This window comes from Pseudoalteromonas sp. SS15 (assembly GCF_049257195.1).
Lineage (GTDB): Bacteria > Pseudomonadota > Gammaproteobacteria > Enterobacterales > Alteromonadaceae > Pseudoalteromonas.
On record NZ_JBMMUD010000015.1, the window covers coordinates 1 to 53060 of the forward strand.

Here is a 53060-nt window from a genome sequence, read left to right on the forward strand (position 1 = left end):
TCTGTTCATTTTGAAACTCTTTTCACACGCGTAAATAACTAAACCCTCAACTTCAGTTAAACTAATTCAGTTCACCTTGCGCGAAAAGAATGTAAGCGCTGCGCGCTTGTCATAAACCTTTCGTACTATACTTGCGCAAAAGAAGCGCACTCACTGCGTTCGCTGTCGCTAATTTTGCACCATATTTGAACTTTTATTGAATAATAAAATTAAATAACTCGGTCATCTGTGTGTATGCTTAACTTATATATCTAGAGGTTGCTATACACTAAGGGTATACGCACTCAAAAATATGGAACATTTAGATGAAATACAGCAAACTGAAGTTTCTCTTTAGCTTAGCTTTATGCTTTGTAACACACTCTCAGGCATTTGAAGTTATAGTCAAAGACAAAGCAGGCAACCCTTTGACTAATGCTGTGGTGTGGCTTGAGGGCGACTTATATAAGCCTAAAGCAGAACAAGCTGCTGATATGTTTAGTATGGGGCAAAAAAATAGAGCTTTTACGCCACATATCTTGGTTGTACCAACTGGCGCTAAAATAGAATTTCCTAACTTCGACTCTATCTTGCATCATGTTTACTCCTTTTCGAAGCCAAATCCATTTGAATTAAAATTATATAAAGAAACGCCTAAATCAGAGATTGTCTTCGAAAATAATGGTGTTGTTGAGTTAGGGTGTAACATTCATGACTGGATGTTAGGCTATATATTGGTTATCGATTCTGGCTACTACGCACTGACGGACAAGCAAGGTCGAGCAAATATTGCATTATCTCCCTCTCAAATTGGTAAAGCACAATTACATGTTTGGCATGAACGTTTTGAGAAGCTAGAGGCAAGTGAGCAAGTAGAAGTACAGCTGAGTTCTCATTCTCAAAAAGAAACCTATAAAGTAAAGCAATCTCTTATGGAAGCTTTCGACTTTGCAGTGGATGAAAGTGATGGTTATGAATAAAGTTATTTCTGGACTGCTAGGTTTAAGTTTTTCTTCGGTTACTGTTGCAAGCAGTATTCAAACAAAGTTTGAGGGGAAGATCGACGCAAGTTATGACTCGGGCTCCGACTCCGTGAGCTGGTTAGATAAGGGCTGGGGTACAACTCGATTTGGTAAACACGATGATAAACTCTCAATATCTCGTGCAGTTTTAACAGGTCGAATAGATTTTGCAAATAGTTGGTCCCTCTTTGGTGTGGCACAATATGTTCCAAGTCCAAAAGCCGCTTTAGGCTTTACCGAAGCCTATCTTCAGTATCAACCGATTGCTAAGCGGTATCAAGTATCAGTTAAAACTGGTGCTTTTTATCCAAAAATGTCTCTTGAAAACACGGGGTTTGCATGGTCATCACCTTATACATATAACTATTCGGCTTTGAATGCTTGGTTAGGTGAAGAAGTTAGAGCCATTGGCTCTGAATTAACAATAAAGCGCCCAGCTAGAAGGTTTAGAAGCAAGTACGATGTAAGTTTTCATACAGCTATTTTCAAAGGAAATGATCCTGCAGGAACCTTGATTGCTTGGCGAGGTTTACTTCCTCATGACAGACAAACACATTTAAATGAACGAATAGGTTTTGCATCTCTGTATTCATTGCAGAAGCCACAGCTTGCAAAACAATGGCAGTACTCAGATCCGTTTCATGAAATAGATGGTCGCTTTGGTTTTTATGCAGGTGTTCATTTAGACTATTTGAGAAAGCATAGCCTTAGAGTTTACTGGTATGACAATAATGGTGACCCTGCAGCGATAAATGAAGGAATTGGTCAATATGCTTGGGATACCAGCTTCTTATCAGTAGCTTGGAAAAGTAAGCTTTCCAGTCAAACACATCTTTTGATGCAAGCAATGTCAGGCTCAACGACAATGGGCCCAGGTAGAGGTGTTGATAATGATTTTCGTAGCTGGTTCGTTTTATTTAGCCATAAATGGACAACATATCGATTCTCGGCTCGCTTTGAAAAGTCTGAGGTTGCTGATAAGGATCATTGGGTATTTGATCCGAATGCCAGTGACAACCAAGCGCTCACGTTACATATCAATCGTTCTATAAATGATAATTTGAAGCTTGGTATAGAGTGGTTATATTCAGATAGTTGGTTGAGTTATCGATATAAAAGTGGATTACCACTAAATGTAACTGATAAAGTTTGGCGCGTTGCGCTAAGTTATAAGTTTTAATTTTAAAGGAAGCACGGAATACTTATCTAATTAAGTATTCCGTGCTTTTTATTAGTCTTTAAATGACTTGTGGCAATCCTTACAGCCTTTAGCCCAATTTCTAAATGCAGGGCCGATTTCTTTTTTATCCCCTGATTGAGCTGCTACAGCAAGTGCCTTAGCATACTTTGCAAATTGTTCCGCTTTTTTGTCAAACGTTGCGCGGTCAGACCAAGTAGCAGGTAAAGCGCCGGTATCGCCTTTTTGTGAATCTGCAGTAAATGCTTCCCATGGCATACTTGAAAGAGCTGCTGCACTATCAGCTCTCTGCTGAAAGCGTTTTGCATCAAAAGGTACTTTACCTTTTAACATGTCACCCATATCGCCAATTTGATAACGAATAAGCTGAAAGGTTGCTTTGCGATATTCAATCGCGTCTTCTGGTTTTTCAAACATAGATTGTGCATTTGCTTGTAAAGAAAATGCACCAACTAAAGCTGCTGCTAAAAGAAGAGTTTTTTTCATGATTTGCCCCAAAAAATTAGAATCCATTCTTTTTACGTAAAACAACTTAAAAACGCAAGTCGAACATGGTGAGTGGTTAAAGATGTTCAAAAATGCTGAAAAGTGCAACCATATTAACTTTATGAACGTTTTGTTTACGTTTATTTACCATTTTATGTCGTTATTTAAGTTTATGAAATATTGAGTTTTTTTGCCCAGCGTTAGTCTCTTTGCTCTACTTGTTACCAGTGTACCTATAAATGTTTTGCTTGGATTAATGTATTGTTGTCACAATGGAAACATTTAAGAAATTGTGTCCACTTACAAAATAAGAATGAAGGGTAGTTATGTCTAATCAATTTATCAAAGCCACAGCTGTTGCATCGGCTGTATCAGGCGTTTTGTTTGCAGCAAATGCATCAGCAATTGATACAAAAGCATTATTGGAGCATCGTCAAAGTTTGCTTCAAAACGAACAAGAATTTAAAGCTGAGCAACTGCATGAAGTAAATGCTTACATGGTTGTTTTGAAAGCAGAAAGTGCGTCTGATTTATTAGATCAAGGTCGATACTCAGTAGCTGCAGCGCAGCAGGCTGCAATTTCGATTGAAGAAGTGCAAGCACAGGTTTTATCAACGCTTTCAAGCTTCGACCCTGGTGCAAAAGTGATCGCCAAGACAAAGATCTTAGCAGCGACTTTGATTGTTGATGCGGATGAGGTTGCACTAGAGTCTCTTAAGAATCACCCATTAGTTGAGAAAATCTTACCTGTACTTGATAACGAAATTCAGGTTGCAGATGTTAACAAATATATTTCAGCTGATATTGTTAATACAGAAAAAGGCTTTACAGGTAGTTCACAATCAGTGGCTGTACTAGATACAGGTATTGATTACACGCACAAAATTTTAGGTGGTGAAGGTACACTTGAAGCTTATAGTGCTGCTGCGGCTGACCAAACTTCAGTAACATGGCCACAGGGCCAAGTTGTTGGCGGTTATGATGCATTTCGAGGTGATGCGGATCCGATTGAAAATGACCCTCGTTTTGATGCAACAACTGGCACACCAAATGCGACTAACCATGGTACTAACGTGGCGCACTCGGTAACGGGTATTGCACCAGGTGTTGAACTATACGCTTACACTGTGTGTGGTGATAGAACGCAAAACTGTTCAGGTGCAGCACAAATCTTAGCACTTGAAAAAGCAATGGATCCAAATGGTGATGGCAACATCAGTGACCGCGTTGACGTTATTAACATGTCACTAGGTGGTGATTATGGTTCAACGCATACGCAAAGTGGCACGCAATACCTAATTCACAAAGCGGTTAAACTAGGTACTAACTTGGTTATTTCTGCAGGTAACGATGCTGATCACCCATTCATCGTTGGTGGTCCAAGTACAACACCAAATGCCCTTTCAGTTGGTGCAATGACTCACCCTGTTGAGCAGATTGTGACTTCAAAAAGGGAAGCGTCGTTAAACGGTAGTGCTGTGGCATTTGGAACAGCATCATTTGGTGAGCAAGGACCGCTAAGCTTCACAAGTGAAGGTAAAGAATTTATCTACCCTGACGCAAACCAAGAAGCATGTGTTGAATTTGCTGAAGGTACAGATTTTACTGGTAAAGTTGTACTGGTAGATCGTGGTGGTTGTGGTTTCTCTGACAAAGTACTTAACGCTCAAAAAGCGGGTGCAAGTTTTGTTATTGTTGTAAATAACAAGGCAAATGACGGTGCATTCGGTATGGCTGCATCACCAGGTGCGGAAGCAGTTACTATCCGTTCGTTCATGCTATCACTTGAAGATGGTCAAGTCGTTAAAGATGCGATTGCAAATGGTCGAGCTTTTGACCTGACTGTTGATATTGAAGAAACAAATATTGCAGGTAATGCAGTAGCTGGTTTCTCATCTCGTGGTCCTTCAATGGATGGCTTATTAAAGCCAGAAATTACAGCTCCAGGCTCTGAAATTGTACTTGCAAAACCAGGTTCAGTTGAAAGTGATCCAGCTGCGATTGGCACATCAACAATGAAAAACTCAGGTACTTCATTCTCTGGCCCTATCGTTGCAGGTGCAGTAGCGCTGGTACGTGATGCACGTCCATACATGAATGCTGAAGAAGTAAAAGCAGTACTAATGAATACCGCCGACCTAAACGTTTACGAAGAAGCGTTAGCGCTAAATGAAGACGCTAAGTTAGCGCCAATCAGCCGAATTGGTGCGGGTCTAGTAGATGTAAATAAAGCAATTGAATCTCCTGTTGCTGCGTGGGTACATCATGCAGACTTTGATACCAACCAAGCTGCACTTTCATTTGGTTTACTATCAGTATCTGAATCATCATCTTACACAAAGACAGTACAAGTGAAGAACTTCTCTTCAGAAGCGAAAACTTACAGCCTTCGCGCTGAAGCTCGTTATGCAGATGATAGTGAAACAGGCGCATTCTCTTGGGACCTTCCTGAAGAAATTACTGTGCCAGCTGGTCAAACAATTTCTTTTGATGCAACTTTGAATATCGACCCTATGAAGTTAAAAGAGTGGGCATTCGACAGTACAACAATGAGAAGATTATCGTCTGAGACAGATGCTGAGTTTGCAACTCGCCGTGATGCTGAATATCAACAACGACGTGATGCTTTAACAGCAATTGAGTATGATGGTGCAATTGTATTTAATGACATCTCATCTAGCGAAGATCATGATCTACATTTAGTATTCCATGCGATGCCTAAAGCATTAGAAACGCTTGAAATGAAGTATGAATTCGTTGAAGGTGAAAAGCAGTTAGTTGTATATAATACGAGCGCACATGATATCGAACTAAATGCTGATAATTTAATTGCATCAGAAGACCCTGAGCATTCGTTGGCGATGGATATTATCTCTACATCGATGAACGTTTACGGTGGCATTGCGAGCTGTCCTGACGGTGGCCGTGCAATTACAGCAACAATGCAGCTACGTGATCCAGTGCAGCATCTAAGAAAAGGTGACTATGGTATCCACTTTGATATCAATAACGATGGTATGGATGACTGGGTATTCTATAACTTCACTGACTTTAACAGCAGAGGCACTGGTGTAACTGGTAGTATGAGAGGTGTTTCAGGAGCGGTGAACCCTGATGGCTCAATCAGCTGGCGTTATTATGTTGATATCCACCATGAAGTGGGTTCAGACACCATCACTTACTCATCATGTGACTTCTTTGTTGGGTTTGGTGACCAAACTGTTGATGTTAATGGTACGCCAACAGTTGTAAGCCCTGTAGGTCAAAATATTCGCGTAACCGCAACGGTTGGTCCTGACAACGGTTATTCTTTAGGCGGCCCACTATTAACAACTGATACTTTGGAAGGTACTGTTACTTATCAATCTTCACGTGTTTCAATGGAAGATATGGAAGGTGAAGACGTTAATAAAATTGTTGCCGGTGGTAAAGTAACTATTCAAAGTGATAGTCCATTTGTATTAAGTCGAACAGATTTACAAAAAGCAGTTGTTGTTGTTGAGCAAGCTGTGCTTGATGAGCAAAGCAGAGTTACACCTCTTGTAATCGATGCGATGTCTTTTGATGTCAGTGAAGATGCTGAAAATGGTACTGTGATTGGTCAGCTTTCATTGGTTGAGCAAGAAGATGCATTAGAGCTGTCAGAGTACTTTGTTCGCAGTCAGTCTAACGAAGGTATTAATATCACTAAAGATGGTGAAATTGTTGTAGCAAATAGCGCATTCTTAGATTATGACCAAGGCGTTACTGAGGTTGAGTTGAAAGTAGTTGCCATTGATGTTGCAGGTAACGTTTCAGAAGAAACTTCAATTTATATTAACGTTCAGAATGTTGCCGATACAGTTGCTGAGCAAACGCCTATGATTGCAGCTGAACAAATTTTTGAAGTAAATGAAAATGCAGCTATGGATACTGTTGTTGGTCAACTTGTTGTAATGGACCAAGACGATAACATTGAAAGCTTTGAAGTATCAGGCTCAGACGTTTTTGCTATCGAAGCTGATGGCTCTATCGTTGTGAAAGGCGAAGTTGATTTTGACCAAGCCGCTGAAGTGATGCTTGAAGTAGTTGCAGTTGATGCCGATGGTAACAAGTCTGAAAGCGTAAGTGTTAAGATTGTTATCAATGAAGATATGTCCGAGAATGTGCCAGTTATTGCTCCAAATCAAGTTTTCACTGCTTTTGAAAGTGCAGAAGTAGGCAGCACTATTGGGGTGTTAAGTTTTGCTGATAGTGATAACGACATTGTTGAGTTTAAAGTCTCTGGTACAGCTATGGTAAATGTCGATGTAGAAGGTAACATTGTTGTTGCAGCTGAATTTGATTATGAGTTTGATAAAAAAATTACGTTCACTGTAATAGCTATTGATGCTAGAGGTAACGAGTCAGTAGCAGTACCTGTTGATATTCGTGTAATGCAAGAACATGTTCCAAACATTGAACCTAATCAGGTGTTTACTGTTTTTGAGAGCGCAGAAGTTGGTAGTTCTGTAGGTCAGTTAAGCTTTGTTGATAGCGATAATGATATCGTTGAGTTCGAAGTTACTGATACAGCATTAGTTAATGTTGACTCTGAGGGGCGTATAATAGTAGCAGAGTCGTTTGACTATGAATTTAATAAAACGATTACATTCTCAGTCATTGCAATCGATGCAAGAGGAAACAAGTCTGCTGCAGTACCTGTTGATATTCGCGTAATGCAAGAACATGTTCCAAACATTGAACCTAATCAGGTGTTTACTGTTTTTGAGAGCGCAGAAGTTGGTAGTTCTGTAGGTCAGTTAAGCTTTGTTGATAGCGATAATGATATCGTTGAGTTCGAAGTTACTGATACAGCATTAGTTAATGTTGACTCTGAGGGGCGTATAATAGTAGCAGAGTCGTTTGACTATGAATTTAATAAAACGATTACATTCTCAGTCATTGCAATCGATGCAAGAGGAAACAAGTCTGCTGCAGTACCTGTTGATATTCGCGTAATGCAAGAGCATGTTCCAAGCATTGAGCCAAATCAGGTTTTTACAATACTTGAAAATGTAAGAGTAGGTTATCAAGTCGGTCAATTACAGTTCTTAGACAGTGATAATGATGTGGTTAGCTTTGAAGTCTCTGGTACAGCTTTGCTAGAGGTTGATGAGCAAGGTAATATCTTAACTACGTCAGCTCTAGACTATGAATATGATCGTAAGATTACTTTCACAGTAACCGCGGTTGATGCGCACGGTAACCGTTCTGATGCTGAAACAGTTGAAGTTAGAGTAAACAAAGTTGAGCCTGTAGATGTCTCTAGTGGCTCAAGTGGTTCACTAGCTTGGTTAGCACTACTAGCAGCACCATTTGCAGCACTTCGTCGCCGTAAGCAGAAGTAATGTGAATAGATTAGCTGCTTGAATCTCAGCTAATTACTAAAAAACCCAGTCTTTAATTTGACTGGGTTTTTTTATTGTATTTTTAAACTCGCAAACTCGCAAACTCGCAAACTCGCAAACTCACAAACTCACAAACTCACAAACTCACAAACTCACAAACTCACAAACTCACAAACTCACAAACTCACAAACTCGCAAACTCGCAAACTCACAAACTCACAAACTCGTTATTGAATATCTTTAAAAATCATGCCTCTGCGCATACTGCGTGTTGCTAAAAATACTTCTGCAAGCAGCGCTAAAAATGCGCCAATCAATAAAATCATCGCACCGATAAAACAACTCGAAATAGTGACACTTAACGGCATAGTGTATAGGTGCGAGATAAACATCATCATAACTACGGCGCAGACGAGTAGGGCGCTGAGTACACTCATACTAAAAGCGATGTGAATGCAGCGGGAGCGTTTTAATAACGCGCGCATTTCTTGCGTTAGAGAAGATGCTAGGGAGTCGTCTTGGTTGTTATTAAGTTTTCTATCTAACAGTCTTGCTCTGTCGGTAATACGCGCTAAACGGTTAGATAAAACCCCAAGCGTTGCGGCAATACCTGTAATTAAGAAAACCGGCGCAACCGCAGTTTGAATAACTTTAGCAATTGTTAGAATGTGAACTGGATCTTGTGACATATAACCTCTTTATTGAGAGCGTTTAGTGTAAATCAGCTATTGGCTATTTGACGCTTTTAACTCATTACCAAATGACTTTCTCAATAACATTGGCTTGTTCGCCAATCAGTGTTTTCACTACTTTATTCTGTTCGTCTAATAAGATTAGGCGTGGAATGCCTTTATTTGCGTAGTGCTGATAAATGGCGCGTTCTGGGTCGGCAATTAGGGCAAAAGGTAACTCAAATTCTTGATTGAACTTAGCCATTGATTCAGGGCTTTCTTCGCGACCAATACCGATAATTTGTATATCCTGATTGGTAATAAGCGGTGATGCTTTTAGCTCACGCAGCGTGCGTTTTGAGTCAGAGCACCAAGTTGCAAATAAGATAACCAATTTCTTTTTATCATTTAAGGTGACTGGTTTACCGTTAATATCGCTAAAACTAGTGTGTTTAAAATCATCACCTTGTACCACGTAGGTTTCATAACCCTTAGGGTGAGGCTCAATGCTTTGTGTTGCGGCGCAGCCGTTTAAGGTCAGCGCAATAGATGCAATGAGTACGCTCTTTTTAAAGTATTTGAACATCAGGTTTAAATCCTTGTTGTTATTTTATTCTCAGCATAGTTACTCGGTTTTCACGCTTACATTAACCGCTATTTGATAGGATAATGCAACGCTATATGTGATGACATGAACGCTTTATTGAATGTGGATTTATCTTAGTCTGTTTGCCTCGGCATTTTTATCAGCCACGCTGTTGCCCGGTTCGTCTGAAGTGGTGCTTTCTGGGCTGGTGGTCAAACAGCAAGGCTTGCTTTGGTTGCTTTGGTTATCAGCGACCGTGGGTAATGTATTGGGCAGTTGTGTCAATTATTGGCTGGGCTTAAAAATGATGGCGTTTCAAGACAGGCGCTGGTTCCCGATTAATGCAGAGCAAATAGCGAAAGGCCAACGGGTGTTTGATAAATATGGCGTGTATAGCTTGCTGTTTGCTTGGCTGCCAGTAGTCGGCGATCCACTAACATTATTGGGTGGGGTTTTTAAAGTTAGGCCTTCATTATTTGTGTTACTGGTGAGTATCGGTAAAGCGTTGCGTTATGGCTTTATTATTGCGGTCGCATTGGGAATAGAGCGGCTGATATAGCCGCACTTAAATTGAATAACTGTTAGCTTTTACGCCAATCTAATGTCAAAGAGACCGAATCTGCAAAGCGCAAAGCATGGGGTTTATCGACACGCACTTTTGCATAAGTGACTGATTCATGTTCGTGACAGATCTCTAAAATGTCAGCAACCAGTTTTTCAAGTAGTAAAAAGTGGCCAGTTTCGACTTGGCTTATTACCGCTTTGGTGATGGTTTTATAGTTCAGCGCATGCTCAACAATATCACCGTTGATACAGGCGCTATCAGCGGGGTAATGAATTTCTATATTCAGTACCACATCTTGTTTTTTCTCACGCTCTTCTTGGTTAAAACCAATATAAGTGCGCAGCCTTAAATTGGTGATATTAATAATCGCGTTTTGCATTCACTGCTCCTTAGTTTTTTACTAGCTGTAAAAACTCATTGCGGGTTTTAGGGTCGTGTCTAAAGTTACCCAGCATCACTGAAGTACGCATTTTTGAGTTTTGTTTTTCAACGCCGCGCATCATCATGCACATGTGTTTTGCTTCAACAATGACACCGACGCCTTTTGCGCCCGTTACTTCTTCAACTGCTTTGGCGATTTGATGAGTAAGCTGCTCTTGAATTTGAAAGCGACGCGCGAACATATCAACAATGCGTGCAAACTTAGATAGGCCGAGCACTTTGCCATCAGGAATATAAGCAATATGGCACTTACCTACAAAGGGTAGTAAGTGGTGCTCACACATAGAATAAAGCTCGATATCTTGAATCAGCACCATGTCATCGGCATCTGAGCTAAACACGGCATTATTGGTTATCTCATCTAAAGTCTCACGATAGCCTTTGGTTAGAAACTCCATTGCTTTGGCGGCGCGTTTTGGGGTGTCTAACAAACCTTCACGCTCTGGGTTTTCACCTACCGCAGTTAAGATTTCGTGATAACTTTTCTTTAAATCGTCATGCATACTCTGTCTCTTTATTTTAAGTGGCGTCCGCCATCAACTGCTAGGGTGCGGCCTGTGATGTAGTTACTGCTTAATAATAGCTCAACGCTATTGATGATCTCACGGCAGCCAGGCTCGATGCCCATCAAGGATTTTTTCAATGTTTTTGCTTTATACGCGTCGTCATCGTGTTCATTAAAAATGATCAAACTCGGCGCGATTGAGTTTACTTTAACACGCGGTGCAAACTTCGCAGAGAAAGACTTAGTTAAGTTGTCTAAAGCTGCTTTGCTTGCAGCATAAGCAATATGTTTCGGGCTGCCTGTCTCAACAACGTAATCGGTTAGGTGAATAATATCGGTAATGTCGTCAGAGTTTTGTAACAGCGTGCCCAGTGCCATGTTCAATAAGTAAGGCACTTTGGCATGAATGTGCATCATGCGGTCAAATAAGTTGGCATAGTCGTCACAACTGGCTTCACAATCCCAGCTTGATGCGTTGTGGATCACAGCGCGAAGGCTGGGAGCGATCGAAGTTACTTGATTGACCAACTCGGTAACGGCATCGGGCTTATCGAAATCGCATTGAATACAAGTAACGCCTTGTGCTTCGAGTTTATCAATACATGCGTGACGGGTGCGATAAGTCATTATTACGGGTTGGGCTTGAGCAACAAAGTGTTCTGTGAGTGCTAAGCCAATGCGCTGGGCGCCACCGGTAATAAGTATGGGTGCTGTCATATAAGCCCTATCTTGATTGTTAAAGTTTTTCTATTTAACCAGTGTATACGCTTTTTTTATTTTGATCGATCAAGCGCTTGCGTCAACTTAGATTAACGCTCCTAAAAATGTGAACTTAAAGTATACAACTTGGGTATAATTGACAGCGTTGTCTACGGAGGTCGGATGTTAGCAAGAGTTACGCAAAAGTCAGTTTGGCCGTTTTGGTTTACTGCCGGAGTTTATGCCACCTTGTTATTGTTACAAGGCGCAAAGCCTGCGTTGATGCAGGTTTATCAAGAATTTGAGATTGCTTTAACTATGGCGTTAGGGTCTTTTGTAGCAGGTGGCACAGCCTTGGGAGGTGGTGCGGTAGCATTTCCGATCATGACCAAGGTACTTGATATTGAACCGGCCACAGCTAAAGTGTTTTCTTTGGCGATACAAAGCTTTGGCATGACCGCGGCGAGCTTAACCATTATCTGTCGAGGCATTCCTTATTATCGCAATGTGGTGCTGCTTGCCCTGCCAATGGCATCACTGGGTGTGATTTTAAGTTTACTGTATGTTGCCCAGGTTGTGCCTAGGTTGTGGGTTAAGTCGGTATTTAGTGTGTTGTTGCTGTGCTTTGCCGTGACCATGCTGGTTAGATGGTGGCGTAAGGCTCACCATGAGCAAAGTATTGATGACATTCACCCTCATCCACAGCGCTTAATGCTGGTGGCCTTTATTGGCGGACTTGCCAGTGGCTTGGTGGGCTCAGGGGCTGATATCGCCTTATTTGCGCTGTTATTGCTTTGCTATAAAGCCGATGTGAAAAAAGCGACGGCGACATCGGTTTTAGTGATGGCATTTACCTCAGTGATCGGCAGTCTTATTAATGTGGTTTATTTACAGCAGATCACGCCAGAAATTCATAGCTACTTACTTGCTGCTATTCCTGTGGTGGTAATAGGTGCACCACTTGGGGCATATGTATGTGCAAAAGTAAAAGTGGGTTATGTGGTAATGTTTTTGCTGAGTTTAATCGTGCTCGAGGCGGGTATGACAGGTTATGAGCTAGTTAGCTCATAACCTAATTTTCTTTATTGCCTAAAAAAACGAACTTACCTGAGCTCAGGTTACTTATACTGCGTCGTAAACGGTAGGAATAGGCTGGCGCTTATGCTGCGTGCGTAGGTAAATCGCAATCAGCTTGTCAGCCACTTCAGCGTCTACGTCTTTACCTTCCAAGAAGTCATCAATTTGCTCGTAGCTCAAACCTAACGCGTCTTCGTCTTTTAGACCTGGCTTATCACATTCAAGATCGGCTGTCGGTGCTTTTTCTACTAAAGCAGCTGGTGCGCCAAGCTTGCTGGCTAATGCGCGAACTTGGCGCTTAGATAGACCAAATAAAGGCGCAAGGTCACAGGCACCGTCACCAAATTTAGTATAAAAACCAGTGATGTTTTCAGCGCTGTGATCAGTACCAACCACTAAACCTTGCGTAAGACCGGCAATCTCATATTGCGCAACCATACGCTGACGTGCTTTCACATTCCCTTTTACAAAGTCCACATGGCTGTCACTAGGTAAAGCGGTATCGCTATCAGACATGGCTAGTAGAGCTTGAGCATGCAGTGCATCTGCTGCATCTTTAATATTCACAGTTAGACGTTTGCTTGGCTTGATAAACTCAAGAGCTAATTGCGCTTCGTCTTCATCCGCTTGCACACCATAAGGTAAGCGCATCGCAATAAACTGATACTCAGTGGTGTTTAACTCGTTATTAAGCTCGTCAACGGCAAGCTGACATAAGCGACCACAAGTTGAAGAATCTACGCCACCACTAATACCCAATACCAGCGACTTACAATGTGCACTGACAAGACGTTGTTTGATGAAGTTAATGCGACGGGTGATTTCAAAGTCGACGTCGATGTTAGGCTGAACGCGCATTTCGGCTAAAATGGCTTGGCGCATGATGATTCCTCTGTGAGTTCTGGTTTATTGAGTGCAAGCTCTATTATGTTGTGATATTTGCTGAATTTAAAGGGCTATTTCTTACATTTAAAGTCCTAAATGCTGTTTTATCTTGGCTAATTCTTGCTTAAGTTGCTGCACTTCTTCTAATAAGCTATTTAGGTCTGACTCAGCCAATGGCTCAGCCCCTGCACTGGCCAGCTCAGCTTCTGTGCTCGATATAAACAGGTGTTGATAACGACTTTCGCGTTTACCCGGCTGTCTTGGTAGTTGCTGAACAAGACTTTGCTGTTGGAGATCTTGTAATACTTGTTCAACCTCACTGACCTGAGCAAAGTTCGCTAGGCGATTGGTACGACTGCGAAGTTCACCGGGAGTTTGTGGGCCACGTAAGAGTAAGACACACACAACCGCGAGTTGTTGTTCACTAAACTGTAAATCACCGAACTCGGTATTGCAGAAACGATGGCGGTATTTGTCGACTCGACCCGAAACAGCTTCATCTCGAACCACTATTCTTTTAGCAATTAAACCATCAACGGTATCTAAGACTTCAGCTTCGCTTAACTCTAAAACCGGCTCACGATTCGATTTTTGATTGCAACCCGTCGTCAGAGAATTTAAAGATAGAGGATATTGGTCTGGGGTAGTGATTTCTTTTTCTAGCAACACACCAATAATACGTTGTTCAATTTGATTCAATTCCATCGCCAAGCTCCTTAATTAGGCTATTTCTCAAATGTACGTTAAGGCGAATTAATATACCAGTAATACCTTGCCACAAAATAGATCACTTAATTAAGAGGATTGGTATAAGAATAGATAAAGAATTGATTTAGTTGGTTATCAGAGAGGAACAAGATTGAAAAGCTGGGTGTAACATGAACATAATGCAGTTTCGCTGACACAATAGCGTCACTTATTTATGGCTAGTATAAAAATAATAAAGCACAAGGAGACACCGCAATGTTAAGTTGGCTCAAGCGTGGATTATCTGGGTTGTTGATCCTCATTTTAATTCTTACCGCAGGCTTATATGGCTTGCTATCGCTCAGCCTACCGGCATTAGACGGTAAAGGCACTTCTGATGCCATTTCAAAGCCCGTTACACTGGCAAGAGACACATTAGGGCAAGCGGTGATCACTGCGAAAACCCGCCAAGATGCCGCCTATGCATTGGGGTTTGCTCATGGTCAAGACCGCTTCTTCCAAATGGATTTATTACGGCGTAACGCTGCGGGAGAGTTAAGTGAGTTATTTGGTAAAGGCGCGCTCGAGCTTGATAAGAAAATGCGCTTTCATCAGTTACGTGCTCGCAGCCAAGAAATTCTTAAGTTATTACCCGAAACCGATCAGCAACTACTGGCAACTTACACGCAAGGGGTTAACGAAGGTAGAACTCAGGCAGGCATCGCAAGCTTTGAATATCTATTAAGTGGTGCGGAGGCAAAGCCTTGGTTAAGCGAAGATAGCTTACTGGTGATTTTTAGCATGTATCTCGACTTACAAGCTGGCACCTATTTTAGAGATGAAGCATTAATTCATTTAGATAAGCTGTACGGTGAGCAAATGCGCGAGTTCATCTTGCAGCCGAGCCAGTATCAGGCGGCACTCGATGGCTCAAAGCTGCCACAAGGGCGAGTTGCCATTCCAGAGCCAATCAGTCGTGAAGCAATATCACAAGTAACCCATATCAAAGAGCAAGACCATTACGGCAGTAACAACTGGGCGGTAACTGGCGCGTTAACCAAAACCGGAAAAGCCATGCTGTCAGATGACATGCATTTGGGTTTGAATGTGCCGTCAATTTGGTATCGTGCACAATTAAATTATCGCCACCAAGGCGAAAAATACCAGGTGACAGGGGTGACGCTACCGGGCGCGCCAGCCGTTGTTGTCGGTAGTAATGATCATATTGCATGGGGGTTCACCAACGGTTATTTAGATACCGCGGATTGGATAGCCCTAACAGCGCAAGATAAAACATGGCAAGTAAATGAGCGCATTGCATTACCAAACGGTGAGCATGCGGTGTATGAGCTGACCATGTCTAATTACGGCCCAGTAAAAGAAATCCAAGGTGAGCAATATGCATTGAGTTGGGTGGCACACCAGTCTTATGCAGTAAACCTAGAGTTACTAAGGTTTGAGCGCACGAAATCGGTTGAAGAAGCATTAGCACTGGCGCCGCATGTGGGTATTCCAGTTCAAAATTTAATGGTGGTAGACGACAAAGGCAATGCTGCATGGAAACCAATGGGCGCTGTGCCAGCGCGCACAAATCCGGCAGACATTGCACAATCCAGTGAGCACTACGCCAAGCTTTGGCAATTTAATGAAGTACAGCGTCCACAAGTGGTGAATCCACAAAGCGGTAAACTTTGGACCGGTAATTCTCGAGTGGTCTCGGCTGTTGCTCATCAACGCTTTGGTGATGGCGGTTATGCTTTGGGGGCACGTTCAGCACAGATCAGAGATCGATTATTAGAGAAGTCACAATTTAGCGAAAAAGATTTTTATGCCATTCAGCTCGATAATGAAGCGCGCTTCTTAACGCCATGGCATAAGCAATTATCGGCGCTATTACGACAAGACACCGAAACCCAGTTTAAGTATCAAATCGACTTAAGCTGGCTAGATGATTGGCAGCAGTGCGCTTGCGCAGAATCAGTGGGTTACACCTTAGTGCGCTATTATCGTGACAGCCTCATTGATACCGTGTTTGTGTCGGTTGAGCGCAACATGAAAAAGTCAGGCAGCAGCTTAAGCGCACTGAAAAATTATTTAGAGCCGGCACTTTGGCAATTGATCAATGCCCAACCTGAATCTTGGTTACATGGCCATGATAATTGGCAAGCGTTGCAACTGGCAGCTTACGAACAAGCAAAGCAAAAATTGGCCGCAGAGTTTGGTCCAAATATGGCTGCTTGGAAATGGGGTGAAGTGAATGCATTACAAATTCAACATCCGTTTAGCAAGCAACTGCCAATATTGAGCCATTTCTTAAACATGCCCAAATACGACGGCTTTGGCGATAGCTATATGCCAGCGGTACAACGTCCTGAGTTTGGCGCGTCACAACGTTTTATTGTGCAACCCGGTGAGTTAGAAAAAGCCATTATGACCGTGGCTGGTGGACAAAGTGGTCACCCACTTTCACCTTTCTATCGCAGTGGCTTTGATGAGTATGCAGAAGGCGATAATACGCCGTTATTTCCACAAGTTTTAACCCACGAAATCACGTTCACACCACAGCCATAAACAGTGAGGGGTTATATTTTTATCACTTTATTGTGTTATAAATAGGCACAGTACTGGACGAAAATTAAAAAAGGTGAAGCATGGAACACAATAACTTACCTGACATCAGCACAAACTTTTTTAAGAAAAAGGGCTTGTTTGGTGGTGCTGCGGCGGCAATCGGTTTGCTGATTGTTGCGAATGGTGCGTTTTATACCGTTGACGAAGGGCATGTGGGTATTATCAAACGCTTTGGTGAAGCCACCGAGCAAGTTAACCCGGGTCTGCACACTAAGGTACCCATTGTCGATAGTGTTGAGATGTTGGAGATCCGTACACGCAAAAATGTCGAGAAATTACGTGCCGCGACTCATGAACAAATGCCAGTAACCGCAGAGGTATCAATTAACTGGACGGTGATCCGTGCAGAAGCGTTCGACTTATTTAAAAGTTATGGTGGCTTAACGCAATTTGAGAACCGTATTCTCGACCCTAAACTTCGTTCAGCAACGAAAGATGCTTTGGCAAGATATAAGGCCGAAGAGCTTATTCAAAATCGCTCTCAGGTCATTGCTCGTATCGAAGAGTTATTACTGGAAGAAATGAAAGACTATCCGGTGAAATTAGACTCAGCGCAAATTGAAAATTTAGAGCTTCCGCAAAAGTACATTCAGTCTATCGAAACCAAGCAGACAGAAAAGAACCTTGCTGCAGCCGAAAAGCACCGTTTAGAGCGCCAAAAGTTAGAAGCACAGCGTGAAGTTAATACGGCACTGGCACAACGTGATGCGGCCAAGGCAAAAGCAGACGGCCAAGCATACGCAATTAAAGTAGAAGCCCAAGCCGAAGCTGAAGCCATTAAATTAAAAGGTTTAGCAGAAGCCGAGGCGATACTGAAAAAAGCAGAAGCGATTAAGAATAACGCAACCCTAGTTGACTATATGCGTGCTCAGCAATGGAATGGGCAAATGCCAACAACCATGATGGGCGAAGGGCAAAGCGTACTTTGGAATATGAATAAGAAGAACTAACTTTTTGTTATTAACAAAGCAGTTTGGTTAGGTCATCATCACTAATATGGCTGCAACAGCTATTAAGCCTAGCCCGAGTCCATCACGTTTCTTTACCGGTTCTTTTAACCAGAAAATAGACAGCAAAATGGTAAAAAACACTTCAACTTGCCCAAGTGTTTTCACATAAGCAACGTGTTGTAAGCTCATGGCACTAAACCAACCAATTGAGCCAATACAGCTAGTAAAACTGATCGCACAAGTCAGCGGTTTATGGCTGAGTAAAGTGCGCCAAGTGTGTGATTCTTTAATGCTGATATACGCCGATAGCATCACAGTCTGGGTGAGTAATACAAAGAGTAATACCCAAGCGGCACTGTGTGGAAAAGGTAACCCTGATGCGATACTCGCTTCTCGTACCCAAAGAGAAGTAAGGGCAAATGCGGTGCCCGAGGCTAAGCCAATCAGTGCCGTTTTTGGATTGAGTTTTTTTAAGGTGAAACCGCTCAGAAGTAGCACTGCTAGACCACCGATTGCAACACCCAACCAGCCTAATAACGATAACGTAGATCCAAAAAACAACATGCCCAAAATAGCGGCGACTAAGGCTTCACTTTTGGCAAGCCCTGCGCCGACGGCGTAATTATTTTGCTTAAAGAGCACCACCATGAGCGCAGTAGCGGCAATTTGCATAATGCTTGCTGCAAATACATAAAATAAAAAGCTGCTATTTGGAGATAGTGCTTCAGCAGGCTGCCATTGGTAAAGGCCGAATAAATAGAGTGCAGCGAGTGGGCTGGCGAGTAAAAAGCGGGCGAGGGTGACACCTGCGACACTCGCATGGTTACTCAGCTTGCTTTGCAAGGCATTACGCCATGCTTGCGAGAAGGCGGCTAACAGTGTGAAAGCGATCCAGGTCATTGTTATTTTTAATCTTGTGTAAAAGCTCACTCTAACAAATACCCAGCAGTGAGGCGATGATAAATAGGTCTCACAAAATGGTGAAGGCGTTTGTTACATACCTGCGACAATCTGTCGCAGTGTGTTTTTCATTATTGCGCGTATACTCGGTATCAGATGCTACAAAATAATTCGCCACCTGCTTTTTGGGTGGCTTTTTTTTGTCTACAGTTTTGTGCTAGCGTGTTGTTTTGAATTAAGAATATTTTGACTATGAATATTGTCAGTTTGGAGTAAATAAAATGACCACGCTACTGATTTGCGCTTTTATCGCCATGTTACTGCCTTATTTGGCAAAAGCGCCTGTTGCTATCGCGATGAATCGATTAGGCGGTTACGATAATCGACACCCAAGAGCACAACAAACGCAGCTTACCGGCTTTGGAGCTCGTGCTTTGGCTGCCCATCAAAATAGCTTTGAAGCATTAACGGTATTTGCCGTCGCATTAGCTGTGGTGTTGGGCACAAATACCATAAACGAGACTACACAAACCTTGGCTGTCACCCACATTATTGCCCGTGTTGCTTATTGCGTATGTTATTACCTTGATTGGCATATTGCCCGTTCATCCGTGTGGCTGGTAGGGTTAGTCAGTGCCTTAGCGATGGTCGTGGTGTGCTTTTAAAAAGCCACTACATTAATTCACCTAAGGTGATGGCTTGGTAGGTGTTTTCGCTGACTTCATTTGGGTTTAATACATAGTTGGCAATGCGCACTCGGTATAAATCTATCACCTTATAACCACAATATTTGGCCATTTTTCTGATCTGTCGATTTAGCCCTTGCTTGAGAATGATTTTAAAGCGGGTCTCATCCACCAGAGAAACTTCACAAGGCAGAGTGATTTGGCCATCAACAGGCACGCCTACAGCCATTTTTGCACAGAAGCCGCCATCAAGGGGTTTATCGACTTCGACTAGGTATTCTTTTTCTTGATGATGATCTGGATGGATCAACTGGTGGCACAATTCGCCATCGTTTGTTAGCAGTAACAAACCTCTTGAGTCTTTGTCTAAGCGACCAATTGGGTAGACTCGCTCACCTTGTGGTAAGTGATGAATAAGGCTGCTTGGATCTTCAGGCTTTAGCTTACAGTCTATCCCAACAGGTTTATGGTAAGCGTAGAGCACCTTTTTGGCTGGGCCTTCAATTTTCACTCCCCGCACAATAATCTCATCAAGTTCATCAACGTGGTCTATGTGGTTTGCAGGTCGACCATTCACCATCACCTCGCCTAAATCAATTAAACGGGAAGCCTGACGACGGGAGCAAACTCCCGCATGACCAATATATTTTGCAAGCCGTATTTTAGACATGAAGCTATTTATTCAGTTCTATGTGCACGAATAATCTCAGCGATCGCTTTAGCAAACCCGCGCTCATAGTGAATACCCATAGCTTTTAAACGTTTATTTTCAAGAGCACAGTTATATGGGCGAGGAGTACCATCGTTGGGTTGACCCAATGGCTCCAATAAACTGCGGTCATAGCCAAGTGCATCGGCCATTAAGCATGCCATTTGGTACTTAGTCATTTTCTGAGTGCCAGAAATATGAAAAATACCACCTAATTTGTCAGCTTGCTGAATTAAGTCGCGAATACTCATGGCAATATCGGCTACGTGAGTTGGGTAGCGGATCGCCCAGTTGTCGTGACTTGAAGGTGCTGTGGCATTGAGTTGTTGTGCAAGTGTGGTGACTGCTGACTCGCCTAAATGCGTGACATCACCGTATAGAACCGGCACGCGGATCACGCTGTGGGTTTTCGCAACCGCTAACACAGCTTGTTCTGCCTGTTGCTTGCTTTGTCCATACAGGTTTAGAGGATTCGGTGCGGCATTTTCTAAATAGGGGGCATCTTGGCCGTCGAACACATAGTCGGTACTGATTAAAATCAATTTGGCACCGATGGCTTCACACTGTTCAGCTAAAAATTGTGAAGCGGCGACATTCAGGGCAATGGCTTGCTCTGGCTTGTTGCTGCAAATATCTGGGTTGCGCTCAGCGGCGGCATGGATCACGACTTGTGGCTTATGCTCAATTAAGCTGTTTGCAACCGCTTGCTGGTCATGCAAATCTAATTTGATGATGTTGCCTTCAGCACGGCTAAAGCCTGTGCCAATGACATCAAAATGTGGGCTTAACTCAGCAAGTAAGGCGCGGCCAAGCAGTCCTGTCGCACCTGTGATCATAATCTTATTGGCGTGTGTCACTGTTTGCTCCATAAATAATCCCTGTGTGTTGTTATTGTTTATTTTGTTAAAAGCGCTAACTGCATAATGTCAGTTATTTCAATATCAGCAAGCCCTTTATAGTTGTATATACAATCTTGGTTATCGAGCCAAACACTATAACAGCCTGCATTATTCGCCCCCTGTACATCGGTATCAAGGCTATCGCCAATATGCAGAATATCACTTGGGCTAACTTCTAACAGCGAGCAGGCTTTATCAAATAAGGCGCGACTCGGTTTAGCTTCACCGTGAGGACCGGCCTGTAATACCAAATCAAATTCGCCTTTTAAGTTAAATTTGTCGACTTCAACGTTACCGTTGGTAATGGCAATAAGGGTATATTTCTCACGTAATTGCGCTAGTAACTCAAGCACATCATCGCTAACCACAATATGGCTGCGCGCATCGGCGAATGCCTTGTATGCTGCGTTTGCATATTCTTGTGCTTGTCTGTCAGAAAAACCTAATTGTGCAAAGCCATACCTTAATGCAACCTGACGCCATTTCGTCACATCACTCTGAAGTTCAGGCTGTGTTTTACCAATATGGTTGCGACACTCACGCCAGTAGTTTGGCCCTTTAGCATGCCACTGTTCAATTGTGGCAAGATAATCAAACTGTGCCTGTAGCGCAGCTTTGATTATCGGATGATTGTTATAAAGGGTGTCGTCTAAGTCAAAGCTTAAAACTTTAACGGGCGTGATAGCTCGGTTGAATCGCATTAAATGGCTCCTTTAAGGTTATGCGCATTATACGTAAATAAGTGGTTATTTGGATTTTTTCGCTCTTGGGTGTGCTTTGTCGTATACCTTAGCAAGATGTTGAAAATCGACATGAGTATAGACTTGGGTTGCTGATAAACTGCTGTGCCCGAGCATCTCTTGCACGGCGCGCAGATCACCACTTGATTCAAGCATATGACTAGCAAAAGAGTGACGCAGTTTGTGCGGGTGAACAGGGGTACTAATGCCTTGTTTTAGGCCCCATTCTTTCATACGCTCATGTACGTGACGGGTGGAGATACGGCGTTTTTGTTTACTCACAAACAAGGCTGGGTCGCCTTCAATGGCAAATTGTGGGCGCAGCTTTAACCATGCCTCTAATGCAGCGAGGGCTTTACTGCCAACGGGGACAACGCGCTCTTTACTGCCTTTACCCAGTACCCGAATTTCCCCTTCGCGAATATCATTTAAGTTGGCATTCACTAGCTCACTAACACGCAAACCACTTGAATACATTAACTCCATCATGGCTTTGTCACGTACTGCGAGAGCATCGTCTTCAGGTAATTCTAATAACTGCGCCATTTGGTCGACATCGAGATTTTTTGGCAATGGTTTTTGAAACTTAGGGCCTTTAATGCCTTCGCCTGGGTTGATTAAAGTCTGGTGGTGTTGATGTTTGGCTTTTAAAAACTTATACAGACTGCGAATGCAGCTAAGCTTCAAATTAATACTACGAGGATTGTACTGCTTGCTGCGTAGTTGCATGCTAAAACGGCGAATATGGTCGGGGGATACACCTAGCCAATCATGGCTGTCTTGCTGAAAGACCAAAGCGGCTTGTATAAGTTGACGTTTATACTGTCCTAAAGTGTGTTCTGAGTATTGCTTTTCATGACGTAAATAAGCCATAAATGCATCGATTGGTTGTGAAAATTCCTCTTTAAGCTCACTTTGAGAGGCATTGAACTGACTATTCACAATGGGCTATCCAAGTGCTGCGATTCTCAGTTTTAAGCCCGCTAAAAACTCTTGCATCAACAAGTCGTCGTTATTTGGGCAAAAATGCGCAGGGTTGTCACTGGCAAAAGCCAGTACCGCTTCACTGTCGTCAAGTTGATACAGTGCCACAGAGCCAGTGCTCGGGGCTTTTTCCCAGACGCTATCTAACTGCTTTGGCGTGCGACCTAAATATTGGGTTTTATCTTCAAGTGTGGTGTTTAGTGCTTGGGTTACTTGCTCGGGCTGAAAGAGCAGCTCTGTCGCTGAAATATTGGGTGTATTGGCAAACGCTGTTTGAATCACTTTGGAGATTTCATTCAATGAGCTAGCTTGCCAAATCTGTCGCTGGCAATCGCTCAGTGTTTTGAATATCTGTTCATTGCTGTGTGCAATTTTAGCCATCCCAGAGAGCTGTTGTTTTAATGCTTGGTTTTGCTCTCTTAATAAACGCAGCTGTTGCAAGGCTAAATTCGGTAAGCCTTGGCTTTTGCTGAACAGCTCTAACTCGAGTAACACATAAGGGTGATGCTGAAAAAAGTCGGGGTTGCGTTTTAAGTAGTCGCAGACTTGTTGTTCTTGATCTGTTTGCTTCATGTTAATTACTCCGACTTTTTATTGTGAGCGCGCTAAACCTTATTTCTTAAAGAGAAATTTGCCCATCGAATACGTGCTCGGCAGGACCAGTCATACGCACTGGGTTACCTTCACCTTGCCAACGTATTTGTAATGAACCGCCAGGTAAATCTACGCGCACTGTGCTGGCTAATTTCTTTTGCATTATACCCACAGCCACAGCAGCACAAGCACCGCTGCCACAAGCGAGTGTTTCGGCAGCGCCGCGCTCCCAGACTCTCAGTTTAATGTGTTCAGGGTTGATGATCTGCATAAAGCCCACATTGGCACGCTCAGGAAAGCGTTCGTGGTTTTCAAGTAATGGCCCTAAGGTCTCGACTTCAGCGGTATTCACGTCGTCGACTTCTAATACACAATGGGGGTTGCCCATAGACACTACGCCACAAAAAACCGTGCTTTCACCGGCGCGAAGAATATAAGTGAGCTCTGGCTTTTTTGCTTTAAATGGCACGCTGCTCGGCGCGAAGTGCGGGTTGCCCATGTTCACCGTCACTTGGCCATCTTTTTCAGTATACAGGGCAATGTTGCCGCCCTTAGTAGAGACTGCGACCTTATGTTTGTTGGTGAGACCCTTCATGCGCACAAAGCGTGCAAAACAGCGTGCGCCATTGCCACATTGTTCCACTTCGGTGCCATCAGAATTAAAAATACGATAATGAAAATCGAGATCGGGTGAATAAGGCGCTTCAACCATAAGTAGTTGATCAAAACCCACACCGAAATTGCGGTCAGCGAGTTTCTTGATTTGGTCGCGTGATAAAAATACATTTTGAGTGACGTTATCAACGACCATAAAGTCATTACCCAAACCGTGCATTTTAGAAAAATTTACAAACATAATGTCTTAATGTAACTCCAAGCTGCTACTACTTTGCCATGGCAATTATCAAAAGCCCAGTGATATCCACTGGGCTTGGTGCGGGAATGCGCTTATTTATGGCAGCAATTGCTCGCCTTGCCAAAGCGAAGTGAGCGTCTCGCGTTGGCGAACCAAATGACTCTCGTCGCCATCTACCATGACTTCAGCCGCACGAGGGCGCGAGTTGTAGTTTGAGCTCATGGTAAAGCCATAGGCACCGGCACTGCGCTGTGCAAGTAAATCGCCTGCTTGAATGGCAAGGGGTCTATCTTTACCTAAGAAATCACCGGTTTCACACACAGGGCCCACCACGTCATAATTTTGTGTTGGGGTGCCATCCGCGCGCGGCGCAACAGCAATGATGTTTTGCCATGCTTGATATAAAGACGGACGTAGCATGTCGTTCATACCCGCATCAACAATCGCGAAGTGTTTGTCTTTAGTCGGTTTAATATACTCAACTTTGGTCACTAGAATACCGGCATTGGCAGCAATAGCACGCCCCGGCTCAAAAACGAGTTCTAGATGTGGGTAGTTTACTAATTTCGCTTTTACTTCTGCGGCATAGGCACTTGGGTGAGGTGGCTTTTCACTGTCGTAAGGCACGCCTAGACCACCACCAATATCTAAATGTTCAAGTTCGATACCTGCGGTTTTCAATTTATCGACTAAGGCTAAAACTTTGTCTAGTGCGGCTAAGAATGGCGCGACTTCGGTCAGCTGCGAGCCAATATGAAAATCAACACCAACCACTTCAATGCCTGGTAGTGCGTAGGCCTTTTGATAAATATCGAAGGCCTGATTGATGTCGATGCCAAACTTGTTTTCTTTTAAACCGGTAGAAATATAAGGATGGGTTTTCGCATCAATATCTGGATTCACACGAATAGACACGCGTGCAGTTTTATTTAGTTCGCTGGCAACATGACTGATACGTTCAAGCTCGGCTTCAGATTCAACGTTAAAACATTTGATGTTTTGTACTAAAGCAAAAGCAATTTCTTGTGCAGTTTTTGCAACACCAGAGAAAACCACTTTGCTGGCATCACCGCCGGCTTGCAGAACCCGCGCAAGCTCGCCTTGCGAGACAATATCAAAGCCAGCACCTTGTTTGGTTAAGACATTTAACACAGCCAGATTCGAGTTTGCTTTAACTGCATAGCAGACTAAATGCGGATGACCGTCAGCGGCATCAGTAAATGCATGATAGTGACGCTCTAGGGTTTTGCGAGAATAGACATAACAGGGGGTACCGTATTGCTCGGCGATATCAGCCACCGAAACCCCTTCAGCAAACAGCTGATTATTTTTGTATTCGAAAAAATCCATCTTACTTTTCCTCTTGCTGTTGTTTCTGTTGGTCTTGCTTTGGTTGTTTACTCGCAGGTGTTTGGTTATCTTGTTGCTGTTGCTCTGGTAAATAGAGCACGCCACTTTGGCCACAACCAGTCACGAATAAGCTGGTAAAGATGACCAAAAATAATAAGCTTGTGAATGAGGGGTTCGCTTTCATTAGATTAATGATGTCAGTGCCTTTATAATCGCAGAGTAACAGAATTCATAGAAAATGCAGCTATTGGGGCTGTGAAATTTCGTCATAACTTATACAACCGTGCTTAATGAAGGATGCCGTGATGACCGATCATGAATACCACGAACTTGCCGACGCGTTAATGTTAACCATTGAAGAGCAAATTGATGACTGTGATGTTGATTTAGACTATGAGTCTCAATCGGGCATTTTAGAGATCATCTTCCCTGATAAGAGTAAGATCATCATCAACAAACAAGCACCGCTTCATCAAGTATGGGTTGCCACTAAATTCAATGGTCACCATTTTGAGCTACAAGGTGAACAGTGGATCGACAACCGCTCGGGTGCAGAATTCTGGCAATTTATGAGCGAAGCGGCGACTAAGCAAGCTGGTGCACCTATTGAGTGGCAGCACGACTAATGCTTGAATTTGTAGAATACCCAGCACAAAGCACGCATAAAGCGTCAATCATTTGGTTACATGGCCTTGGCGATTCAGGTAACGGCTTCTTACCGATAGCCCCAGAGCTTGGTTTACCTGCAGACCTTGGTGTACGTTTTATTTTTCCTCACGCGCCAGAGCAACCGGTCACCATAAATGGTGGCATGGTGATGCGCGCTTGGTATGACATCAAGTCTTTTGATCTAGATAAAAGAGCCGATGAAACAGGTGTGAGAGACTCATCACTTCAAGTTGAAGCTTTAATTCAAGCTGAGTTAGACAAAGGTATACCTGCCGATAAAATCATCTTGGCTGGTTTCTCTCAAGGTGGGGTGATAGCCTTGCATTTAGCACCGCGTCTTAAGCAAAAGCTGGCTGGCGTGATGGCGTTATCGACTTACATGTGTGCGCCGCAAAAGCTGGCAGACGAAGCTGTGCAAGCCGAGTTAGACATTTTCATGGCGCATGGATCACAAGATCCAGTCGTGCCTATGATGGCGGGTCGCCAAGCATTTGATACGCTCACCACTCAGGGTTACACGGTATCATGGCAAGATTACCCAATGGCACATCAGGTATGTGCTGAAGAGCTAACCGCTATTCGCACTTGGTTGCTTGAAAAATTGGCTTAATTAAACGGAGCAAAACATGTCACAGAAGATTGTCATAAAAACCAGTGTGAGTAAGGCGCCTACCCAGCCGCAAGCTGTGCATTATCAGTGGCATTGGCGACGCATTTTTATGGCAGCAAGCATGTTAATGCTGACCGCTGTGGCTATCGTGTATGGCTTAATGAATTCAGTAAATGCAGATGAAGTGCAAAATATTGAAATGGTTGAGCCAAACACAGTCGTTATTTCAGAACCTGAACTTGTTATAGATACAGCACAGCAAGAGTTAGATAGCGGCGTTAAAGCTATTCCTGAGCCAGCAACTGAGGTGATTGTCGAAGAAGTCATGGCACCTGTGCAAACTGCTTCAGCAGAGCCTGAGCAACAAGAGCCAGAGCAAAGCGCCGCGGCTGTTGATGACCAAGCTGGTGAGGATACAGCCAGCGCAGTTTTAACTGAGCAAACAGACACAATGCAAACTCTTGATAGCGAGCCTGAGCTTGCGCAAGTGACTGATGAAATCAGCGTTGAGAAAGAAACTGTTGAGACGGCAACTACTTCACCTGAGGCTGAGCAAGATGCAGAAACGTCATCAACACAGTTTTCAGACAACGCGAAAGTCACCTCAGTGGCACTAGGTGCACAAATTGATGTGCAATTTATTAGCCGTGCTGTACTGACGACAGGCATCAGTGAGCGTGAGCCAGTTGATGTTTTGAAAGAGTCGATTGAGCAAACTGAGTTTCAAGAAAAACTATTTTTCTTCACAGAGGTGCGCAAGCTAAAAGGCCAAACCATTAGCCATTTATGGTTTCATCAAGATCAGTTGATGGCAGAAATTCCATTGACGATCAGCGCAGATCGCTACCGTACTTATTCAAGCAAAAACATCATGCCAAGCCAAACAGGTCAATGGCGTGTTGAAGCCGTAACAGAGCAAGGCGAGTTACTGGCACAAAAAACTTTTCGAATTATTCCATCGGCGCTTTAATCGCGTCCAACAGGCAAAAGCATGACAGAACAAGCAAATATTTTACGTATCGCAACCCGCAAAAGCGCACTGGCACTGTGGCAGGCAGAATTTGTGAAAGCCGAACTTGAGCGTTTTCACTCAGACCTTACCGTTGAGCTGGTGCCAATGTCGACCCAGGGTGACATTATTCTAGATACACCACTGGCAAAAATCGGTGGTAAAGGGTTATTCGTAAAAGAGCTTGAACAAGCCATGTTAGATGGCCGCGCTGATATCGCGGTGCACTCAATGAAAGATGTGCCGGTTGAATTCCCTGAAGGGTTAGAGCTTAACACCATTTGTGAGCGTGAAGATCCGCGCGATGCGTTTGTATCAAACAAATACAAAAGCTTAGATGAGCTGCCGCAAGGCGCAGTAGTCGGTACTTCGAGTCTACGTCGCCAATGTCAAGTCCGTGCATTACGCCCAGACTTAGACATTCGTGACTTACGCGGTAATGTAAATACCCGTTTAGCTAAGCTAGATAATGGCGATTATGATGCGATTATTTTGGCTGCTGCTGGTCTACTTCGTTTAGAAATGCCAGAGCGCATTGCTGACTTCATCGAGCCAGAAACATCATTACCAGCCAATGGTCAAGGTGCAGTAGGCATCGAATGCCGCAGTGATGACGAGCGAGTAAAAGCATTGCTTGCGCCGTTAGAGCATACAGAAACACGTATTCGCGTGCTTGCAGAGCGTGCTATGAACCGTCGTTTAGAAGGCGGTTGTCAGGTGCCAATCGGTGCTTATGCCTTAGTAAATGGCGACCAAGTACATATTCGTGGTTTAGTGGGCGCAGTTGATGGCTCTGAGATTTTACGCGATGAAGTGTCAGGTTCAGTTGAGAACGCTGAGCAGCTAGGTGTTCAACTTGCCGAACAGTTATTAGCGCAAGGTGCTGACAAAATTCTAGCTGAAGTATATAGAGACGCGTAATAAGGTTAAATTTAATATGACAAAGATTGCAATCACACGGCCAAGTGGTAAAGGTGAGCAGCTTAAGGCGCAACTCAAGCAGCATCAGATTGCATATCTTCATACTCCAGTGTTATCGCTTACTTCGATAACACTGGACGCGCAGCAGCTTGCGCCACTCGATAATGCCGATGTCATTATTTTTATTTCGCAAGATGCCGTGCAGTCTCTTGCCGAGCAATATTCAACTTTACCAGCCCACGCCAAACTATTTGCAGTGGGTGAGCAAACCGCACAGGCCATAGAAGCGCACTTTTCTCGCAAAGCAGACTTTCCACAGCAACAAGATTCAGAAGGCTTATTGGCCTTAAAAGCCTTACAAGATTTAGACGCCAAACAATGTGTACTCGTCAAAGGCAAGGGCGGTCGCACGCTGATAGCCAAAACCTGTAAATCACGCGGCGCCATTCTAAATCAATGTGTTGTATATGAACGAGCAGCATTAGAAGAAACCGCAGATGGCTGGTTAGACCACTGGCGTGAGCAACAGATAACCGCTATAGTGCTGAGCAGTAATGCTGCGATTGATGCTGTTTTTAACACACAATCAGAACAACATTTAGACTGGTTAAAGCAACGAGATTTTTATCTTGTTAGTCAACGTAGCTGTGATTATTTACAACAAGAGTACCAAATTGCTGAGACGCAGATATACCTTGCCGACGGTGCCAGTGATGATGCCGTGTTCAGTTGCATTAAGTCGTCTCAAAAACAGCAGGTAAGCACTATGAGTGAAGAACAAAAACAACCAACCGCTGCGAGTGAAAAACCGAGCGTGCCAGAGACCAAACCGATGAAGCAAAAGATCAGTAAAGTGGGCGTATTAGCCTTGTTGATAGCAACGGCAACGGGTGTCATGACAACCGGTTTAATTGTCCACGGACAGCAGATCAGCGACAAAACCTACGCTGCGCTAGATGCTTTAAAAACCGAAAATAGCGCCTTAAAAAATGAACTTAAACAGTCACAACAGAATTTAGCAGCATTGCAAAGTGAGCAATCGCGCGTGTCACAAGCAGTAAACCAGTCTTTGTCATCGCAAGCAGCGCAATTACAAGAGAGCTTTGCAGCACAGTTAGACAGCAAGTTACGCCAAGCGGATCAACAGCTCAGTGGCGCGGCAATCAATGAAGCGGTTTACTTACATCGCTTAGCGGTTTTTAAAGTGGCCGCAGAGCAAGATTACCAAGGCGGTGCAGCGGTATTAAAGCGTGTACACGATGTGTTGTTAGCACAGAGCAACAACACGGAAGTATTAAAAGCATTGGCAGATGACATTGCTTTACTCAACGCTCAGCCACAACCCGCAGTTGAAAGTATTTACTTAGAGCTACATGGCTTATTGAATCAGGTTGATGCACTGCCATTAGTCACTTTGCAGTTACCAGAGACGCGTCAGCAAGCGCCAGCTGAGCTATCAACAGAAGTCAGCGACTGGCAAACTAATTTGAAGAGAACATGGCAAGGGCTGGTGGATGATTTTATTAAGATCCGCGAACGTGATGTGACAGTGGTAGATCCGCTTCTGGATGCCCAAGAGCAGCAACTATTAAAAGCACAACTACGCGGCTATTTATCACAAGCGCAAACTGCGCTAATGGATAAGCAAGCTAGTGTATTCTTCACTGCTTTAAAACAAGCACAGCAACATCTTGAGGCTTATTTCGCAGCTGATAAGGCTGAAGTTAAAGCCATGCAATCCGCACTGATTGAGTTACAACAACAGCCGCTTCAGTTTAGTCGTAAAGTGCAGTTAAGCTCTGAACAAGTATTGAAGAGCTGGTTAGCTGAAGAGGTTGCACCATGATAAGAGCAATTTTAGCATTTGCCCTTGTCGCTGCAGCATTAGCAGCAGGCCATCTTTTAATAGATGAAAAAGGCTATGTGCTTATCGCATTTAATAACACCACAATCGAAGGCACCATCGTCGCTTTTGTGATCATGTTTGTGCTGGGCTTTATTGCGTTGTGGCTAGTGCTTAAATTATTAAAAACATTGCTACGCATGTACGGCAAAACCACGGGTTTTTGGCGTGGTAAAAAAGCACTTAAAGCACAGCAAGTGTGGCAGCAAGGTTTATGGGCAAGCATCAATGATGATTCGGCAGTGGTGCAAAGTACGTTTAATAAAGGACAAGCGCCTGAAGAGTGGCAAGACGCACAGCAAGCTTTACTGGCAAAAGCTGCATTACAGCAAGGCGATAAAGCACAAGCACTGGCGCATTTACAAAAGATCAGTGATGCAGCACAGAGCAAGGTGCCTAAACTTTGGTTGGATGCCAATCAGAATGAGCAAGCGTTAGCCTTATTAGATGCGCCAATGGCAGAGAAAAAACCAACGCAGGCTGCGGTGAGTAGTTATTTGGCCGGGTTACTACAGGCTGAAAAACACGCTGAATTAGCGACGGCGATTAATCAGCACTACAAGCGCTTAGATTGGTCGCAAGCACAGTGGCAAGCATTTATGGCACGTTGGTTTACTGCGAACGCAGAGCAGGCGATTGGCCAATTTGAACAACTTCCTAAAGCATTAAAAGTGCAAAGTGAAGCGCTTTATATGCAGTCGCAAGCCAGTGCAGGGCAATGGCAAAACTTACTGCCGACATTACAAAAGTGGCTCAAGAAAGGTCAGTACCAGGCCTTTGCTGATGTGGTTATGCATGCCAAAAACCCTGATGTAAAATTGCGTTCATCACTGCAAGATGCGTTGAAAAAACACCCTGAGCAACCGCAATTGTTGTTTGCCATGGGGTGCCTAGCCAACGCGGCAGGTGAGTATGAGTTGGCGGCAAAAGTATTCGACAATTGTCAGCTAACAGAGCTCGATAAAGCCCATTTAAAACCGGTTCTAAATAGTTATGAGCAAACCCAGCAGTTCCAAAAAGCTTATTTATTATTGGCCGCAAAATAATAGTAGCTATTTAACCTGAGCTTTTGTTATTTAGAAAATTAGACACAGATAGAGCCCCAGCTATAGTTATGTAGCTGGGGCTTTTTATTGAAAGTGGTCGAATGAGCTCGATCCGGAGGACACCTGTCCTTGATCATAATCGCTACATGCGTATGATCTGGAAAATTTTATCTTCAAAAAGTAGATGTTACTTAAAACCTGAGTGTGTATTGCGATTCCACATAAGGACTTTTTGAAGCGAATCTTAGAAGCCGTGCGATAAGTCTTCTGAGTAGGTCACGATTGATAGAGGATTGGTATTTATGTTCGATAAGAAATTCCCGTTATTAGACTTACACCGCCACTTAGATGGCAATGTGCGTGCTAACACTATTTTGGAGTTAGGTAGGCAATTTAATTTACCGCTTCCGGCCAATGACCTAGAAGGCTTATTACCACATGTTCAAGTGCAGAGCACTGAGCCAAACCTTGTGGCGTTTTTACAAAAGTTAGACTGGGGTGTGAAGGTATTGGGTGACTACGATGCGTGTCGTCGTATTGCGATAGAAAACGTAGAAGATGCCATTGCACAAAACATCGATTACACAGAATTAAGATTCAGCCCATACTACATGGCACAAAGTCATAACTTACACCCTCAAGGTGTCGTAGAAGCCGTGGTTGATGGCATTAAGTCGGCAACTGCTAACCGTGATATCAAGGTCAACCTGATCGGCATTATGTCGCGTACTTTCGGTGTAGAAAAATGCCAGTATGAGCTAGATGCAATCTTAGCATTTAAAAACGATATGGCAGCCGTTGACTTGGCGGGTGATGAGCTTGGCTTCCCAGGCGAATTATTTGTTGACCACTTTAAGCAAGTTCGCGACGCGTATTTAGGCGTAACCATTCATGCAGGTGAAGCTGAAGGCGCATCAAGTGTGTGGCAGGCGATTCAAGAGCTAGGCGCAACGCGTATTGGTCATGGTGTGAAATCAATCGAAGATCCAAAACTGATGGATTACTTACGTGATAACCGCATTGGTATTGAATCGTGTTTAACCAGTAACATTCAAACAAGTACCGTGGCTGATTTAACCAAACACCCTCTTAAACAGTTCTTAGATCACGGCATTGCGGCATGTATTAATACCGATGACCCAGCAGTACAAGGCATTGAGCTACAGCATGAGTTTATTGAAGCCGCAAAAGTAGCGGGCTTAACCGCTGATGATGTGAAAAAAGCCCAAGAAAATGCGCTTGAAATCGCATTTTTAAGTGATTCAGACAAGCAAGCTTTACTAGCGAAAAAAGCGGGTTAATCAGCAGTTATCTCTATAAAAACTAATAGACGGTAACACCAAAATGGTTACCGTCTATTCTAGTTTAAGCAGAACTTTGGTTATACCAATCCGCTTAACTAAGTGGTCTATTTTGAGGCAAGAAAACCTTGTTGGTAGCAAGGCAAATATTTCGTTATTTAGTTGTTCTAAATGAGAAATCTTTAACGCAGCTATCATCAGGTTTAATCCCTCAAAATGATTAAGTGTTATTGCGGATTGGTATTCATCTATGAAGCTTTTGCACAGCTTAAATAAGCTTGCTTAAGCGCATTGATAACGCGTGAGCGCGTCACTAATCCAATCACTTTATTGTCTTCCACTACAGGATAAATTTTAGGTTTATCTCCCTGCATTTGTGTGGCTAAATCGACCACCAACATATTGCTTTTTACTGCCAGAACATCTTTGCTCATCAAGTCTTGTGCGGTGATCTGACCGTCACAAAAATAGCTGTTTTGTAACAGTGGATTCAGCAGTTGTTGTTCAGAAATAAAACCAATCAACTGCTTTTGTGCATCGAGTACGGGCGCGCCGAATAGCCCATGGCTTTGTAGTTGTTCAATAATGTCTGTTAATTCTGTGTGTGCGTAAATAGCCGGAAATTGACTCGTCATGATGTCTTTAATTGCTTGCATAATACGGTTCTCCTGTTGGTTGAGATTAGTATCAGCAATAAATGTCTATTGGTAAAATGGGTTGTTTAGATTGGTTTGATTGTTTTTATTGAACTGAGTAGGTGGTCTTTTTTTGGTTGAATTTTATTCAATGTGCAATTGGCGTGCTTAGGTGTATGTTTTGTTTACCTATAACGGGTATTAACATGATAAGGAATATAAACATGAAACTAACACTCAATAAGAAAGCCGTAAAAAGCTTAAGTAAAAACAAGCAAGCATTGCCAAGTGAGCTAACACCACAAGTAGGTGGTGCTGCAAATGGTCCGGGACCAAGTAATCCGATTGTTTGCCATAGCCACCCTGTATGCTGGACGGTTAATTATTGTATTTAAGGTCTAGTCTAAAGATCTTGAGGTTACTCAAGATCTTTTGATCTAACAATCACCATATTTCTCCCTAATAAGTGCCACATAGTGGTCAAGATTCTTTGTTTCATACAGGTTAAAACCATCATCTAATAACGTTGCACCTTGAATTCTATCTAATCTAAATTCTCGATAATCAGCTCTGAGTTGGCAATATGCAACCAGTGTCCATTTACCACCCCAATAGACTAATCCCAGCGGTTCAACAATGCGCGAAGTGAGTGCTTGTTTGGCATCGCTATAATGTAAATCTACACAGCGTTTTTGTTCGATACCTTGGCGCAGGGTATAAGTAAACGATTGATGCTCGGCGTTATGGCTCCAGCCTGAGACTAAATAAGGCTGATCGGTTGTTTGTTGTTTTAACTGTGCGGGCAGTACAGCTTCTATTTTTGTGATGGCGCTTTGTGCTTTTTCAGCTAAGTCAGGATCTGTCCATGCACTGACCATTTTGCTGCCAAGCAACAGCGCTTGCAGCTCATCCATAGTGAACATCATAGGTGGTAAATCATAGTCACTTATGAGATAACCAATGCCAGCTTCGCCTTCAATGGGCACACCAGAGCTTTGAAGATGTTGGATGTCACGATAAATGGTGCGCTCTGACACATTCAAACGGGTTGCTAAGTCACACGCTCGGGTTGCGAGTCGACGGCTCTTTAGAATGTTGACCAGTTGAAATAACCGCTCAGATTTATGCACACCATTGTCCTTTTTGTTTTACTTGATGACTAGAGTGTTAGGCACTTTGTTCACAAGGTGTCTGACTCACTGCATTGTAGCGCTCTAACCTCACAGTGTCTTTCTCAATCAGTTGCGCGAATTGCTGACAAATTGGGTTTTCCATAAAGGCATCACCAATGCGCTTGGCATCAGCCATGGTTTCAAAATACACCACATCAACATAGCTATGTGCATCTGCTAATTTTGCAAGTGAGCGGTAAAGCACACCAGGTTGCTGATCAATAAAGCTTTGGAAAGCGGCGTTTGCAGCTTCGAACTGAGCAAGATCAGCGTTTTCTTGCAGCTGGAATTGCACGATTTCAATGGCATTATTAGACATAATTATCTCCGTATTGACTGTTGTTGGTTGACGTAAATAAGTAAACCACAGCGTCATGTCAGGGAGTGTCAGTAGGGTTTTATTAGCTGTCAGCAGGACAATTCGATTTAGACTCTGTTATAAACTTTGCCGTTTTCTTATGTCTATCAAAGCGGTAAGATGAAAATCGGTACTTGTAGTAAAGGTTCAACGGATATGAAAGAAAAATTAAGATCTAGTTTAGGTAAAGTTACCTTTGAGCTGATGATAGTAACGCTAGGTGTGCTAATCGCTCTGGTGATTAATGAGTGGTTTCAAAATTATCAAGAAGAAAGGCGAGCCCATGAAATTCTTGAAAAAACGCATTACGAAATGAAGAGTAACTTAACGTCTTTACAGTCGGCATTAAAAGACTATGAAGACAGTATTGCTTACATCGATAAGCTTATTGAAGATGGTCGAGAAGCGACTAATAAAAATTATCTTTTTTCTATTCCGCAAGAAGATTTAAGTGTCAGTGTATGGCGTTTTGCGCTTTTGCGTGATGAGCTCAGAGAATTACCCGTAGAGTTGTTAGTGCGTATTGAATCGGGTTATGAATCAACCAAGCATGTTAAAAATACCATGGAAAAAATGGGCCCGAGTTTTCTGACTGAATTCATAAATAAATTTATTGCATCCGAAGATCAAACACAGTTATTAAAATCGCTAAAGCAAGATTTAAAAAATGCTTTATTGAAGGCGAAGCTAGCGGCTTTTAAACAAGAAATTATTATCAAAGAAACTGAGCATTATCTTAAAACGGGGCAGGTTAACATAGAGCAATCTAAACAAGGCTTACACTTTAAGATTTAAATGCAACTGAAATATAAAACGCCAGCAAATATGCTGGCGTTTTTATTATGACGTTGCGTTACTTGATGTATGCAAAGGCATCTGCATACATATTTTCGCGAATTGCACCGTGGGCGATAAAGTCATCGCGCACAGGACCAATCATATCGAAACGCCCCGCCATATAGATTTCGTAGGCTGCAAGTGAGTCGAAATCTTTTAATACCGCTTTGTGAACAAAACCTGTGTGACCTTCCCAGCTGTCACTGGCATTATCAACGACTGGCACGAACGTGAAATTTGCTTTTTTCGCAGCCCAAGCTTGCATCTCTTCTGCTGCATACAATGCTGATTCATCACGCACACCCCAGTAAAAATGTACCTGACGGTCTGAGTCAATTTCAGCTAAATGATCGGCCATTGATTTCACATAGCTAAAACCTGTACCGCCCGCTAATAACACGATTGGTAATTGCGATTCAGTACGTAATTCAGAAATACCTAAGCCCACCTCTACGATTGCTTGTGTGCCATTTGCGTGGTGCTCACGTAAATGATCAAGCGCTTGCATGGCATAGCTGTTTTCTTCAGAGGCACCAATGTGTAGCTCAAGTAATTCTTTTTGGCTTGGGCGACTGGCAATTGAAAAAGCGCGCTTGTCTTTTTCGCCAAGTACTAATTGAAGGTAATGACCTGCTTTAAACTCTGCAGGCTCGCTTGGTTTTAGCTCTACCTTGTAAACAAATTCTGTTAGGGGGGTAATACTTACTACTTCTGCATTTAACACTTGCATTATTAAACCTTTCACGACGCGTGCAGCGTTTATTTATTAAGAGACATAATGTTTAACGAGTCCCAAATTTCATCAACTCGTTGTTTGATTGATTCATCCATCACGATGGGCTCGCCCCATTCGCGATCGGTTTCACCTGGCCATTTATTGGTGGCATCCATTCCCATTTTTGAGCCAAGACCTGACACTGGAGAAGCGAAGTCGAGGTAATCAATCGGGGTGTTTTCGATCATGGTGGTGTCACGAGCCGGGTCCATACGCGTAGTAATGGCCCAAATGACATCATTCCAGTCACGCGCATTGACGTCATCGTCACAGACAATAACAAACTTGGTGTACATGAACTGGCGTAAGAACGACCAAACACCCATCATCACACGTTTCGCATGACCCGGATACTGTTTCTTCATGGTGACCACGGCCATACGATATGAACAGCCTTCAGGCGGTAAATAAAAATCGACAATTTCTGGAAATTGCTTTTGTAAAATAGGCACAAATACTTCGTTCAGTGCCACGCCTAAAATGGCTGGCTCATCGGGCGGACGACCCGTATAAGTGCTATGGTAAATCGGGCTTTCACGATGGGTAATGTGCGTGACGGTCATCACTGGGAAGTCATCCACTTCGTTGTAATAACCCGTGTGGTCACCATAAGGCCCTTCAGGTGCCATTTCACCTTGTTCAATATAGCCTTCAAGTACAATCTCAGCAGTAGCCGGTACTTGTAGGTCGTTAGAAATTGACTTAACAACTTCAGTTTTTGAGCCGCGCAGTAAACCTGCGAACGCGTATTCACTTAAAGTATCAGGTACAGGTGTCACAGCGCCTAAAATCGTCGCCGGATCAGCACCTAAAGCAACCGAAACTGGATATGGCTCACCCGGGTGCTCTTTACACCATTCTTGATAATCAAGTGCACCACCACGGTGAGATAACCAGCGCATGATGATTTTATTCTTACCTAATAACTGCTGGCGATAAATACCTAAGTTCTGACGCTTTTTATATGGCCCCTTGGTGACGGTTAAGCCCCATGTGATCAGCGGTGCTGCATCACCCGGCCAACAATGTTGAATAGGCAGCTTAGTTAAATCGACATCATCACCACTCAACACCACTTCTTGACAAGGGGCTTTGCGCACTTCTTTAGCTGGCATATTAAGCACTTGCTTAAACACCGGAATTTGTCCTAAAGCTTCTTTGATGCCTTTTGGCGGCTCTGGCTCTTTTAAGAAAGCCAATAACTTGCCTACTTCACGTAGTTCGCTGACATCGGTTTGACCCATGCCCATCGCAACACGTTTTGGTGTTCCAAATAAGTTGGCTAAAACAGGAATATCAAACCCGATTGGGTTTTCGAATAAAATGGCTGGACCGCCAGCACGTAAGGTGCGATCGGCTATTTCGGTCATCTCTAGCTTGGTAGAGATAGGCTGCTTAACCCGAACAAGTTCACCTTGTTCTTCTAAGCGCGTAATAAAGTCTCTTAAGTCTTTGTATTTCATCGTTGGCATAGGGCACTTTTCATTGTCGCGAAGTATATCAAGATGTGGCGAAAATGGCATCACCACTTAAGTTCAGTAAGGTATACGAAGGTAAACGTGATTTTGTTTGATTTTGCACAAATGCAGTAAATTGAACTATGTTCAACTATTGCGGATTAGATTATAGTCGAATGTGTTGTGTGATTTGTGAGTGGAAGTTTTGAAGCGACTTAAAGCGATATTGTTGTGTGCCTTACTCAGCTTGAGTCAGAACGCCAGTGCCGATCATTTACCTGAGGTGGTTTTTGAGCAACACAGCGCAGTGATGCTTGTGATAACGCCTTCAACAGGCGCGATTGTGGCTGCTAATGGTGCAGCTGATCAATTCTATGGCTATCAAGCTGGAGAGCTTGAAAAGCGGTTCATCCAAAACATTAATCAACTCACGCCAGAGCAAGTTGCTAACGAGCGTGCTAACGCAGCAACAGAAGGGCGCAATTACTTTATCTTTAGACATCAATTGGCTAACGGTGAGATCCGTACTGTGAGTGTTCACTCTGCGCCTTTTACCGACGAGCACGGCAAACAACAGTTATTATCTGTGATCACCGATATCAGTGAGCAACGCGCTTTACAAGAATCGCTTTGGCATTACCAAGCCAATCTAGAACAGCAGGTTGAAATACAAACCGACGCTATTCAGCAAGCCAGTCGTATGCAGTTGCTACTTTCTTTTGTGGTGATTGTCTTGCTCATCGGCTCTTTGCTCATTTTGGTGCGCTTTTTTATTAAGCTTAAAAACGCTAAGCGCAAAGCTGATGCACAAGGGGCGCGCTTATCGTCTATTTTTGATGCCATAGAAGGGTATTTATTATTTACTTCACGGGCAGGTACCGTGCTCGATGCCAACCAGCAGGTCTTCCAAGATATTGAGGCTAGGGGCTCTATTATTGGCAAAGCCCTAGGGGAAGTATTCTTTAGCGATGTAAATTGGGCAGAGCAACCCTATGGCTGTTCTGAACACCGTTTAAAAGTGCAAGATGAGTGGCGCTTTTTTACGGTTGATAAACAAGCCGTAAATAACGCCGACAAATCGTTGGGTGATTTATACATGTTGCAAGATATCACCGCGCAATTAGCCATTGAGCGTGAGCAACGCCTAGCCAGTACTGTATTTGCGACAACCAGCGAAGGGGTACTGGTTTCTGATAAACACAATCAGATCCAGATGGTAAATCGGGCATTTACGGAGATCACCGGATTTACGCAAGAACAAGTACTAGGGCAGTCACCTGCGATTTTAAATTCCGGCCACCATGGCCCAGCATTTTTCTCGCAAATGTACGATACCTTAAGCCAGCGAGGTCACTGGGAGGGAGAGGTCTGGAATCGTCGTAAAAGTGGTGAGGTGTTCCCTTGTTGGCTGCAAGTATCTGCGGTATTTGATCAGCAAGGTGAAATCGAAATGCATGTTGCCTTGTTTAATGACATTACCTCGCGTAAGCACCATGAACATATGATGTGGCAACAGGCCAACTTTGATACTTTAACCAGCTTGGCGAATCGCAGAAATTATCGAGAAAAGTTTGAAAATGCGCTGCAAAAGGCCAAAAAAGATAAAAGCCGCTTGGCTGTGTGTTTTATTGATTTAGATAGGTTCAAGGCAGTCAACGACACGCTCGGTCATCATATTGGTGATTTAATGCTAATTGAAGCGGCAAGACGGCTAGAAGAATGCACCAGAAATTCCGACACCGTGGCCCGTTTAGGGGGAGATGAGTTTGCATTGTTGTTGCCTGATGTCGATTCGATTACCAAAGTTGAGCAAATCGCAGCTCAAATTCTTGAAACTTTGCATGAGCCTTATGAGCTTGAAGGCCATGAAGTGTTTGCTTCAGGGAGTATGGGGATCACCTTCTACCCAGAAGATGGCGATGATACCAAGGTGCTGCTCCGCAATGCTGACAATGCCATGTATAAAGCCAAAGAGTTAGGACGAAACTGCTTCCAATTTTACACCTCGGCCATGCATGAGCACGCAAAAGCACGCAGTCAGTTAGAGGGCGCGTTACATAAGGCGCTTGTAAATAATGAGTTTCATCTCGCTTATCAACCGATCCTCTCTCGAGATGATGATAAAGTGGGCTGTGAAGCCTTGTTACGTTGGGAAAACAAAGCCCTTGGTTCGGTATCGCCTGCGGACTTTATCCCGATTTGTGAAGAACTTGGTTTGATTATCTCTATTGGTGAGTGGGTTATGTATCAGGCTTGTTCGCAAGCCAAAGCATGGCAGCAGCAATGTGATAAACCTTTTTTTATTACCGTGAATGTTTCTAGTACTCAGTTTAAACGTCAAAGTGTGGTTGAGCTGGTTAAAAAGGTGCTCAACCAAACTGGTTTAGAAGCCCGATACTTAACCATTGAGATCACAGAAACAGTACTTGTTGATAATTCAGAAAGTATCTTATTACAGCTCAAGGCGCTCAGAGCGATGGGAGTTGAGCTAGCCATTGATGATTTTGGAACGGGTTATTCTTCTTTGAGTTACTTAAAACGCTTCCCGCTTTCGAAGCTTAAGATTGATAGAGAGTTTGTTCGAGACCTGCCTGATGATCAAGACGACCATGAAATGGTTAAAGCGATTATCTCGATGGCAAGCAATCTAAACCTTAAAGTGGTTGCTGAAGGCGTAGAAACAGACGAACAGTTGTGGCTATTGAATGAATTGGGTTGTGATTATACGCAGGGGTATCTTCATAGTAAGCCGCTGCAAGCAGCGGCATTTGAAAGTTTCTTACTTGAGTATACTCAGGTAAAATAACCTGAGCTCAGGTTAAAATAGGCCTATCGGCACATAGTCTTGTGTTTTTCACAAAAAGACTCAAGTGCAGCTTTAGCTTTGTAGTTGTTTTGTTCTGCTGCACTTTTGTACCATTTATACGCACCTGCTAAATCAACATCACCACCTTCCCCGTACTCAAGCATATCTGCGAGATTATATTGGCCAAAGTCATACCCTTGTTCAGCAGCCTGTATAAACAGTTTTCTTGCTTCCTCAAAGTCTCTAGCTAAATAAGCTCTAACGCCCTCTTGATTGAATTGATTGAACGATACCTTTAGCTTGTGAGGTATACGCTCAGGCGTTGCTCTATGTTTAACAATGCCGCCCATTACATAGATATCTGTAGGGCGAAAAACTTCGTCAATGGCCCCCTGCTCATAAAGCGCTGCCAGTTCTGATTTTTTAAAGCTAATTAATGCAGGGCGGAAATAGTTATTGAGCATTAAGCTATCCAGTTTAATTGCACGTTCTGCACCACGCTTTTTACGATAAGTGTAACTGCCTTGTTTTAGGGTGATAGAGTCTTCTTCTACAGAGAATACCTGCGCAATACGATATTGGGTCTGGTATTTACGGTCTTTAATCAAGTGGCCCATATCTAAGATAAGCACATCATCCACTTTAGGGGTTGATAAAAACTCAGCCTGTTGTTGCTTGTTTTCAAAAATGCTGTAAGCAAAGTAAGTAATCACAATTAGTGCAACAACAAACAAAGTGCGGTGGTGATGTTTGTAGAGTTTGTCTGTTTGATCGTGGAAGTAAAAAAGAGACTTCTGGAAAAAGGTTTGCATAACAGCTTCCCTGTACCGATTAAAACTTCAGTCTGCCATATGTTCGTAATCTAGTCATGTGCTTAAACTCTGAGCGGTTTGATTTTGAAGCTTAATAACCATGCTGTAGATGTGTGGTCGAGCGCATTTGCTGGTAAACTAAAGCATTAAATTAGCTTTGTTAGAGAGACAATAAGCATCATGCAATTTAATACATTGGCTTTATCACCCGTATTACTTGAGACCATTGCGCAATTAGGGTTTAAACAGATGACAGAGGTTCAGGCGCAAAGCTTGCCACTGATCCTCGACCAACAAGATGTGATTGCACAAGCGAAAACAGGATCAGGTAAAACGCTGGCGTTTGCGCTTGGTGTGTTATCTAAGCTCGATGTATCGAGTATGCATGCACAAGGCTTAGTGCTTTGTCCAACACGCGAGTTGGCAGATCAGGTAGCGACAGAAATTAGAAAGCTAGCGAGCGGCACTGCAAACGTTAAAATTCTTACCCTCTGTGGTGGTGTGCCTATTGGGCCGCAAATAAGCTCTCTTGAACATGGTGCACACATCATTGTCGGTACGCCAGGGCGCATAGAAGATCATTTGTTTAAGGGCACGCTCGACTTAACGCAAGTAAACACCTTAGTGCTTGATGAAGCCGACCAAATGCTCGATATGGGTTTTACTGATGCGATAGAAAACATCGTTGCTTATTTACCACCTGAGCGTCAAAGCCTCTTATTTAGTGCAACCTATCCCAAAAATATTGAATCACTTTCTGCGCAACTGATGCGCAACCCACAGCAAGTTAAAGTTGAAGAAGTGGGGATCAATAAAAGCATCAAACAAACTTTTTATAAGCTCAGTAATAACAAGCTGCGTTTTAATACACTGCGACTACTTCTGATGAAGCATCAACCAAAAAGTTGTGTGGTGTTTTGTAATACCAAGGTGGAAGCTAAGCGCTTATTTGAAGAATTAAAAGAGGCTGGTTTTTATGCTTCGGCACTGCATGGGGATTTAGCTCAACAAGAGCGCGCCATGATGTTGATGCGTTTTGCTAATAAGAGTGCCTCTATTTTAGTTGCGACTGATGTTGCGGCGCGAGGCTTGGATATTGATGATATGGACATGGTGATTAACTATCATCTGGCACTTGACCCTAAAACCCATGTTCACCGTGTAGGTCGAACAGGTCGTGGTGATAAAAAAGGTTTGGCATGTTCAATTTTTGGTGAAAAAGAAGCGTTCAGAGTTAAGCAAATAGAGCAGCTATATGAACGTGAATTTGAACCTGCTGTTTTACCTTCGCTGAGCTTATTAGATAAACCGCCTTATAAGCCAGAAATGCAAACCCTCTATATTGACGGTGGTAAAAAGCAAAAGCTACGCGCTGGTGACATCGTGGGTTGTTTAACGGGCGAAGAGGGCATTGGCTTTTCGCAAATCGGTAAGATCACTGTGTTTGAAAACCAATCTTTTGTTGCTGTGAAGCGCGAAGCAAGTAAACCTGCTTTTAGAAAACTCCGCGATAACAAAATCAAAGGTAAGAAATACCAAGTACGCCGCGTCAATTAAACCGATTTAATGTGCCCAAGCAGTTGTTGATACTCATTCTGCAACTGCTTGAATTGTGTATCGTCATGACTGCCTTTGTCTGGGTGGTACTGAATGGCCAATTGCCGCCAACGTCGTCGAATGATTTTTTCTTCAAGCGGTTGTGTTAACTGCCATTGCACACACAAGTCATCGAGGTCAGGTTTACTCAGTATATTCTGCGGATGGTGAAAGCTTTGAGCATAACGTTGCCAAAAAGAATCTAGCAATGATGTTATTTCTTCATTATCTGTTTGGTAGTTCTGCCAATCTAAATAATAAGTGCTGAGAGATGTGTTTAATTCAGGGGCTTGGCCTTTGTCAGCAAGGTAAATATCCATGCTATCTATATGTAAGTAGATATCGTCTTCAATTAACTCAGCCTGCAAAGTATATAAGCTATTCATCAACACAAAGTTTCGCTTGAATAAATCTTGATTGGGGTCGTCGTCAAGTTGCTGAAGTAATTCAACGGCTTGTAAGTGTGCAGCTAACGTATGTACCTTGTAATGTTCACCATTACTCAGCACTGAAAAAATTGCATCTAGAATCGGGCGCAACATTGTTCCTCAAGGTTTGTTGGTGTATCTTCACAATACCATGATTATTTTTTTTTAGGCAATGAGGGCAAGGATGTTAAACCAGCCATTGCGGAAAATACTCACTTCCACATTATTTGTCGCCAGTGTGTTGAGTACATCTTTCCAAGCATCATCTGCGACAGTTCCCCCTGCACTTTCTGCAGAAATAGAAAAGCTGAAAGAAATAAATGATTGGTCGGCCTTTACATTAGAAGCTGATAAATTAGCGAAGCTGAATGCGGATGATGTAGATGCGTACAGTAGACTTTTAAAAGAGTTGGGTAGAGAGGCGATCAAGCGCGAAAAATTGCGCGATGCTGACATCTATTTCAATCAGCTAGCAGAAGCAACATCACATGATAAGGTGAGTGATGCGCACTTCCTTGCATTCAAAATGTTGGGGATCAGTGCTTACTATCAAGGTGAGTACGCTGAGGCAATCGAAAACTATCAAACTGCACTCAATATCGCAAAGTTACGACATAAGCCATTAGAGCTTGCGAATATGCATAATAATCTTGGGTTGGCTTTTCTAAAAGCGCATGATTTAGAAAGCTCAGTTCGCCATTATGTTGAAGCCCATAAACTGTATGAGCTACATGGCAGTGATCAAGATAAAGCTGATATTTTACTTAATCTGTCCGGGGTATATGTTCGTCAGTTTAGATACGGGACTGCGAAAGATATGTTACTTCGAGCAATTAGTGCTTTTAATTTGTTAAATGACGAGTACGGCGTTGCGCTTGCACAGGCAAACTTAGGGGTTATCTATGTTGATACTAATGAAAATGAGCTTGCGCGTGCTAGTTTTAAGGCAGCGATAGACTATTACGAGAAAATTGATTCTTCAAGACATCTTACATTTGAATATAGCAATTTAGCGAAGTTAAGTGTGTCTTTGGGTGATATGGAAAGTGCTCGCCAAGAAGTACAAAATGCGCTTTATCATGCCGAGAAATTAAATTTGAGGGCAGGGCGAATGGAGGCGTTACCTTCTTTGGCTAGGGTACAAATTCATGAAGGTGACTTTAAATCTGCGCTTGAGAGTATTAATGAGTCGATAGAGATTGCAAAGTCACAAGGTGAACAGTTACGCGTTAGCGAGAACCTCGCAATAAAATCTATTATTTTAGCAAACTTAGGTTATACCAAAGCGTCACTAAGTAGCTTTCATGAGCATAGAAAGCTACAGCGTAAACTCGTTAACGATAGCCTAATAGCTCGTTTAAATGAGTATCAAAGTCAAATTGAAGCCAATGAGTTAAACCAAGAGATTGCACTTCTCAAGCAACAGCAGGCTGTACAAAAGTTACAGGGTGAGCAGCGCGAACAACTGACTTGGTTTGCAATTTTGCTGTTGATTACAGGTATAGTGGCTGTTGTGAGTATGTATAGAAAACGCATGGAGCGTGCTGCCAATATTGAGTTGAGTCAACAGGTTGCTAAGCGTACAGCAGAGCTACAAAAGTTAGCAGATGAACTAAGTGAAGCTAACACAGTTAAAAGCCAGTTTTTAGCTAATATTAGTCACGAGATCCGAACTCCTCTCACTTCAATTATTGGTAATAGTGAAGCGCTGTTACAAGAATACCAACATGACAAGCATATTCAGGAACCTCTGCAAGTTATACAAAGACAAGGGGAGCACTTAAAAGATCTGGTGAGTGATGTACTCGACCTGAGTAAAATCGAAGCACAGCGTTTTGAGTTAGAGTTTACTGAGTTTGCCTTAGAGCAGTTGCTTGATGATGTCACAGAGATGTTTCAGCATGTCTGTGAAGCAAAGGGGTTAAACTTCATCGTAGTGAATCAGCTTCCTTCACCTTATGTGGTGCGTTTAGATTATGTAAGGCTTAAACAGGTACTGATTAACTTACTTGGTAATGCTGTTAAGTTTACAGAGTATGGTCATGTTGAGCTGGTTGTAAGCCAAGAAAATAACGGTGTCAGGTTTTCGGTAAATGATACGGGCATCGGGATGGATGCTACGCAACTACAACATATCTTTGACTGCTTTCAGCAAGGGGATAACAGCATAACGCGTCGTTTTGGTGGCTCAGGATTGGGTTTATGCTTATCTCAACAATTATCGACCATGATGGGCGGTAGCATTCAGGTGAGTAGTATTCCTGAACAAGGTAGTCAATTTTACATTGTGATCCCTTGTGCACGTTTAGACTCAGCATCTGACTCAATTTTAGTGCATAAAGTTGCTCGGCCGATTACGCAATTATCTAAGTTACGCGGTACAGTATTGATTGCTGAAGATCATGATGATAATCGAGCGTTATTCGAACGTATTCTCTCTCAGCTTGGTGTTGAGGTTATCACAGCCGAAAATGGCCAAGTAGCAGTAGAAAAAGCATTATGCGAATACCCAGATCTAATCTTGATGGATATTCAAATGCCATTACTTGATGGCCTTGAAGCATTTAAGTTACTTCAACAAGCAGGTTTTGATGGGCCTATTTTTGCACTTACTGCGAATGTCATGCAGCATGAAATTAAGTCTTATCTTGAACTTGGGTTTGCAGGTCACCTAGGGAAGCCACTTGATAGAGATAAACTCCACCTGGCTTTAAGTGATTTTCTTGCAGAAGCGAGCGCTGGAGGCGAACAAGATATGCAAGTTGACATTAGTGACTTGATAGAAAGCTTTGCATTAAGCCTAGAGCAAGAGCGTTTTACTGTTATTGATTTATGGCAAAAGCAAGATTGGTTAGAGTTGAGGGCTGTGTGTCATCGTCTCACAGGTGCAGCCTCAACATTTGGCTTTGATGATATTGCCAAAACGGCAAAGCACATAGAGCAAGCATTAAAAAACCCACAAGAAGTTGATTCTCATGGTTTGCAGCATTGGTATTTAATCTTGTGTGATGAGCTACAGCAAGTTCAGTTATCAGAACAACTCAATGTCTCCTGAGTCTTGCGGAATGTCGGCCTTAGTACTGACAGCCTTCGTGTCAGTATGTAGTCGAGACCTATCCGTTCTGGGGTCATGCTCAAAAGCGGCTTCATCCACTTTAAAAATCGCCAACTTATCGTGAATACTGTGGGCAAGACTGATCAGATCGTTGCTAGACACAGCTTGTATCTTAGAACTCGAAAGCGCATCTGAATTAAGTTCAACCATAGACTCAATACTTGTTTGCGCCTCATCGGATACGGCTTTTTGGTCTTTTACCTGTTCATGAATACTGTGAGACATAGAGTTAATGTTGAGCATGGCCGATTCGATTTGATCTACTTCTCTAGTAGACGCTTCTGATAGCGTCACAGTTTGCTTTGTTTCTTCGAGTGCGTTGAGCATCAGTTGATGTGCACTGTCTGTTCCGGCCTGGATTTTACTAACAACTTCACGTACTTGCTGGGTCGATTGACTGGTTCGAGCGGCTAAACTTCTGACTTCATCAGCTACTACTGCAAACCCTCTACCTTGTTCGCCTGCTCGCGCGGCTTCAATTGCAGCATTCAGCGCCAGTAGATTTGTTTGCTCTGCAATTGAGTTAATGACGTCAATTACAGAGCTAATCGCATCTGAGTCAACTTTGAGGGTTTCAATTTGCTCACTGGTCTCTTCAATGTTTTTTGCTAAGCTCATTAAGCTTGCTTGGCTTTTGTCTGTATCAACACGGGTTTTCTTAACAGCTTCTGTTGCCGCTTCCACGGAGGTGTAAATCTTCTCTAGGTTATCATCGAGTTCTCGTGACACTGCTAGCATACGGTTGATTGAGTCTGCCAAGTCTTCACCATGGGCGTGCTGAATCGTCGCTTTTTGTGTCATTGATGCATATGTGTCTCTGAGTCCATCAGCCATAGGCGAAAGACGAGATGAAGAAACATACACCTCAGCAATGATATGTTCTATGGTGGCAAGGCTAGCATTAATAGCTAAACAGGCTGGTGGCGTCGAGGTTTTACTATCATCAAAACGATAAGTGAGATCAATTAAGCCATCATGGTTTATTGAATTGACTAAAGTCTGTAAATACTCTGCTTGCGATGTTTTTTGGCTTGAATACCAAAGTGCCGCTGCACCTAAGATGATTTGCACACCGATAATAATGGCCGTTGTTGACCAAGACACAGAGAGTAATGGCAACATGACCGTTAACACTATGGTGTTAAGGATTAGAAAGTTTCTAATTAATTGAAAGGGTTTCATAAACTGAACAGCTCCCTGTCTAAGCACGTAAGTCTATAACTAGAATAGTAAAAAATTGGGGGCAATGCGATAGTAATTGAGATCAAAAAAGCCTGCATAAGCAGGCTTCTTTAGGATATTTACTTACGACGCATGAGCTCGAAGAACTCGTCGTTTGTTTTACTCATCGAGAGCTTATCGATGAGGAATTCCATTGCGTCGATTTCACTCATTTCATGAACAATCTTACGCAAGATCCACATCTTCTGTAGCTCATCGGCTTTAGTCAGTAGTTCTTCACGACGCGTGCCTGAGCGGTTGAAGTCAATGGCAGGGAATACACGCTTTTCAGCAATCTTACGATTTAAGTGTAATTCCATGTTACCCGTACCTTTAAACTCTTCGTAGATAACTTCATCCATCTTAGAGCCAGTATCGATAAGGGCCGTTGCGATAATTGTTAAGCTACCGCCTTCTTCAACGTTACGTGCAGCACCGAAGAAACGTTTAGGTTTGTGTAGTGCATTCGCATCAACACCACCCGTTAGTACCTTACCAGATGAAGGAATAACGGTGTTGTAAGCACGTGCAAGACGTGTGATTGAATCAAGAAGGATAATAACGTCTTTCTTGTGCTCAACTAGGCGTTTTGCCTTTTCGATAACCATTTCTGCAACTTGTACGTGACGGCTTGCCGGTTCATCGAACGTTGAAGCAACAACTTCACCTTTTACAAGGCGCTGCATCTCAGTTACTTCTTCCGGACGCTCATCGATCAGTAACACCATCAATGTTGCATCTGGGTTGTTGTAGGTAATCGATTGCGCGATATTTTGTAGCAGCATTGTTTTACCCGCTTTCGGCGGAGCTACAATTAAAGCACGCTGACCTTTACCAATTGGCGATGCTAAATCAAGAACACGAGCAGTAATATCTTCTGTACTACCGTTACCACGTTCCATCACAAAACGCTCATTCGCATGAATAGGCGTTAAGTTTTCAAATAAGATTTTGGTACGAGAGTTTTCAGGTCTATCGAAGTTAACTTCATTTACTTTAAGTAGTGCGAAGTAACGCTCACCATCTTTAGGTGGACGGATAAGACCGCTAATTGTGTCACCAGTACGCATGCTGAAGCGTCGAATTTGACTTGGTGAAACATAAATATCATCAGGACCAGCTAGGTAAGATGCTTCTGATGAACGTAAAAAGCCGAAGCCATCTTGTAGAATTTCTAAAACGCCGCCGCCATAAATGTTTTCACCGCTTTTAGCGTGTGCTTTTAGAATGGCAAAAATAATGTCTTGTTTTCTTAAACGGGCTACGTTTTCAAGTCCCATGGACTCAGCTAGTTTTACAAGTTCGTTGATTGACTTGTCTTTTAATTCGCGTAAATGCATATTGGTGGGTTCTTTATAACAATTGTCATCTCAGTGATGAGAGGTTGATTTGATAAAGCTAAAGGTTAGTGGCTTTATAAATTAGCAGTTAGCTTGCTAGTCGTCCAGTCTTTAAACAAATTTAGTCGAAAAAACTATGGGCAGGTAGGTGGGATATACGCCTAGCCAAGGCGAGGCGTATATATACAGACTTAGATGTTGTCGTTTAAGAATTCAACAAGTTGAGTCTTTGATAACGCGCCAACTTTAGTCGCAGCTACTGCACCATCTTTGAAAAGCAGTAGTGTAGGAATACCACGAATACCGAACTTAGGTGGCGTACCTGCGTTCTGGTCGATGTTTAATTTACCGATAACTGCTTTACCAGCAAACTCTTCAGCAACTTCGTCTAAGATTGGCGCGATCATTTTACAAGGGCCACACCATTCTGCCCAAAAGTCTACTAGTACTGGTAGATCTGATTTAATTACATCAGCTTCAAAGCTGTCGTCAGTAAGCTGGATAATTTTGTCGCTCATTGCGTTCTCCGTTAGAAATTGGCGAATTATTTACTGCGTATTTAAACACTCTTGTTTCTTATTGCAAGTTTAAACGTTATGCTTAATTGCTATGACTAAGACACATTTGACCAATAAAAAATTTTCTGACTTTGCTATTGCACCGGAAGTGGTCGCCGGTTTAGCTGCGAATGGCTTTGAATATTGCACGCCAATCCAAGCAAAGTGTTTACCTTTTGTCTGTGACGGGCGAGATATCGCTGGTCAAGCACAAACCGGTACTGGCAAAACATTGGCTTTCTTAACTGCCACTTGCCACCGTTTAATGCAAACAGAAGGTCAATCCAGAAAGCACCCAAGAGCGCTGATCATGGCTCCTACGAGAGAGCTTGCGATTCAGATCCATAAAGATGCAAAAATTATTGCGCCACACTGTGGTCTAAACTTAGGTTTAGTATATGGTGGCGAAGATTACGAAAAACAACGGGCGCAACTCGAAAAAGGTGTCGATATTTTAATTGGCACTACGGGCCGCTTAATCGACTTCTACAAGCAAGGTGCTTATAACCTTAATGAAATCGAAGTTGTTGTACTTGATGAAGCAGATCGTATGTTTGATTTGGGCTTCATTAAAGATATCCGTTATTTATTTAATCGTATGCCTCCGACAGCTGAAAGATTAAATCTACTTTTCTCTGCAACTTTATCTTACCGTGTACAAGAATTGGCTTTTGAACACATGACAAATCCAGAGCATGTACAAATTGAGCCAGATGTAAAAACCGGTAAACGTATTCAAGAAGAGTTATTCCATTCATCTCATGACGACAAAATTCCGTTACTTCTTACATTAATAGAAGAAGAGTGGCCTGAAAAAGCAATCGTATTCGCAAATACTAAGCAAAGTTGTGAGAACGTGTATGCATGGCTAAAAGCGGATAAACACCGTGTCGGCCTATTAACAGGTGATGTAAATCAAAAGAAACGTCAGTCAATTTTGGCACAATTTACTAAAGGTGATTTAGATATTCTTGTGGCAACCGATGTGGCTGCGCGTGGTCTTCATATTCCTGAAGTAAGTCATGTGTTCAACTTTGATTTACCGGATGACTGTGAAGACTATGTACACAGAATTGGTCGTACAGGTCGTGCTGGTGCATCAGGTCATGCAATTAGTTTTGCGTGTGAACAGTATGCATACAACTTACATGAGATTGAAGAATATATAGAACATTCGATTCCTCTGTCTCATTATGATAAAACAGCATTAATTGAAGATTTACCTAAACCGAATACGCAGAGAAGACGTCATCACTCTGGCCCAAGAAAGGGAAACAATCGACGTCAATCAAATTACAATAAATCGAAAGCGAACACTTAAGAAGTTGTAATTGCGGGATCTTGCAGCTAGAGGTACAAAGTGGCCAAAAATATAGATAATAATAACGTTTTTGCCGTTATTGATTTAGGCTCTAATAGCTTTCATATGTTGATTGCAAAACACATTGCCGGTGGTGTTCACACCATCGGTCGGGTTAAACGTAAAGTTCGACTAGCTGCAGGCTTAGACGAAAACAACACGTTATCTTCTGATGCAATGCAACGAGGCTGGGAGTGTTTGGCGCTATTTGCCGAAAGGTTGCAAGATATACCGAAGCAAAATATCAGCATTGTCGCAACGGCAACGCTGAGGCTTGCTACCAATGCCCAAGAGTTCAAAACCCAAGCCGAAAAAATCCTCAATCACAAAATCAATATCATCAGTGGCGAATTAGAAGCACGCACTATATATAAAGGTGTTGCACATACTTCTGCATGCCAAGGTAAACAATTGGTGATCGATATTGGTGGTGCAAGTACCGAGGTTGTCATAGGCAAAGGGTTTGAAGCGCTGCTTTATAAAAGCCTAGATATGGGTTGTGTCACTTATTTAGAGCGATATTTTCAAAATGGCTTACTGTCTGAGAAGAATTTTGAGCAAGCAATTACTGCAGCACATACTGTGATTGCGCCGATTAAGTCTCAATATATTGAGACTGGTTGGGAACTTGCTATTGGCGCATCTGGTACTGTACAAGCAATTCAGGAAATTTTAGCTGCGACAGGTCAAACCGATCTGCTTTCTTTAGAAAAGTTACAGCATATAAAAGCCGAAGCGATAAAGCATAAGAATGTATCAACACTTTCTTTGCCAGGTCTCAGTGAAGAACGTCGTTTGGTGTTTGTCTCTGGATTAGCAATTCTCATTGCATTATTTGAAGCGCTGAATATTCAGCAGATGGGACTGGCTGGTGGCGCACTTCGTGAAGGTGTGCTTTACAGTATGATCTCAGATCTACACCACTCTAATATTCGTGAAAGAACGCTTGAAAGCTTTGCACTGCGTTTTCATACCGATAAAGAGCAAGCGAAACGTGTTTCAGATGTAGCACTATTAATAGCAAAACAACTTCAGCATGCCTGGCAACTAGATTTACAGCAAGTAAATGTATTACTTTGCGCAACAGCGCACTTGCACGAAATTGGTTTGCTAATAGATTACAAGCAATATCATCAGCACAGCGCCTACATATTAAGTAACACCGACATGCCGGGTTACTCGCCAGCAGAAAAGAAATTAATTGTGAGTCTTTTAAAAGGCCACCGTGCCGATTTAAATGATGCACTGTTTTCACATCTTGGTGCTAATAAAGCGCTGACCGAAAAGTTAGTACGCATAATTAGGCTAGCCGTTATCTTATCTATGCGTCGTAAAGATGATGTTTTACCAACCTTTGAAGTAAAAGCAGATAAAAATAGACTTAATATTAGCTTTTCTGAAGACTGGTTAGCTCAACACCCACTTATGAAAAGTGAGCTTGAACAAGAAAGCGTGTATCAATCAAAGCTAAATTGGCAGTTTAGTAGCTGAAACTGCTCACTTATTCTACATAAAACATCGAAATTATAAGGTTTCGGTCAAAATACACGCGAACAGTTGGTTTTTTACAATTTTCTTTAAAAAAGGGGTTGCGTAATTTTCTGCTCTCCTTATAATGCGACCCCACTGACACGGGGCGAGACGCTGAAAAGCAAATCAAGAC

At 42.8% G+C, this 53060-nt stretch carries 49 protein-coding genes; 22 read left to right on the plus strand and 27 right to left on the minus strand.

Translation table 11 applies throughout. The annotated features are described in order from the left end of the window. Positions 1 to 305 precede the first annotated feature (305 nt). On the plus strand, positions 306 to 959 hold the full coding sequence (locus AAEU28_RS20180) for a methylamine utilization protein (RefSeq protein WP_421965701.1): 654 nt from the start codon (positions 306 to 308) through the stop codon (positions 957 to 959). Then, positions 952 to 2181, plus strand: a complete 1230-nt coding sequence (locus AAEU28_RS20185) for a hypothetical protein (protein ID WP_421965702.1) — start codon at positions 952 to 954, stop codon at positions 2179 to 2181. The genes AAEU28_RS20180 and AAEU28_RS20185 overlap by 8 nt, the downstream gene beginning before the upstream one ends. A gap of 51 nt (positions 2182 to 2232) precedes the next feature. On the opposite strand, the gene AAEU28_RS20190 is transcribed toward AAEU28_RS20185, so the two are convergent. Further along, on the minus strand, positions 2233 to 2685 hold the full coding sequence (locus tag AAEU28_RS20190; RefSeq protein ID WP_421965703.1) for a c-type cytochrome: 453 nt from the start codon (positions 2683 to 2685) through the stop codon (positions 2233 to 2235). 326 nt (positions 2686 to 3011) lie between these two features. On the opposite strand from AAEU28_RS20190, the gene AAEU28_RS20195 reads away from it, so the two are divergent. Then, positions 3012 to 8054, plus strand: coding sequence for a S8 family serine peptidase (locus tag AAEU28_RS20195; RefSeq protein WP_421965704.1), 5043 nt, complete (start codon positions 3012 to 3014; stop codon positions 8052 to 8054). A 227-nt stretch (positions 8055 to 8281) separates the two neighbouring features. On the opposite strand, the gene AAEU28_RS20200 is transcribed toward AAEU28_RS20195, so the two are convergent. Both AAEU28_RS20200 and AAEU28_RS20205 read right to left on the minus strand, forming a co-directional pair. Next, positions 8282 to 8743, minus strand: a complete 462-nt coding sequence (locus AAEU28_RS20200; protein WP_421965705.1) for a DUF2721 domain-containing protein — start codon at positions 8741 to 8743, stop codon at positions 8282 to 8284. 64 nt (positions 8744 to 8807) lie between these two features. Further along, entirely contained in the window at positions 8808 to 9311 is a 504-nt protein-coding gene (locus tag AAEU28_RS20205) for a TlpA family protein disulfide reductase (RefSeq protein WP_421965706.1), read from the minus strand. A 121-nt stretch (positions 9312 to 9432) separates the two neighbouring features. Between AAEU28_RS20205 and AAEU28_RS20210 the strand changes: the two genes are divergently transcribed. Then, positions 9433 to 9870 carry a YqaA family protein gene (locus AAEU28_RS20210; RefSeq protein WP_421965707.1) on the plus strand — a complete coding sequence of 146 codons (438 nt, stop codon included), beginning with the start codon at positions 9433 to 9435 and terminating at the stop codon, positions 9868 to 9870. 22 nt (positions 9871 to 9892) lie between these two features. Here the strand turns inward: AAEU28_RS20210 and folX are convergent, their stop codons facing one another. The 3 genes from folX to folM are packed head-to-tail and all read right to left on the minus strand — an operon-like array spanning position 9893 to position 11539. After that, entirely contained in the window at positions 9893 to 10255 is a 363-nt protein-coding gene (gene folX, locus AAEU28_RS20215; RefSeq protein ID WP_349285316.1) for a dihydroneopterin triphosphate 2'-epimerase, read from the minus strand. Between the two features lie 10 nt (positions 10256 to 10265). Then, on the minus strand, positions 10266 to 10820 hold the full coding sequence (gene folE, locus AAEU28_RS20220) for a GTP cyclohydrolase I FolE (RefSeq protein ID WP_421965708.1): 555 nt from the start codon (positions 10818 to 10820) through the stop codon (positions 10266 to 10268). An 11-nt stretch (positions 10821 to 10831) separates the two neighbouring features. Beyond that, positions 10832 to 11539 carry a dihydromonapterin reductase gene (gene folM, locus AAEU28_RS20225; protein WP_421965709.1) on the minus strand — a complete coding sequence of 236 codons (708 nt, stop codon included), beginning with the start codon at positions 11537 to 11539 and terminating at the stop codon, positions 10832 to 10834. Between the two features lie 165 nt (positions 11540 to 11704). On the opposite strand from folM, the gene AAEU28_RS20230 reads away from it, so the two are divergent. Continuing rightward, complete coding sequence (locus AAEU28_RS20230) at positions 11705 to 12592, plus strand: sulfite exporter TauE/SafE family protein (RefSeq protein ID WP_421965710.1); 888 nt, start codon at positions 11705 to 11707, stop codon at positions 12590 to 12592. A 51-nt stretch (positions 12593 to 12643) separates the two neighbouring features. On the opposite strand, the gene nadE is transcribed toward AAEU28_RS20230, so the two are convergent. After that, positions 12644 to 13480 carry an ammonia-dependent NAD(+) synthetase gene (gene nadE, locus AAEU28_RS20235; protein ID WP_421965711.1) on the minus strand — a complete coding sequence of 279 codons (837 nt, stop codon included), beginning with the start codon at positions 13478 to 13480 and terminating at the stop codon, positions 12644 to 12646. Between the two features lie 87 nt (positions 13481 to 13567). Continuing rightward, positions 13568 to 14188: a YceH family protein gene (locus tag AAEU28_RS20240; protein WP_421965712.1), complete on the minus strand. Its 621-nt coding sequence runs from the start codon at positions 14186 to 14188 to the stop codon at positions 13568 to 13570. Positions 14189 to 14446: 258 nt separating this feature from the next. On the opposite strand from AAEU28_RS20240, the gene AAEU28_RS20245 reads away from it, so the two are divergent. Then, positions 14447 to 16741, plus strand: a complete 2295-nt coding sequence (locus tag AAEU28_RS20245) for a penicillin acylase family protein (RefSeq protein ID WP_421965713.1) — start codon at positions 14447 to 14449, stop codon at positions 16739 to 16741. A gap of 80 nt (positions 16742 to 16821) precedes the next feature. Beyond that, on the plus strand, positions 16822 to 17751 hold the full coding sequence (locus tag AAEU28_RS20250; protein WP_349285321.1) for an SPFH domain-containing protein: 930 nt from the start codon (positions 16822 to 16824) through the stop codon (positions 17749 to 17751). Between the two features lie 27 nt (positions 17752 to 17778). Here the strand turns inward: AAEU28_RS20250 and AAEU28_RS20255 are convergent, their stop codons facing one another. Continuing rightward, positions 17779 to 18651, minus strand: a complete 873-nt coding sequence (locus AAEU28_RS20255; protein ID WP_421965714.1) for an EamA family transporter — start codon at positions 18649 to 18651, stop codon at positions 17779 to 17781. A gap of 281 nt (positions 18652 to 18932) precedes the next feature. Here AAEU28_RS20255 and AAEU28_RS20260 point away from each other — a divergent pair, with 281 nt between their 5' ends. Next, on the plus strand, positions 18933 to 19316 hold the full coding sequence (locus tag AAEU28_RS20260; protein ID WP_404392524.1) for an MAPEG family protein: 384 nt from the start codon (positions 18933 to 18935) through the stop codon (positions 19314 to 19316). A gap of 7 nt (positions 19317 to 19323) precedes the next feature. On the opposite strand, the gene AAEU28_RS20265 is transcribed toward AAEU28_RS20260, so the two are convergent. From AAEU28_RS20265 to lptM, 8 genes are all read right to left on the minus strand, one after another. After that, the gene (locus AAEU28_RS20265) at positions 19324 to 20007 is read right to left on the minus strand and encodes a pseudouridine synthase (RefSeq protein WP_421965715.1); all 684 of its coding nucleotides are present in this window, start codon (positions 20005 to 20007) and stop codon (positions 19324 to 19326) included. A gap of 8 nt (positions 20008 to 20015) precedes the next feature. Further along, complete coding sequence (locus AAEU28_RS20270) at positions 20016 to 20915, minus strand: dTDP-4-dehydrorhamnose reductase family protein (RefSeq protein ID WP_421965716.1); 900 nt, start codon at positions 20913 to 20915, stop codon at positions 20016 to 20018. Positions 20916 to 20941: 26 nt separating this feature from the next. Beyond that, a complete protein-coding gene (locus tag AAEU28_RS20275) occupies positions 20942 to 21646 on the minus strand; it encodes an HAD-IA family hydrolase (RefSeq protein WP_421965717.1) in 705 nt (234 codons plus the stop codon). Between the two features lie 45 nt (positions 21647 to 21691). Beyond that, on the minus strand, positions 21692 to 22558 hold the full coding sequence (xerC, locus tag AAEU28_RS20280) for a tyrosine recombinase XerC (RefSeq protein WP_421965739.1): 867 nt from the start codon (positions 22556 to 22558) through the stop codon (positions 21692 to 21694). 75 nt (positions 22559 to 22633) lie between these two features. Continuing rightward, the gene (locus AAEU28_RS20285; protein ID WP_421965718.1) at positions 22634 to 23242 is read right to left on the minus strand and encodes a DUF484 family protein; all 609 of its coding nucleotides are present in this window, start codon (positions 23240 to 23242) and stop codon (positions 22634 to 22636) included. Positions 23243 to 23288: 46 nt separating this feature from the next. Next, positions 23289 to 24119: a diaminopimelate epimerase gene (gene dapF, locus AAEU28_RS20290; RefSeq protein ID WP_421965719.1), complete on the minus strand. Its 831-nt coding sequence runs from the start codon at positions 24117 to 24119 to the stop codon at positions 23289 to 23291. 96 nt (positions 24120 to 24215) lie between these two features. Then, the gene (lysA, locus tag AAEU28_RS20295; protein WP_421965720.1) at positions 24216 to 25469 is read right to left on the minus strand and encodes a diaminopimelate decarboxylase; all 1254 of its coding nucleotides are present in this window, start codon (positions 25467 to 25469) and stop codon (positions 24216 to 24218) included. Position 25470: 1 nt separating this feature from the next. Further along, complete coding sequence (gene lptM, locus AAEU28_RS20300; RefSeq protein ID WP_138568812.1) at positions 25471 to 25653, minus strand: LPS translocon maturation chaperone LptM; 183 nt, start codon at positions 25651 to 25653, stop codon at positions 25471 to 25473. Positions 25654 to 25774: 121 nt separating this feature from the next. Between lptM and cyaY the strand changes: the two genes are divergently transcribed. The 7 genes from cyaY to add all read left to right on the plus strand — a co-directional run bounded on the left by cyaY (position 25775) and on the right by add (position 32928). After that, positions 25775 to 26095, plus strand: coding sequence for an iron donor protein CyaY (gene cyaY / locus AAEU28_RS20305; RefSeq protein WP_058028361.1), 321 nt, complete (start codon positions 25775 to 25777; stop codon positions 26093 to 26095). Then, the gene (locus AAEU28_RS20310; RefSeq protein ID WP_421965721.1) at positions 26095 to 26748 is read left to right on the plus strand and encodes an alpha/beta hydrolase; all 654 of its coding nucleotides are present in this window, start codon (positions 26095 to 26097) and stop codon (positions 26746 to 26748) included. The genes cyaY and AAEU28_RS20310 overlap by 1 nt, the downstream gene beginning before the upstream one ends. A 16-nt stretch (positions 26749 to 26764) precedes the next feature. Beyond that, positions 26765 to 27718, plus strand: coding sequence for a DUF2914 domain-containing protein (locus AAEU28_RS20315; protein ID WP_421965722.1), 954 nt, complete (start codon positions 26765 to 26767; stop codon positions 27716 to 27718). A 21-nt stretch (positions 27719 to 27739) separates the two neighbouring features. Continuing rightward, positions 27740 to 28678 carry a hydroxymethylbilane synthase gene (gene hemC / locus AAEU28_RS20320; RefSeq protein WP_421965723.1) on the plus strand — a complete coding sequence of 313 codons (939 nt, stop codon included), beginning with the start codon at positions 27740 to 27742 and terminating at the stop codon, positions 28676 to 28678. Between the two features lie 16 nt (positions 28679 to 28694). Then, entirely contained in the window at positions 28695 to 30524 is a 1830-nt protein-coding gene (locus tag AAEU28_RS20325) for a uroporphyrinogen-III C-methyltransferase (protein WP_421965724.1), read from the plus strand. After that, the gene (locus AAEU28_RS20330; protein ID WP_421965725.1) at positions 30521 to 31627 is read left to right on the plus strand and encodes a heme biosynthesis HemY N-terminal domain-containing protein; all 1107 of its coding nucleotides are present in this window, start codon (positions 30521 to 30523) and stop codon (positions 31625 to 31627) included. Before AAEU28_RS20325 ends, AAEU28_RS20330 begins: the two co-directional genes overlap by 4 nt. 302 nt (positions 31628 to 31929) lie before the next feature. Next, positions 31930 to 32928 (plus strand): adenosine deaminase, encoded by a 999-nt coding sequence (add, locus tag AAEU28_RS20335; RefSeq protein WP_421965726.1) that lies wholly within the window; start codon positions 31930 to 31932, stop codon positions 32926 to 32928. A gap of 248 nt (positions 32929 to 33176) precedes the next feature. Here the strand turns inward: add and AAEU28_RS20340 are convergent, their stop codons facing one another. Beyond that, the gene (locus AAEU28_RS20340) at positions 33177 to 33584 is read right to left on the minus strand and encodes a CBS domain-containing protein (RefSeq protein WP_421965727.1); all 408 of its coding nucleotides are present in this window, start codon (positions 33582 to 33584) and stop codon (positions 33177 to 33179) included. A 203-nt stretch (positions 33585 to 33787) separates the two neighbouring features. Between AAEU28_RS20340 and AAEU28_RS20345 the strand changes: the two genes are divergently transcribed. Continuing rightward, positions 33788 to 33958 carry a hypothetical protein gene (locus AAEU28_RS20345; protein ID WP_421965728.1) on the plus strand — a complete coding sequence of 57 codons (171 nt, stop codon included), beginning with the start codon at positions 33788 to 33790 and terminating at the stop codon, positions 33956 to 33958. A 42-nt stretch (positions 33959 to 34000) separates the two neighbouring features. On the opposite strand, the gene AAEU28_RS20350 is transcribed toward AAEU28_RS20345, so the two are convergent. Next, complete coding sequence (locus AAEU28_RS20350; protein WP_421965729.1) at positions 34001 to 34693, minus strand: helix-turn-helix transcriptional regulator; 693 nt, start codon at positions 34691 to 34693, stop codon at positions 34001 to 34003. Between the two features lie 37 nt (positions 34694 to 34730). Then, positions 34731 to 35054, minus strand: coding sequence for a hypothetical protein (locus AAEU28_RS20355; RefSeq protein WP_421965730.1), 324 nt, complete (start codon positions 35052 to 35054; stop codon positions 34731 to 34733). Positions 35055 to 35213: 159 nt separating this feature from the next. Here AAEU28_RS20355 and AAEU28_RS20360 point away from each other — a divergent pair, with 159 nt between their 5' ends. Beyond that, positions 35214 to 35888 carry a hypothetical protein gene (locus AAEU28_RS20360; RefSeq protein ID WP_421965731.1) on the plus strand — a complete coding sequence of 225 codons (675 nt, stop codon included), beginning with the start codon at positions 35214 to 35216 and terminating at the stop codon, positions 35886 to 35888. A 58-nt stretch (positions 35889 to 35946) separates the two neighbouring features. On the opposite strand, the gene fre is transcribed toward AAEU28_RS20360, so the two are convergent. Next, positions 35947 to 36660, minus strand: coding sequence for an NAD(P)H-flavin reductase (fre, locus tag AAEU28_RS20365; protein WP_421965732.1), 714 nt, complete (start codon positions 36658 to 36660; stop codon positions 35947 to 35949). A gap of 29 nt (positions 36661 to 36689) precedes the next feature. Next, positions 36690 to 38168 carry a 4-hydroxy-3-polyprenylbenzoate decarboxylase gene (gene ubiD, locus AAEU28_RS20370; RefSeq protein WP_421965740.1) on the minus strand — a complete coding sequence of 493 codons (1479 nt, stop codon included), beginning with the start codon at positions 38166 to 38168 and terminating at the stop codon, positions 36690 to 36692. A 199-nt stretch (positions 38169 to 38367) separates the two neighbouring features. Between ubiD and AAEU28_RS20375 the strand changes: the two genes are divergently transcribed. Then, positions 38368 to 40968 carry an EAL domain-containing protein gene (locus tag AAEU28_RS20375; protein ID WP_421965733.1) on the plus strand — a complete coding sequence of 867 codons (2601 nt, stop codon included), beginning with the start codon at positions 38368 to 38370 and terminating at the stop codon, positions 40966 to 40968. Between the two features lie 23 nt (positions 40969 to 40991). Here AAEU28_RS20375 and AAEU28_RS20380 read toward each other — a convergent pair whose 3' ends face one another. After that, entirely contained in the window at positions 40992 to 41780 is a 789-nt protein-coding gene (locus tag AAEU28_RS20380) for a tetratricopeptide repeat protein (protein WP_421965734.1), read from the minus strand. A gap of 171 nt (positions 41781 to 41951) precedes the next feature. Here AAEU28_RS20380 and dbpA point away from each other — a divergent pair, with 171 nt between their 5' ends. Beyond that, positions 41952 to 43337, plus strand: coding sequence for an ATP-dependent RNA helicase DbpA (gene dbpA, locus AAEU28_RS20385; RefSeq protein ID WP_421965741.1), 1386 nt, complete (start codon positions 41952 to 41954; stop codon positions 43335 to 43337). Here dbpA and AAEU28_RS20390 read toward each other — a convergent pair. Continuing rightward, positions 43334 to 43918, minus strand: a complete 585-nt coding sequence (locus tag AAEU28_RS20390; protein WP_421965735.1) for a DNA-J related domain-containing protein — start codon at positions 43916 to 43918, stop codon at positions 43334 to 43336. The two genes, dbpA and AAEU28_RS20390, sit on opposite strands and share 4 nt — an antisense overlap. Positions 43919 to 43988: 70 nt before the next feature. Between AAEU28_RS20390 and AAEU28_RS20395 the strand changes: the two genes are divergently transcribed. Beyond that, a complete protein-coding gene (locus tag AAEU28_RS20395; RefSeq protein ID WP_421965736.1) occupies positions 43989 to 46859 on the plus strand; it encodes an ATP-binding protein in 2871 nt (956 codons plus the stop codon). Here AAEU28_RS20395 and AAEU28_RS20400 read toward each other — a convergent pair. The 3 genes from AAEU28_RS20400 to trxA form a co-directional block, all read right to left on the minus strand. Then, on the minus strand, positions 46836 to 48101 hold the full coding sequence (locus AAEU28_RS20400; protein WP_421965737.1) for a methyl-accepting chemotaxis protein: 1266 nt from the start codon (positions 48099 to 48101) through the stop codon (positions 46836 to 46838). The genes AAEU28_RS20395 and AAEU28_RS20400 overlap by 24 nt on opposite strands. A gap of 119 nt (positions 48102 to 48220) precedes the next feature. After that, a complete protein-coding gene (rho, locus tag AAEU28_RS20405) occupies positions 48221 to 49480 on the minus strand; it encodes a transcription termination factor Rho (protein ID WP_058028397.1) in 1260 nt (419 codons plus the stop codon). Positions 49481 to 49671: 191 nt separating this feature from the next. Continuing rightward, positions 49672 to 49998, minus strand: a complete 327-nt coding sequence (gene trxA / locus AAEU28_RS20410) for a thioredoxin TrxA (protein ID WP_058028399.1) — start codon at positions 49996 to 49998, stop codon at positions 49672 to 49674. Positions 49999 to 50089: 91 nt separating this feature from the next. Here trxA and rhlB point away from each other — a divergent pair, with 91 nt between their 5' ends. Continuing rightward, a complete protein-coding gene (rhlB, locus tag AAEU28_RS20415; protein ID WP_390449475.1) occupies positions 50090 to 51358 on the plus strand; it encodes an ATP-dependent RNA helicase RhlB in 1269 nt (422 codons plus the stop codon). A 39-nt stretch (positions 51359 to 51397) separates the two neighbouring features. After that, the gene (gene gppA, locus AAEU28_RS20420; RefSeq protein ID WP_421965738.1) at positions 51398 to 52888 is read left to right on the plus strand and encodes a guanosine-5'-triphosphate,3'-diphosphate diphosphatase; all 1491 of its coding nucleotides are present in this window, start codon (positions 51398 to 51400) and stop codon (positions 52886 to 52888) included. The last annotated feature ends 172 nt before the right edge of the window (positions 52889 to 53060 follow it).

What these genes read in the sequence shown, in the direction of transcription:
- cyaY (WP_058028361.1), top strand. Translation starts at nt 25,775, where the DNA reads ATGACCGATCATGAATACCACGAACTTGCCGACGCGTTAATGTTAACC.
- AAEU28_RS20180 (WP_421965701.1), top strand. Translation starts at nt 306, where the DNA reads ATGAAATACAGCAAACTGAAGTTTCTCTTTAGCTTAGCTTTATGCTTT.
- AAEU28_RS20275 (WP_421965717.1), bottom strand. Translation starts at nt 21,646, where the DNA reads ATGCGATTCAACCGAGCTATCACGCCCGTTAAAGTTTTAAGCTTTGAC.
- AAEU28_RS20380 (WP_421965734.1), bottom strand. Translation starts at nt 41,780, where the DNA reads ATGCAAACCTTTTTCCAGAAGTCTCTTTTTTACTTCCACGATCAAACA.
- lysA (WP_421965720.1), bottom strand. Translation starts at nt 25,469, where the DNA reads ATGGATTTTTTCGAATACAAAAATAATCAGCTGTTTGCTGAAGGGGTT.
- AAEU28_RS20310 (WP_421965721.1), top strand. Translation starts at nt 26,095, where the DNA reads ATGCTTGAATTTGTAGAATACCCAGCACAAAGCACGCATAAAGCGTCA.
- AAEU28_RS20250 (WP_349285321.1), top strand. Translation starts at nt 16,822, where the DNA reads ATGGAACACAATAACTTACCTGACATCAGCACAAACTTTTTTAAGAAA.
- dapF (WP_421965719.1), bottom strand. Translation starts at nt 24,119, where the DNA reads ATGTTTGTAAATTTTTCTAAAATGCACGGTTTGGGTAATGACTTTATG.
- folE (WP_421965708.1), bottom strand. Translation starts at nt 10,820, where the DNA reads ATGCATGACGATTTAAAGAAAAGTTATCACGAAATCTTAACTGCGGTA.
- rhlB (WP_390449475.1), top strand. Translation starts at nt 50,090, where the DNA reads ATGACTAAGACACATTTGACCAATAAAAAATTTTCTGACTTTGCTATT.
- AAEU28_RS20200 (WP_421965705.1), bottom strand. Translation starts at nt 8,743, where the DNA reads ATGTCACAAGATCCAGTTCACATTCTAACAATTGCTAAAGTTATTCAA.
- AAEU28_RS20260 (WP_404392524.1), top strand. Translation starts at nt 18,933, where the DNA reads ATGACCACGCTACTGATTTGCGCTTTTATCGCCATGTTACTGCCTTAT.
- nadE (WP_421965711.1), bottom strand. Translation starts at nt 13,480, where the DNA reads ATGCGCCAAGCCATTTTAGCCGAAATGCGCGTTCAGCCTAACATCGAC.
- AAEU28_RS20315 (WP_421965722.1), top strand. Translation starts at nt 26,765, where the DNA reads ATGTCACAGAAGATTGTCATAAAAACCAGTGTGAGTAAGGCGCCTACC.
- folX (WP_349285316.1), bottom strand. Translation starts at nt 10,255, where the DNA reads ATGCAAAACGCGATTATTAATATCACCAATTTAAGGCTGCGCACTTAT.
- AAEU28_RS20265 (WP_421965715.1), bottom strand. Translation starts at nt 20,007, where the DNA reads ATGTCTAAAATACGGCTTGCAAAATATATTGGTCATGCGGGAGTTTGC.
- AAEU28_RS20325 (WP_421965724.1), top strand. Translation starts at nt 28,695, where the DNA reads ATGACAAAGATTGCAATCACACGGCCAAGTGGTAAAGGTGAGCAGCTT.
- AAEU28_RS20210 (WP_421965707.1), top strand. Translation starts at nt 9,433, where the DNA reads ATGTGGATTTATCTTAGTCTGTTTGCCTCGGCATTTTTATCAGCCACG.
- add (WP_421965726.1), top strand. Translation starts at nt 31,930, where the DNA reads ATGTTCGATAAGAAATTCCCGTTATTAGACTTACACCGCCACTTAGAT.
- AAEU28_RS20205 (WP_421965706.1), bottom strand. Translation starts at nt 9,311, where the DNA reads ATGTTCAAATACTTTAAAAAGAGCGTACTCATTGCATCTATTGCGCTG.
- AAEU28_RS20270 (WP_421965716.1), bottom strand. Translation starts at nt 20,915, where the DNA reads ATGGAGCAAACAGTGACACACGCCAATAAGATTATGATCACAGGTGCG.
- AAEU28_RS20330 (WP_421965725.1), top strand. Translation starts at nt 30,521, where the DNA reads ATGATAAGAGCAATTTTAGCATTTGCCCTTGTCGCTGCAGCATTAGCA.
- AAEU28_RS20345 (WP_421965728.1), top strand. Translation starts at nt 33,788, where the DNA reads ATGAAACTAACACTCAATAAGAAAGCCGTAAAAAGCTTAAGTAAAAAC.
- AAEU28_RS20340 (WP_421965727.1), bottom strand. Translation starts at nt 33,584, where the DNA reads ATGCAAGCAATTAAAGACATCATGACGAGTCAATTTCCGGCTATTTAC.
- AAEU28_RS20255 (WP_421965714.1), bottom strand. Translation starts at nt 18,651, where the DNA reads ATGACCTGGATCGCTTTCACACTGTTAGCCGCCTTCTCGCAAGCATGG.
- AAEU28_RS20285 (WP_421965718.1), bottom strand. Translation starts at nt 23,242, where the DNA reads ATGAAGCAAACAGATCAAGAACAACAAGTCTGCGACTACTTAAAACGC.
- AAEU28_RS20240 (WP_421965712.1), bottom strand. Translation starts at nt 14,188, where the DNA reads ATGGAATTGAATCAAATTGAACAACGTATTATTGGTGTGTTGCTAGAA.
- AAEU28_RS20245 (WP_421965713.1), top strand. Translation starts at nt 14,447, where the DNA reads ATGTTAAGTTGGCTCAAGCGTGGATTATCTGGGTTGTTGATCCTCATT.
- AAEU28_RS20390 (WP_421965735.1), bottom strand. Translation starts at nt 43,918, where the DNA reads ATGTTGCGCCCGATTCTAGATGCAATTTTTTCAGTGCTGAGTAATGGT.
- ubiD (WP_421965740.1), bottom strand. Translation starts at nt 38,168, where the DNA reads ATGAAATACAAAGACTTAAGAGACTTTATTACGCGCTTAGAAGAACAA.
- lptM (WP_138568812.1), bottom strand. Translation starts at nt 25,653, where the DNA reads ATGAAAGCGAACCCCTCATTCACAAGCTTATTATTTTTGGTCATCTTT.
- AAEU28_RS20395 (WP_421965736.1), top strand. Translation starts at nt 43,989, where the DNA reads ATGTTAAACCAGCCATTGCGGAAAATACTCACTTCCACATTATTTGTC.
- fre (WP_421965732.1), bottom strand. Translation starts at nt 36,660, where the DNA reads ATGCAAGTGTTAAATGCAGAAGTAGTAAGTATTACCCCCCTAACAGAA.
- AAEU28_RS20355 (WP_421965730.1), bottom strand. Translation starts at nt 35,054, where the DNA reads ATGTCTAATAATGCCATTGAAATCGTGCAATTCCAGCTGCAAGAAAAC.
- hemC (WP_421965723.1), top strand. Translation starts at nt 27,740, where the DNA reads ATGACAGAACAAGCAAATATTTTACGTATCGCAACCCGCAAAAGCGCA.
- AAEU28_RS20195 (WP_421965704.1), top strand. Translation starts at nt 3,012, where the DNA reads ATGTCTAATCAATTTATCAAAGCCACAGCTGTTGCATCGGCTGTATCA.
- AAEU28_RS20185 (WP_421965702.1), top strand. Translation starts at nt 952, where the DNA reads ATGAATAAAGTTATTTCTGGACTGCTAGGTTTAAGTTTTTCTTCGGTT.
- trxA (WP_058028399.1), bottom strand. Translation starts at nt 49,998, where the DNA reads ATGAGCGACAAAATTATCCAGCTTACTGACGACAGCTTTGAAGCTGAT.
- AAEU28_RS20360 (WP_421965731.1), top strand. Translation starts at nt 35,214, where the DNA reads ATGAAAATCGGTACTTGTAGTAAAGGTTCAACGGATATGAAAGAAAAA.
- AAEU28_RS20400 (WP_421965737.1), bottom strand. Translation starts at nt 48,101, where the DNA reads ATGAAACCCTTTCAATTAATTAGAAACTTTCTAATCCTTAACACCATA.
- AAEU28_RS20190 (WP_421965703.1), bottom strand. Translation starts at nt 2,685, where the DNA reads ATGAAAAAAACTCTTCTTTTAGCAGCAGCTTTAGTTGGTGCATTTTCT.
- xerC (WP_421965739.1), bottom strand. Translation starts at nt 22,558, where the DNA reads ATGGCTTATTTACGTCATGAAAAGCAATACTCAGAACACACTTTAGGA.
- rho (WP_058028397.1), bottom strand. Translation starts at nt 49,480, where the DNA reads ATGCATTTACGCGAATTAAAAGACAAGTCAATCAACGAACTTGTAAAA.
- AAEU28_RS20230 (WP_421965710.1), top strand. Translation starts at nt 11,705, where the DNA reads ATGTTAGCAAGAGTTACGCAAAAGTCAGTTTGGCCGTTTTGGTTTACT.
- folM (WP_421965709.1), bottom strand. Translation starts at nt 11,539, where the DNA reads ATGACAGCACCCATACTTATTACCGGTGGCGCCCAGCGCATTGGCTTA.